General features: G+C 53.2%; 53 protein-coding genes, 2 pseudogenes and 1 riboswitch (1 of these 56 cut by a window edge). Of the genes and pseudogenes, 31 read left to right on the top strand and 24 right to left on the bottom strand.

Features of this window, described 5'->3' with window-relative positions; translation table 11 throughout:
- Window positions 1-105: 105 nt before the first annotated feature.
- The 5 genes and pseudogenes from B6A39_RS04235 to B6A39_RS04255 all read left to right on the top strand — a co-directional run bounded on the left by B6A39_RS04235 (window position 106) and on the right by B6A39_RS04255 (window position 5249).
- Complete coding sequence (locus B6A39_RS04235; protein WP_083001698.1) at window positions 106-795, top strand: CBS domain-containing protein; 690 nt, start codon at window positions 106-108, stop codon at window positions 793-795.
- 194 nt (window positions 796-989) lie between these two features.
- Window positions 990-1768: pseudogene (locus B6A39_RS04240) on the top strand (ThuA domain-containing protein).
- Window positions 1765-2814, top strand: a complete 1050-nt coding sequence (locus B6A39_RS04245) for a Gfo/Idh/MocA family protein (protein ID WP_083001701.1) — start codon at window positions 1765-1767, stop codon at window positions 2812-2814. The pseudogene B6A39_RS04240 and the gene B6A39_RS04245 overlap by 4 nt, the downstream one beginning before the upstream one ends.
- Before the next feature lie 103 nt (window positions 2815-2917).
- Window positions 2918-4180, top strand: a complete 1263-nt coding sequence (locus B6A39_RS04250) for an ABC transporter substrate-binding protein (protein WP_083001703.1) — start codon at window positions 2918-2920, stop codon at window positions 4178-4180.
- A 76-nt stretch (window positions 4181-4256) separates the two neighbouring features.
- A complete protein-coding gene (locus B6A39_RS04255) occupies window positions 4257-5249 on the top strand; it encodes a LacI family DNA-binding transcriptional regulator (RefSeq protein WP_083001705.1) in 993 nt (330 codons plus the stop codon).
- 4 nt (window positions 5250-5253) lie between these two features.
- Here the strand turns inward: B6A39_RS04255 and cdd are convergent, their stop codons facing one another.
- The 7 genes from cdd to B6A39_RS04290 form a co-directional block, all read right to left on the bottom strand.
- Window positions 5254-5661, bottom strand: coding sequence for a cytidine deaminase (gene cdd, locus B6A39_RS04260; protein ID WP_083001707.1), 408 nt, complete (start codon window positions 5659-5661; stop codon window positions 5254-5256).
- A gap of 23 nt (window positions 5662-5684) precedes the next feature.
- Complete coding sequence (deoD, locus tag B6A39_RS04265; protein ID WP_083001709.1) at window positions 5685-6410, bottom strand: purine-nucleoside phosphorylase; 726 nt, start codon at window positions 6408-6410, stop codon at window positions 5685-5687.
- 54 nt (window positions 6411-6464) lie between these two features.
- Window positions 6465-7709, bottom strand: coding sequence for a phosphopentomutase (locus B6A39_RS04270; protein ID WP_083001710.1), 1245 nt, complete (start codon window positions 7707-7709; stop codon window positions 6465-6467).
- Entirely contained in the window at window positions 7709-9061 is a 1353-nt protein-coding gene (gene deoA / locus B6A39_RS04275) for a thymidine phosphorylase (protein ID WP_083001712.1), read from the bottom strand. Before deoA ends, B6A39_RS04270 begins: the two co-directional genes overlap by 1 nt.
- Window positions 9062-9880: a deoxyribose-phosphate aldolase gene (deoC, locus tag B6A39_RS04280; RefSeq protein ID WP_083001714.1), complete on the bottom strand. Its 819-nt coding sequence runs from the start codon at window positions 9878-9880 to the stop codon at window positions 9062-9064. It lies immediately after the preceding gene.
- Window positions 9881-9963: 83 nt separating this feature from the next.
- Window positions 9964-11247, bottom strand: coding sequence for a NupC/NupG family nucleoside CNT transporter (locus B6A39_RS04285; RefSeq protein ID WP_083001716.1), 1284 nt, complete (start codon window positions 11245-11247; stop codon window positions 9964-9966).
- Between the two features lie 33 nt (window positions 11248-11280).
- A complete protein-coding gene (locus B6A39_RS04290; protein WP_083001718.1) occupies window positions 11281-12123 on the bottom strand; it encodes an outer membrane protein OmpK in 843 nt (280 codons plus the stop codon).
- Window positions 12124-12383: 260 nt separating this feature from the next.
- On the opposite strand from B6A39_RS04290, the gene B6A39_RS04295 reads away from it, so the two are divergent.
- From B6A39_RS04295 to cyoE, 6 genes are all read left to right on the top strand, one after another.
- Entirely contained in the window at window positions 12384-13151 is a 768-nt protein-coding gene (locus B6A39_RS04295; RefSeq protein ID WP_083001720.1) for a DeoR/GlpR family DNA-binding transcription regulator, read from the top strand.
- A gap of 273 nt (window positions 13152-13424) precedes the next feature.
- A complete protein-coding gene (gene cyoA, locus B6A39_RS04300; protein WP_083001722.1) occupies window positions 13425-14477 on the top strand; it encodes a ubiquinol oxidase subunit II in 1053 nt (350 codons plus the stop codon).
- 2 nt (window positions 14478-14479) lie between these two features.
- Window positions 14480-16507: a cytochrome o ubiquinol oxidase subunit I gene (cyoB, locus tag B6A39_RS04305; protein WP_083001723.1), complete on the top strand. Its 2028-nt coding sequence runs from the start codon at window positions 14480-14482 to the stop codon at window positions 16505-16507.
- Window positions 16507-17118 (top strand): cytochrome o ubiquinol oxidase subunit III, encoded by a 612-nt coding sequence (gene cyoC, locus B6A39_RS04310; protein ID WP_083001725.1) that lies wholly within the window; start codon window positions 16507-16509, stop codon window positions 17116-17118. Before cyoB ends, cyoC begins: the two co-directional genes overlap by 1 nt.
- Before the next feature lies 1 nt (window position 17119).
- Window positions 17120-17449 carry a cytochrome o ubiquinol oxidase subunit IV gene (gene cyoD, locus B6A39_RS04315; protein ID WP_083001727.1) on the top strand — a complete coding sequence of 110 codons (330 nt, stop codon included), beginning with the start codon at window positions 17120-17122 and terminating at the stop codon, window positions 17447-17449.
- Window positions 17407-18330: a heme o synthase gene (cyoE, locus tag B6A39_RS04320; protein WP_009722392.1), complete on the top strand. Its 924-nt coding sequence runs from the start codon at window positions 17407-17409 to the stop codon at window positions 18328-18330. Before cyoD ends, cyoE begins: the two co-directional genes overlap by 43 nt.
- 200 nt (window positions 18331-18530) lie before the next feature.
- Here the strand turns inward: cyoE and pta are convergent, their stop codons facing one another.
- Both pta and B6A39_RS04330 read right to left on the bottom strand, forming a co-directional pair.
- Window positions 18531-20714, bottom strand: a complete 2184-nt coding sequence (gene pta, locus B6A39_RS04325) for a phosphate acetyltransferase (RefSeq protein WP_083001729.1) — start codon at window positions 20712-20714, stop codon at window positions 18531-18533.
- On the bottom strand, window positions 20711-21895 hold the full coding sequence (locus B6A39_RS04330; protein WP_083001731.1) for an acetate/propionate family kinase: 1185 nt from the start codon (window positions 21893-21895) through the stop codon (window positions 20711-20713). Before B6A39_RS04330 ends, pta begins: the two co-directional genes overlap by 4 nt.
- A gap of 153 nt (window positions 21896-22048) precedes the next feature.
- Here B6A39_RS04330 and B6A39_RS04335 point away from each other — a divergent pair, with 153 nt between their 5' ends.
- The 5 genes from B6A39_RS04335 to B6A39_RS04355 all read left to right on the top strand — a co-directional run bounded on the left by B6A39_RS04335 (window position 22049) and on the right by B6A39_RS04355 (window position 26313).
- Complete coding sequence (locus tag B6A39_RS04335) at window positions 22049-22969, top strand: EamA family transporter (RefSeq protein WP_083001733.1); 921 nt, start codon at window positions 22049-22051, stop codon at window positions 22967-22969.
- A gap of 117 nt (window positions 22970-23086) precedes the next feature.
- Window positions 23087-23596 carry a porin family protein gene (locus tag B6A39_RS04340; RefSeq protein WP_083001735.1) on the top strand — a complete coding sequence of 170 codons (510 nt, stop codon included), beginning with the start codon at window positions 23087-23089 and terminating at the stop codon, window positions 23594-23596.
- 297 nt (window positions 23597-23893) lie between these two features.
- A complete protein-coding gene (locus tag B6A39_RS04345; protein WP_083001737.1) occupies window positions 23894-24955 on the top strand; it encodes an HlyD family secretion protein in 1062 nt (353 codons plus the stop codon).
- Window positions 24945-26027 (top strand): DUF2955 domain-containing protein, encoded by a 1083-nt coding sequence (locus tag B6A39_RS04350; RefSeq protein WP_083001739.1) that lies wholly within the window; start codon window positions 24945-24947, stop codon window positions 26025-26027. Before B6A39_RS04345 ends, B6A39_RS04350 begins: the two co-directional genes overlap by 11 nt.
- Window positions 26028-26133: 106 nt before the next feature.
- On the top strand, window positions 26134-26313 hold the full coding sequence (locus B6A39_RS04355; protein ID WP_083001741.1) for a CsbD family protein: 180 nt from the start codon (window positions 26134-26136) through the stop codon (window positions 26311-26313).
- A 65-nt stretch (window positions 26314-26378) separates the two neighbouring features.
- Here B6A39_RS04355 and B6A39_RS04360 read toward each other — a convergent pair whose 3' ends face one another.
- Window positions 26379-27845 (bottom strand): DASS family sodium-coupled anion symporter, encoded by a 1467-nt coding sequence (locus B6A39_RS04360; RefSeq protein WP_083001743.1) that lies wholly within the window; start codon window positions 27843-27845, stop codon window positions 26379-26381.
- A gap of 186 nt (window positions 27846-28031) precedes the next feature.
- Between B6A39_RS04360 and B6A39_RS04365 the strand changes: the two genes are divergently transcribed.
- On the top strand, window positions 28032-29111 hold the full coding sequence (locus tag B6A39_RS04365) for an NAD(P)-dependent alcohol dehydrogenase (RefSeq protein ID WP_083001745.1): 1080 nt from the start codon (window positions 28032-28034) through the stop codon (window positions 29109-29111).
- A gap of 139 nt (window positions 29112-29250) precedes the next feature.
- Here B6A39_RS04365 and B6A39_RS04370 read toward each other — a convergent pair whose 3' ends face one another.
- The 4 genes from B6A39_RS04370 to B6A39_RS04385 all read right to left on the bottom strand — a co-directional run bounded on the left by B6A39_RS04370 (window position 29251) and on the right by B6A39_RS04385 (window position 34356).
- Complete coding sequence (locus B6A39_RS04370; protein ID WP_083001747.1) at window positions 29251-30960, bottom strand: hypothetical protein; 1710 nt, start codon at window positions 30958-30960, stop codon at window positions 29251-29253.
- Window positions 30961-31141: 181 nt separating this feature from the next.
- Window positions 31142-33088, bottom strand: coding sequence for a phosphomethylpyrimidine synthase ThiC (gene thiC / locus B6A39_RS04375; protein WP_083001749.1), 1947 nt, complete (start codon window positions 33086-33088; stop codon window positions 31142-31144).
- A 44-nt stretch (window positions 33089-33132) separates the two neighbouring features.
- On the bottom strand, window positions 33133-33831 hold the full coding sequence (gene tenA, locus B6A39_RS04380) for a thiaminase II (protein ID WP_083001751.1): 699 nt from the start codon (window positions 33829-33831) through the stop codon (window positions 33133-33135).
- 77 nt (window positions 33832-33908) lie between these two features.
- Window positions 33909-34069: riboswitch (TPP riboswitch) on the bottom strand.
- 137 nt (window positions 34070-34206) lie between these two features.
- Window positions 34207-34356, bottom strand: a complete 150-nt coding sequence (locus B6A39_RS04385; RefSeq protein ID WP_083001752.1) for a phage integrase N-terminal SAM-like domain-containing protein — start codon at window positions 34354-34356, stop codon at window positions 34207-34209.
- A 237-nt stretch (window positions 34357-34593) separates the two neighbouring features.
- Here B6A39_RS04385 and B6A39_RS04390 point away from each other — a divergent pair, with 237 nt between their 5' ends.
- From B6A39_RS04390 to B6A39_RS04405, 4 genes are all read left to right on the top strand, one after another.
- Window positions 34594-35043, top strand: coding sequence for a hypothetical protein (locus tag B6A39_RS04390; RefSeq protein ID WP_083001754.1), 450 nt, complete (start codon window positions 34594-34596; stop codon window positions 35041-35043).
- A 271-nt stretch (window positions 35044-35314) separates the two neighbouring features.
- The gene (locus B6A39_RS04395; protein WP_083001756.1) at window positions 35315-36220 is read left to right on the top strand and encodes a hypothetical protein; all 906 of its coding nucleotides are present in this window, start codon (window positions 35315-35317) and stop codon (window positions 36218-36220) included.
- 147 nt (window positions 36221-36367) lie between these two features.
- A complete protein-coding gene (locus B6A39_RS04400; RefSeq protein WP_083001758.1) occupies window positions 36368-36610 on the top strand; it encodes a type II toxin-antitoxin system Phd/YefM family antitoxin in 243 nt (80 codons plus the stop codon).
- Window positions 36607-36870 carry a Txe/YoeB family addiction module toxin gene (locus B6A39_RS04405; RefSeq protein WP_083001759.1) on the top strand — a complete coding sequence of 88 codons (264 nt, stop codon included), beginning with the start codon at window positions 36607-36609 and terminating at the stop codon, window positions 36868-36870. The genes B6A39_RS04400 and B6A39_RS04405 overlap by 4 nt, the downstream gene beginning before the upstream one ends.
- A gap of 137 nt (window positions 36871-37007) precedes the next feature.
- Here B6A39_RS04405 and B6A39_RS04410 read toward each other — a convergent pair whose 3' ends face one another.
- From B6A39_RS04410 to B6A39_RS04420, 4 genes are all read right to left on the bottom strand, one after another.
- On the bottom strand, window positions 37008-37829 hold the full coding sequence (locus tag B6A39_RS04410) for an aldo/keto reductase (RefSeq protein ID WP_083001761.1): 822 nt from the start codon (window positions 37827-37829) through the stop codon (window positions 37008-37010).
- Between the two features lie 84 nt (window positions 37830-37913).
- Window positions 37914-38045, bottom strand: coding sequence for a putative transporter small subunit (locus B6A39_RS19025; RefSeq protein WP_009722425.1), 132 nt, complete (start codon window positions 38043-38045; stop codon window positions 37914-37916).
- A gap of 72 nt (window positions 38046-38117) precedes the next feature.
- Window positions 38118-39770, bottom strand: a complete 1653-nt coding sequence (locus B6A39_RS04415; RefSeq protein ID WP_083001763.1) for a sodium:solute symporter family protein — start codon at window positions 39768-39770, stop codon at window positions 38118-38120.
- 472 nt (window positions 39771-40242) lie between these two features.
- Window positions 40243-41031, bottom strand: coding sequence for a helix-turn-helix transcriptional regulator (locus B6A39_RS04420; RefSeq protein WP_083001765.1), 789 nt, complete (start codon window positions 41029-41031; stop codon window positions 40243-40245).
- A 93-nt stretch (window positions 41032-41124) separates the two neighbouring features.
- Here B6A39_RS04420 and B6A39_RS04425 point away from each other — a divergent pair, with 93 nt between their 5' ends.
- The 4 genes from B6A39_RS04425 to B6A39_RS04440 are packed head-to-tail and all read left to right on the top strand — an operon-like array spanning window position 41125 to window position 43986.
- The gene (locus B6A39_RS04425; protein WP_083001766.1) at window positions 41125-42720 is read left to right on the top strand and encodes an MFS transporter; all 1596 of its coding nucleotides are present in this window, start codon (window positions 41125-41127) and stop codon (window positions 42718-42720) included.
- Window positions 42721-42757: 37 nt separating this feature from the next.
- Window positions 42758-43087, top strand: coding sequence for an ArsR/SmtB family transcription factor (locus tag B6A39_RS04430; protein WP_083007844.1), 330 nt, complete (start codon window positions 42758-42760; stop codon window positions 43085-43087).
- Entirely contained in the window at window positions 43080-43571 is a 492-nt protein-coding gene (locus B6A39_RS04435) for an SRPBCC family protein (protein WP_083001768.1), read from the top strand. The genes B6A39_RS04430 and B6A39_RS04435 overlap by 8 nt, the downstream gene beginning before the upstream one ends.
- Window positions 43558-43986 carry an SRPBCC family protein gene (locus tag B6A39_RS04440; protein WP_083001770.1) on the top strand — a complete coding sequence of 143 codons (429 nt, stop codon included), beginning with the start codon at window positions 43558-43560 and terminating at the stop codon, window positions 43984-43986. Before B6A39_RS04435 ends, B6A39_RS04440 begins: the two co-directional genes overlap by 14 nt.
- Window positions 43987-44012: 26 nt before the next feature.
- Here B6A39_RS04440 and B6A39_RS04445 read toward each other — a convergent pair whose 3' ends face one another.
- A complete protein-coding gene (locus tag B6A39_RS04445; RefSeq protein ID WP_083001771.1) occupies window positions 44013-44747 on the bottom strand; it encodes a CDP-alcohol phosphatidyltransferase family protein in 735 nt (244 codons plus the stop codon).
- A gap of 212 nt (window positions 44748-44959) precedes the next feature.
- Here B6A39_RS04445 and B6A39_RS04450 point away from each other — a divergent pair, with 212 nt between their 5' ends.
- The 4 genes and pseudogenes from B6A39_RS04450 to B6A39_RS19030 form a co-directional block, all read left to right on the top strand.
- Complete coding sequence (locus B6A39_RS04450; protein WP_083001773.1) at window positions 44960-45949, top strand: zinc-dependent alcohol dehydrogenase; 990 nt, start codon at window positions 44960-44962, stop codon at window positions 45947-45949.
- A 77-nt stretch (window positions 45950-46026) separates the two neighbouring features.
- Window positions 46027-46425 carry a 6-pyruvoyl trahydropterin synthase family protein gene (locus B6A39_RS04455; RefSeq protein ID WP_009722429.1) on the top strand — a complete coding sequence of 133 codons (399 nt, stop codon included), beginning with the start codon at window positions 46027-46029 and terminating at the stop codon, window positions 46423-46425.
- Window positions 46422-48404 carry a glycosyltransferase gene (locus B6A39_RS04460; RefSeq protein ID WP_083001775.1) on the top strand — a complete coding sequence of 661 codons (1983 nt, stop codon included), beginning with the start codon at window positions 46422-46424 and terminating at the stop codon, window positions 48402-48404. Before B6A39_RS04455 ends, B6A39_RS04460 begins: the two co-directional genes overlap by 4 nt.
- A gap of 4 nt (window positions 48405-48408) precedes the next feature.
- Window positions 48409-49290, top strand: a pseudogene (locus tag B6A39_RS19030) (lysylphosphatidylglycerol synthase transmembrane domain-containing protein); the annotation flags it as partial.
- A 78-nt stretch (window positions 49291-49368) separates the two neighbouring features.
- On the opposite strand, the gene B6A39_RS19035 reads toward B6A39_RS19030, so the two are convergent.
- Window positions 49369-50226, bottom strand: a complete 858-nt coding sequence (locus tag B6A39_RS19035) for a RibD family protein (RefSeq protein ID WP_332308479.1) — start codon at window positions 50224-50226, stop codon at window positions 49369-49371.
- Window positions 50227-50290: 64 nt separating this feature from the next.
- On the opposite strand from B6A39_RS19035, the gene ribA reads away from it, so the two are divergent.
- Window positions 50291-51394, top strand: coding sequence for a GTP cyclohydrolase II RibA (gene ribA / locus B6A39_RS04470; protein WP_083001779.1), 1104 nt, complete (start codon window positions 50291-50293; stop codon window positions 51392-51394).
- Here the strand turns inward: ribA and B6A39_RS04475 are convergent.
- Genes B6A39_RS04475 through B6A39_RS04490 form a run of 4 tightly spaced genes read right to left on the bottom strand, consistent with a single transcriptional unit; the run spans window position 51391 to window position 56500 of the window.
- The gene (locus B6A39_RS04475; RefSeq protein ID WP_083001781.1) at window positions 51391-52179 is read right to left on the bottom strand and encodes a creatininase family protein; all 789 of its coding nucleotides are present in this window, start codon (window positions 52177-52179) and stop codon (window positions 51391-51393) included. The two genes, ribA and B6A39_RS04475, sit on opposite strands and share 4 nt — an antisense overlap.
- A 37-nt stretch (window positions 52180-52216) precedes the next feature.
- Window positions 52217-52999 (bottom strand): FkbM family methyltransferase, encoded by a 783-nt coding sequence (locus B6A39_RS04480; protein WP_083001782.1) that lies wholly within the window; start codon window positions 52997-52999, stop codon window positions 52217-52219.
- Window positions 52999-54978 (bottom strand): glucans biosynthesis glucosyltransferase MdoH, encoded by a 1980-nt coding sequence (gene mdoH / locus B6A39_RS04485; protein WP_083001784.1) that lies wholly within the window; start codon window positions 54976-54978, stop codon window positions 52999-53001. Before mdoH ends, B6A39_RS04480 begins: the two co-directional genes overlap by 1 nt.
- A complete protein-coding gene (locus B6A39_RS04490; protein WP_083001786.1) occupies window positions 54971-56500 on the bottom strand; it encodes a glucan biosynthesis protein in 1530 nt (509 codons plus the stop codon). The genes mdoH and B6A39_RS04490 overlap by 8 nt, the downstream gene beginning before the upstream one ends.
- 176 nt (window positions 56501-56676) lie before the next feature.
- On the opposite strand from B6A39_RS04490, the gene B6A39_RS04495 reads away from it, so the two are divergent.
- Window positions 56677-57065: the 5' end (the start) of an alkaline phosphatase gene (locus tag B6A39_RS04495; RefSeq protein WP_083001787.1), read on the top strand. 1225 nt of this gene lie beyond the right edge of the window; only the first 389 of its 1614 coding nucleotides appear in the window; its start codon is at window positions 56677-56679; the stop codon falls past the right edge of the window.

Genomic DNA, 57065 nt, shown 5'->3' on the forward strand with positions numbered 1-57065 from the left:
ACTGGCACTGAGACCGGGCCTGCATAGCGAAATCACCAGTAGCACACTAGTCTCAAAGGTGAGCAATATAATTTGCGACTGCGACCCTGTCGCCTGGAGGATACTGTGCAAGCTATCGACATTATGACACCCAACGTGGTGTGTGTAGGGCCCGACGCAAACGTGCGCGATATAGCGCAGTTGCTACTCGAAAACCGCATTAGTGCCGTACCGGTCGTCGATGATGAGCGTAGAGTGTTGGGTATCGTGAGTGAAGGCGATTTGATGCGTCGAGTGAAAGATGAAACGGATGATAACCGCTCTTGGTGGCTCTCGCTCTTCAGTGGCGGTAAAGATGCGGGCGAGTATGTTAAATCCCATGGGCGTAAGGCGCATGAGGTAATGACATCAAACCCATTGACCGTTGAGGAAAATGCACCACTACATACCATTGCTCGTTTGCTGGAAAAGCATCACATTAAGCGTGTGCCAGTGGTAAAAGATGGCAAAATCGTCGGGATTGTCAGTCGCGCAAACTTACTTCAAGGAATTGCTAACGCAGTCGTAGCACCCACCCAGTCGCCGGAGGATGACCGCTCTATTCGTGAGGCCATTCTCAAAGAGATCGATAATAACACCGGCGTACGAGCCGAGAGTTTCAGTGTCATTGTCGATGGTGGAAGCGTAGAAATTTGGGGGTTAGTAGAGTCTGAGGAACAGAAACAGGCAGTGACCGTAGCCGCTGAAAATACCCAGGGCGTCAAGCGTGTTGAAAATCACCTTGGCATGATGCCACGCGGGGCGGGCTATTTCTAATACGTTGTGTTTCTTATCTGAACAGCCCGTTGCCTTTGTGCAGCGGGCTTTTTTGTGGGCGCTAATGCGTACTCTGTTTACTCTTGTGAAGCGACTAAAGTTGTATTTAAGTAAACGTTTACTCTTTGCAGGTAAACGTTTACTTTAAGCCTCGAAGGTCATTTTTGAAGATGTTTTATTTCGCAGGAGAATGTATGAGCATTAACGTGACCGTATGGGGAGAAAACGTCCACGAGCAAACCAATGATGTCGTGGCGCGTATTTACCCTAAGGGCATGCACCAGTGCATCGCCGAAGGTTTAAACGAAGCGGAAGGCATAAATGCCTCTGCCGTGACGCTGCAGGATCCTGAGCAAGGCTTAAGCGAAGCAACGCTTGAAAGCACGGATGTACTGCTATGGTGGGGCCACGCCGCCCATGGCGATGTATTGGAGGAGACGGTTGATCGCGTTCAAAAGCGCGTGCTCCAGGGCATGGGCTTGATTGTGCTGCATTCTGGGCACTACTCGAAAATCTTTAAGCGCTTAATGGGAACTACGTGTTCACTAAAGTGGCGTGAAGCGGGTGAGCGGGAACGGCTTTGGGTGGTGAACCCAGGTCACCCGATTGTTCAAGGGCTGGGGGACTATATCGAGCTGCCCCATACCGAAATGTACGGCGAACCGTTTGCGGTGCCCAATCCTGATGAAGTGATCTTTATCAGTGCCTTTGAGGGGGGGAAGTATTCCGCTCTGGTCTGACCTATAAACGTGGCAACGGTAAGATTTTCTACTTCCGTCCCGGCCACGAAACTTACCAGATTTATTACGATGCTCAAGTGAAAACTGTGTTGAAAAACGCCGTGACTTGGGCGCGCCCGGAAGGTTCTCGATGGATCGACAGCTGCCCTAATGTTCCCGCTGAACAAGCGCCTAATCCGGTCGAAATTAAAGGCGAAAGCCTGCATAAACCTGGCGAGGAGGGCTTCAAATGATCCGTTTGGCGATAATTGGTGCAGGCAGTATGGCCGGCGAGCACGCCAAGCATTTTGGCCGTCTTGAAGGAATCGAAGTGATTGCCGTGTGCGACCGAGACCTTGCCAAAGCCCAGGCGTTTGCAGAGCATCACGGCATTGCTGACGTTTATCAAGACCTGGAAGCCATGCTGGCTCGGGATGATATTCACGCGGTAAGCAATGTAACTCCTGATGGTGTTCACAAAGCTACATCGTTGGCCGCTATTGCCGCCGGAAAGCATATTCTGTGTGAAAAGCCGCTGGCGACAAATGCACAAGATGCCCATGAAATGGCGGCGGCTGCTCAGGCCGCTAACGTGATCAACATGGTCAACTTAAGCTACCGCGATGCCCCAGCTATTCAGCACGCACGTGCGCTGATTGCGGGAGGGGCGATTGGTCAAGTTCGTCATGTAGATGCTAGTTACCGGCAAAGCTGGCTAGTGAGTAACGCCTGGGGACGCTGGAATGAAGATAGCCAGTGGTTGTGGCGGCTTTCCGAGTCCCACGGCAGCAAAGGCGTATTAGGCGATGTCGGCGTGCACATTGTCGACTTTGCCAGCTTCCCTGTTGGCGACATTACCCGCGTTAACTGTGAGCTAACCTGCTTTGAAAAAGCGCCAGACAATCGCATTGGTGAGTATGTGCTGGATGCCAATGATACGGCGCTGATGAGAGTGTCATTTGCCAATGGCGCAAAGGGCACTATTCAGGCTACACGTTGGGCAACAGGGCATCACAACTCGCTGGCGCTGAGTGTACACGGCGATAAAGGAGCAATTCGTATTGACCTGGACGCCTCAAAAGAGGATGTGCAGGTATGTCTCGATGATGACGTACATCCCGCTCGCTGGAGCACAGTGAAAGCACCGTCCACGCCGAGTATTTACCAGCGCTTCGTCGAGAGCATTCGCAGTGGGAATAACGATCAACCTGATTTTGCGCGCGGCGCTGCGATTCAAACCGTGCTCGATGCCTGTTTCGTATCAAGCCAGGAAGACCGCAGCCTAGCGATTGCCAGCTAGGTGGGTGGCTCTTCAAATAACAAAATACTAATCCGATTAAGTTAACGAGCACCCTATCTACTAATAACAATCCTAACTACCAATAACAATAGAGGTGAATGCTATGCGTTATTACCTGCGCTCATCAGCGGTACTGCTTGCCCTGCTGCCCACAACGCTGCCTGCCATGGCGGCTGAAATTACCATTGCCTGTGGTGATGGTGGGGCAGCAGATTTCTGCCCAACGCTGGCAGAACGGTGGGCCGACGCTAACGGCCACCAAGTGAATATTGTCACCACGCCAGCATCGGCGACTGAGAAGTTGTCGCTCTATCAGCAACTATTAGGCAGCCAATCGCAAGATGTGGATGTGCTGATGGTGGATATTGTGTGGCCAGGGCTACTGGCCGACCACTTGGTTGACCTAAATGACTACCTGCCAGAGGGCGCGACTGACGGCTTTATTCCCTCACTGATGGATAACAATACCGTGCAGGGCAAGCTGGTGGCATTGCCGTGGTTTACGGATGCAGGGCTGCTCTATTACCGCCACGACTTGCTAGACAGATACGACGCCGAAGTGCCAGAAACTTGGCAGGCGTTGACTGACACCGCGCGGCGTATCCAACAGGCTGAGCGCGACGCAGGTAATGCGCGCATGCATGGGTTTGTATTTCAGGGGCGAGCCTATGAAGGGTTGACCACGAATGCGTTGGAGTGGATAGCCAGCTACGGTGGCGGCACCTTTGTGAATGCTGATGGGCAAGTCACCATCAATAATCCCCAAGCTGTAGAGGCCATCACGCTAGCAGCCTCTTGGGTGGGTGATATTAGCCCTGAGGGTGTGCGCAATTACATGGAAGAAGAAGCACGTGGGGTGTTCCAGGCGGGTAACGCCGTATTTATGCGCAACTGGCCTTATGTCTGGTCGTTGGGGCAGGCAGATGGCACGCCCATTCAAGGCAAGTTTGGCGTCGCGCCGTTACCCCGCGGGCCCGAAGGGCAGTCTGTCGCGACGCTTGGCGGCTGGAACTGGGCGGTTTCGCGCTACTCAGAGCACCCTGACATCGCCGCTGACCTAGTGGCTTATCTCACGGCTGAGGAGCAGCAGAAAGCTCACGCCATTGAGTTTGGTCGAAATCCGACGCGGCCAGTGCTCTATGAAAATGCCGAGGTGCTGGAAGCCCATCCGTTTATTGGCGAACTTTATGAAACCGTTATGAACGGCGTACCACGTCCTGCGAGCGTTACTGGAGAAGCGTATCCACGGGTGTCTAACGCAGTGTTTAACCGCGTGCATGATGCCCTATCCGGAGATACTTCCCCCGAACAAGCAATTCAGCAGCTCGATAGCGAGCTTGCCCGTATAGGGAGGCGTGGTTGGTAGCTGGATTTGCCGCAATGCTTAGCGATTTTTGGCACAATTTTTGGCACAATTATAAGCCGAGTCGCTGAGGCATGGCATGAAACAGACCAAACAGAGCGCCCAAACGGCGACCATACGTGAAATAGCCCGGCGGGCCGATGTATCCATTGCCTCGGTTAGTCGGGCGCTAAATGGTAAGCCTGGGCTAAGCGACGCGTTGCGGGAAAAAATTCTCACCATCAGCCGTGAAGTGGCGTATCAACCTAGCGCAGCAGCCAGGCAACTGATTAGTGGTAAAGCTGCTGTAGTCGGTATTTCCTTGGGGCGTCAGGATATCGAGCTGCGCCCCTACTATATTTTGCTGTATCAGCACTTAACCGTGGCACTGCACCAGCAGGGCATGGTGCCGATCTTTTTCCACCACGATCAGACGGCAGAACTGCCGGAACGGGCGGGCGCGGCTATTCTACTGGGTGAAACCGCCGAGGATGAGCGCCCCAGCTTGCTAGAAAATGTCGGCGTGCCTTTTGTACGTATTGGCAACCCAGGGCAAGGATTTTCGGTCGCACCGGATGATGACCAAGGGTTTTATGAAATGACGCACCACCTTATTGCGCAAGGACGTCGTCAGATTGCTTTTGTTGGTGGTGAACTGGAAGTCCCTGGACCTCACAGCCGTTTAGAGGGGTACCGACGGGCGCTGGATGAAGCTGGGCTCTCTGAGCAACTAATTAGCCTGCCGCACCGCTTTAGCTCAGATTCACTAACCAGCTATCGCCATTTAAATCGTTTGTTGGCGGATACATCAAACGGCCAAACGCTGCCATTTGATGCGCTAGTATGCGCCACCGACGAGCTGGCGCTTGGCTGCGTCGCTGCGCTAGAAGACAGGGGAATCGACGTGCCTCACCAAGTCGCGGTGACCGGTTTTGATGATCTGCCAGCGCTTGCTTCTGGGTTAACCACCATTCGCCAAGATATTGCAGCGATTGCGGCAATGAGTGTCGAGCTATTGGGCGAAGCGCTAGCAGGTAAAGCGCCCCGGCACCTATTGTTGCCGGTGACGCTTGTCATGCGGGAAACAGGGTGAACACTTAACGCGGGGGCAGTTGCTCGGGGCCGAAGGCGTCAGGCAGTAGCGTTTCCATGGTATAGGTTTTTAGCACGTCGCCCTGGTGGGAAAGCACCATGATTTGCGTTTCTGGGGTGGCGAATTCACGGATGCGCTGGCGGCAGTCGCCGCAGGGTGTGCACAGGTGCTCGCCTGGTCCCATCACGTACACCTTGGCAAGCTCGCGCTGGCCAGCGGTGATCATGGCGGAAATCGCTGAGGCTTCCGCGCACAGCCCTTTGTAGTGCGCCACTTCCACGTTAGCGCCTGCAAACTGCTGCCCATCAGGGCACTCCATTACCGCGGCGACTGGATGATTGGAGTAGGGCGCATAAGCGTTGTCCAAGGTGGTCAGTAGCGTGTCAACCAGTGCCTTATCAGCTTGGCTCATGGCGTTATCCTCATAAATGGCTATTAGGCCTTAGCAGCGTCGTCGCGTAGTACCGTGTCTAGCGCAATCGTCATCATGTCATTGAAGGTGGTCTGGCGGTCGGCGCTGGAGAGCGACTCGCCTTTCAGGATATGGTCGGACACCGTGCAGATGGTTAGTGCGCGAGCACCAAACTCTGCTGCCACGCCGTAAAGGCCTGCCGCTTCCATTTCCACACCCACGATGCCGTAGCGCTTGAGCAGTTCGGCCATGTCGGTCTGCGGGTTGTAGAACAGATCCGCTGAGAAGATATTGCCGACTTTTACCGGTACATTCTGCGCCTTGGCGGCAGCAACGGCGTGGCTTGTCAGCTCAAAGTCAGCGATGGCCGAGAAGTCGTGGTCATTAAAGCGCATGCGGTTCACTTTGGAGTCGGTGCAGGCACCCATGCCAATAACCACATCACGTACATTGACGTCGTCGCGCACCGCGCCGCAGGAACCGACACGAATAATCGACTTAACGCCGTAATCGGTAATCAGCTCTTTGGCATAAATAGACACTGACGGTATGCCCATGCCGTGGCCCATGACCGAAATTTCGCGGCCCTGGTAAGTGCCGGTATAGCCGAACATGCTGCGTACATCGTTCACCTGACGAACATTTTCCAGGTAGGTGTCGGCGATGTACTTGGCGCGCAGCGGGTCGCCGGGCATCAGAACGGTATCCGCGAAATCGCCCATTTCAGCATTGATATGTGGTGTTGCCATAAAACGCTCCTATTGATCGTTTTTCAATCAGATTAATTCGCTCAACGTTACGGTTCAGGCAGCGTTGGGTAAAAAGCTCTTGCCGTCTTCCATCGCTTCAACGGCGAAGAAGGCGGCTAACGTCTGGCCGATATCGGCAAAGGTGTCGCGCTCGCCTAGCGGGCCGGGGGCAAACCCTGCGCCATGCACCATCACTGGCACATATTCGCGGGTGTGTTCGGTGCCTTCCCAGCTGGGGTCGCAACCGTGGTCGGCGGTGAGTAGCAGCAGGTCGTCATCGTTCAGTGCGGCAAGCAGTTCCGGCAGGCGGGCATCGAAATGCTCAAGCGCGGCGGCGTAGCCCGGCACGTCACGGCGGTGGCCGTAAACCGAATCAAAATCAACAAAGTTGGTCATGATCATAGTGGTTCGGTCGCTGGTTTCTTTCGCGGTGCGGGCTACTTCGGCGAGCGTCGCTTCCATCAGGGCATCGTGGCCGCTGGCTTTGACTTTATGGGTAATGCCGCAATGCGCGTAAATATCCGCGATCTTGCCAATCGAGACCACTTCGCCGCCCGCATCGGCCAGTTTCTGCAATACGGTGGGGCTGGGTGGCTCAACGCTGTAGTCGCGGCGGTTGCCAGTGCGGGCAAAACTGTCGCTGTCGTCGCCGTTAAACGGGCGGGCAATCACGCGGCCAATGTTGTAGGGCTCAAGCAGTTCGCGCACGGTTTCGCATAGGGCGTAGAGGCGCTCTAGACCAAAGTGTTCCTCATGGGCAGCAATCTGAAACACGGAATCTGCCGAGGTATACACAATCGGCTTGCCGCTTTGGATGTGCTCTTCGCCCAAGCGGGCGATGATCTCGGTGCCAGACGCGTGGCAGTTACCGATTACGCCGGGCAGGTCGGCTTGCTGAACGATTTTTTCCAACAGCTCGGTGGGGAAGCTGTTGGTTTTATCAAGAAAATAACCCCAGTCAAAGCGTACTGGTACGCCAGCAATTTCCCAATGGCCGGAAGGAGTGTCCTTGCCGCTGGAGATCTCTTTGGCGTGGGCGTACGCGCCTTTCAATTGAGCTGGCAGGCTAACACCTTCGGCGACGTTTCCCGTCGCGTCGCGGTGGGCGTGGAACAGGCCAAGCGCCGCCATATTCGGCAGCTTCAGGGGGCCTGAGCGCTCAGCGTTATCGGCGTCACCGCGGGCGCAGGCAGCCGCGATGTGGCCCAGGGTGTCAGCACCCTGGTCGCCGAATTTATCAGCATCGGGGGCGCTACCGATCCCAAACGAATCAAGGACTAATACAATCGCACGACGCATTAGGCTTCTCCCCGGAAGGTGTCTTGAAGCAGTGTGTCCGCTGCGGCAGGCTCTTCGCTAAGGGTCATGGCGGCACGCAACTGAGCCGCGGCACGCTTGGCCGCATCTTCACTGCGGGCGTGAACAATGGCTAACGGGCGCTGGCTATCGACGCGATCGCCAATCTCGACAATATCGCTAAAACCGACGCTGTGATCGACGCTAGCGTCGTTGCGCAGGCGGCCACCGCCTAGCTCGACGACGCTCATACCGACGGCACGGGTGTCGATGCGCTGTACGATGCCACTCTGCTCAGGGTACACCGGCTGAATGACCGGTGCGGTGGCCAAGTAGCTATCTGAGCGTTCCATAAAGTCGGCGGGTCCGCCCAGCTCTCGCACCATGCGGGCGAAGACTTCGGCTGCTGCACCCGATGTGAGCGCTTTTTCCAGCTTAGTTAGGGCTTCTTCACGGTTGTTGACCAGTTTGCCAGCGATCAGCATTTCCACCGCCAGTTCGCGGGTGACCTGCATAACGCGGCTGTTGGCACGTTCGCCGCGTAGCAGGGCTAAGGTCTCGACGATTTCGACTGCGTTGCCAGCGCAAGGGGCCAACGGCTGGCTCATGTCAGTGAGCAGGGCAGTGGTCGGCGTGCCGGCTTGGGTTGCCACGTTGGCGATGCTTTTGGCTAGCTCGCGGGATTTTTCCGGCGTAGGCATAAAAGCGCCGCTGCCGACCTTAACGTCCATTACTAAGGCGTCTAAACCAGAAGCCAGCTTTTTACCCAGAATAGAGGCAGTAATCAGTGGAATGGATTCCACGGTGGCGGTCACATCACGCACGCCGTAAATGCGTTTATCGGCGGGGGCTAGGTTGCCTGTTTGGCCGATAATCGCTACACCGGTGGACTTCACCACACTGCTAAAGCGTTCTGGCGCTGGGTAGGGGTCGTAACCGGGGATCGACTCCAGCTTGTCCAGCGTGCCGCCGGTGTGGCCAAGGCCACGACCTGAAATCATCGGCACAAACGCGCCGCAAGCGGCTACCCAGGGGCCTAGCACCAACGACACTAAATCACCAACGCCGCCGGTAGAGTGTTTATCGACAATCGGGCCGGGCAGGTTGAGAGAATCCCACTGCATGACATGGCCAGAGTCTCTGGTCGCTGTGGTCAGTGCGACGACTTCTTCACGGCTCATGCCATTTAAGAACACCGCCATGGTGAAGGCACCAATCTGGGCATCGCTGATGCGATCATCGGCAATGCCCTGCACGAAGGCTTTGATCTCTTCCGCGGGTAGCGGCTGACTATCGCGCTTCAGGCGAATCAGTTCCTGAGGTAGGAGAGCGTGATGAGAAGCGGTAGATGACATTTAGTAGCCTCCGTTAGTCGTTGAAAGCGGGGCGGTTTGTGGGGCGCCGCTTAGCGTATTCAATAAATTACCCAGCAGGCTGGAGGCACCAAACCGGAAGTGCTCAGGCGTTACCCACTGCGCGCCCATAATGTTAGTAGCAAGTGCGAGATAATCGGCGGCTTCTTCGATGGTGCGCACGCCACCAGCGGCTTTAAACCCGACATCTTCACCGCTGGCTTTAATCGCGTTGAGCATGATCTCGGCGGCTTCCAAGGTGGCGTTTGTGTCGACTTTGCCTGTCGATGTTTTAATAAAGTCAGCGCCGCCTTCAATAGCCAGTTCACTGGCACGCTTGATAAGCGCGGGATCTTTGAGTTCACCCGATTCAATGATGACTTTTAAGCGTGCTTGACCGGCGCAGGCGGCTTTACACATTTCGACCAATTCAAGACCGGTTGCTTCATCGCCTGCCATTAATGCGCGGTAGGGGAAGACCACATCGACTTCATCGGCACCGGAAGCGACAGCGTCGCGGGTTTCACGGGCGGCGCCCATGATGTCGTCACTGCCGTCTGGGAAGTTGGTAACCGTGGCAATTTTAACGTGGTCATTGAGTTTGTGAGCGGTTAGCGCGCGCTGCGCGGTAACCACAAATTGCGGATAAACGCATACCGCTGCTGGGTTGCCAAAGGGTGTTTTAACTTGCTGGCAGAGCGCCTCAATCGTGCTGTCGGTGTCGCTGTCGTTCAGGCTCGTTAGATCCATGAGGGTGAGTGCTTGGCGGGCAGCTTGGGTAAGTTGGGCTTGAGTATGCTCAGAGGAGGCAGTCGCAGTCATGGAGTTCTCGCAAATTAATAAAAGACAAAACGGGCACTGCGTGAAAAAAGCAGCGCCCGTTGCATAGTGTTGTGCTCGCTGCGTTAAGCCGTGGCGCTACTCAACGCAATAAAGAAGCCTGCAATTGAGGCCGACATTAGGTTAGAGAGTGTACCGGCCAATACGGCCTTCACGCCAAAACGGGCAATCTCTTTGCGGCGAGTAGGGGCAATGCTGCCTAAGCCGCCCAGCAAAATGGCAATGGATGACAGGTTGGCAAAGCCACACAACGCAAAGGAAAGAATCGCCATGGTGTGCGGCGTCATCATTTGACCCGTGGCGGCCACCACCTGTTCCCCATCAATGTAGGGAGCCAAATTGATAAAGGCCACAAACTCATTCACCACCAGTTTTTGACCTATGAACGAACCCGCCAGCGTGGCTTCTTCCCAAGGGACGCCAAGTAAGAAGGCAAGCGGTGCAAACAGCCAGCCAAGAATCAGTTCAAGGCTAAGTGATTCAAAGCCAAACCAACCGCCAATGCCGCCCAAAATACCGTTAATCAGGGCAATAAGTGCAATAAATGCGAGCAGCATGGCACCGACGTTGGCGGCAAGCTTCATGCCAGACGTAGCGCCCGCTGCGGCTGCATCCAATACGTTGGCGGGTTTGTCTTCCTGCTCTTTAAGCTCTTCTTCTACTTTTGAAACGCTGTCGCTATCCGTCGCGTCTTGAGTTTCAGGCATGATAAGTTTGGCAAACAGTAGGCCACCCGGTGCCGCCATAAACGAAGCGGCGACCAAGTATTCCATGGGGATACCCAGCGCGGCGTAGCCCGCCAGTACCGAACCGGCCACCGATGCCAGGCCCCCGCACATCACTGCAAATAGCTGAGAAGGCGTCATGCGGGCGATAAACGGACGTACCACCAAAGGCGCTTCGGTTTGGCCAACAAAGATATTTGCCGTGGCAGAAAGGGATTCAGTACGTGAGGTACCGAGTGCTTTTTGCAGCGCGCCGCCTAAAATCCGAATAACCCATTGCATGATGCCTATGTAGTAAAGTACCGCGATGAGCGACGAGAAAAAGATAATCACTGGCAGTACTTTTATAGCAAAAACAAAGCCGACGTTATCGACATCGGCTAAGCCGCCAAATAGAAAGCCAATGCCGTCATTGGCGTAGACCAATACTTGGCTAACGCCGGACGAAATGGCTTGCAGGACTGCTTGGCCAAAGGGCACATAAAGTACAAATGCACCAATACTCGCCTGAATGGCAAACGCGCCAAGCACGGTGCGCAGCCGAATGGATTTACGGTCGTAAGAGAAGATAAGTGCGATGGTTACCAACGTAACCATGCCTACCAAGCTCATGATGAGAGTCATGTGGGTACCTTCCGAGCGTGTGAAGTGAAGCGATTACAGTAAGTTTAATTTTACTGAGTAAATCATCGCATTTTGGTAAGCGTTCGGAGTACCCAGCTTATTGTCTGAGTAGCGATACTGCACGCCGGTGGTAATCAGCTCAGAAGGGTGCCACCACAAGCTAAGCGCGCCGTTAGTGCCCACGCTGCCCGCTTTACCGCCCACGTAGTTTTGTTCCAGGTACTCGTCGTCACGGCCAAAGGTTTGTTCATGCCAGTTAGTGACACTGAAGTTCTGGTTGAGTGCTGAGAAGTCATAACCTGCTACCCAGCCTGCCATAAAGCCATTCATGCCAGTGTAGCCGTCGCTCTGTACACGCGCTGCGCCAATAAACGGTTTGAGCCATAGGCCGTTGTCGAACGTCGTGCGGTAGCCTAGACCGAGAATTTGATCCTGCTCGCGAGCGTTGAAACCATAATCGCGGAAGTCGTACAGGTGCGCGTAGATCGATAGCGGGCTGTCGCCTAAATAAATATGCGAGGTGACTTTTCCTGCGGTACGAAAGTTGTCTTTACCGCCGCTTGATTCGTCAAACTGATCGTTGGTTGGGTTCTCGAAATCGAAGAAACCGTAGAATTCACCCCAGCTGTAACCTACGCCGCCTTCAATTTCTACAAACGTGAAATCACTTTTTGCTGCGTTATTAGCAGTACGCGCTTCAGTGCCGCTAGACCAATCCAAGTAGTTCACCGAAACGTTGGCAAACGACCAAAGAGGAGTCATTGGTGAAGAGGGGGTGTCGCTTGCTAACGCAGGGGTTACCAGCGCGGAGCTAGCCAGCAAAACGCCAGCGCCAAGCGTGACGAAAGAAGAACGAGAAAGGGTTTGAGCAGTCATGAAAGCCTCAACAAGGTTGTTATGAGTCGTGTGGGCTGGCAGTAATGTTAAAATTATAACATTGAGTGTTATTTTTTTAACGTTGATTTGCAAGTATTACGACATCAACGCTATGTATATGTGATATGACTTTCAAATAGCCAAAGGGCGGCCTCTGACAGTGGAAATATCATGGGGGCTGGCTCAGCATAGGCCTTGGATACCCGCTAACCGCTGATAACAAATAACATCTGAACTTGGGATTAAAGGAGAGGTTTGCTATGAATGACCGAAGCGCTCAGCGTTTGGCAATGTTGCAAGAAGCGCTTGCCAGTGGGGGAACATTGCATCTACGCGATGCTGCTGAGCTGTGCGGTGTTTCTGAAATGACGATCCGTCGGGACGTTACTACGCAGCCTTCGGCGATTAGCTTGTTGGGCGGTCGGTTAGTCATGGCAAACTACCCTGGCGTAACGCCGGTGTATGATCTGACTGAGCAACAGGCGAGCCATTATCAGATCAAACACCGCCTCTGTCAGCGAGTAGCCAGCTTTATCGAAGACGGCGATACGCTCTTTATTGACTGCGGTTCAACGTTGATTCCGTTACTTAGTCAGTTGAGCCATTTCCGCGAGCTTACTGTGGTGACGTATGCCCTTAATGTGGCTAATTCAGTGGCCGCGTTGCCTAATGTGCGGCTAGTGCTGCTAGGGGGGCTGTTTTATGCCTCATCGCAATCGTTTGGCAGTGATGGTATGCGTGCTGCCATTGAGCGTTTAGGCATTAATAAAGCACTGATCTCTGCGGCTGGGGTAGATTGCGAAAGGGGCGTTAGCTGTTTTCATTTTCATGAGGTGGCGCCAAAACAGGCTGCCATTGCGACCGCTATGCAACGTTTGTTGGTTGTTGATGCCAGCAAATTTGGCTTAGTTCGCCCAGCCTATTTTGCCGCGTTATCCGATTTTGATATTGTCGTAACCGACGATGAGCATGCACCTAAATTACAAGATTGCCTTCCCCAGGCATCGCTTAGCGTGACTGTCACCTAACATATTCTGAAGCATTCAGGGTGCGGCAAAGCGTCTCTTTCTGATTGATCCAGATCAATAGAAAATACTTTAGTCTTAGTTTATGCATGCGTGGCGTGTATGAGCTATGGCTCGCTACCAACCCCTTCGGTAGCGCATATTTTTCCCGAAGCAACGCTTACGTACTCACTGTTCTGGGAAAAGTATGGGGTGTTAGTTAGCGGGCTATTTAGCTAGCTATTAAGCTGGCCAAATAGTGCGCTGTTTTGGACAACTCTCTGACGAGATCACACCATGCAACGACATACCCTCTGGCGCAGGCGAGGCACATTCGTGCTCGTCATGTTGTGCCTGTTGTTAACGGGCTGCAGTTCTGCATTGTTGGATCCCAAGGGGCAGATTGGCGTTGAGCAACGCTCGCTAATACTGACCTCATTTGGGCTGATGCTAATTGTAGTGATTCCGGTGATAGTGATGACGCTGCTGTTTGGTTGGCGTTATCGGCGCAGCAATCGCAATATTGCTAAATACCTACCCGACTGGGCGCACTCTAATGCGATTGAAGTCGCGGTATGGACAGTGCCTTGTTTAATCATCGCTGTCTTAGCGTTTCTTACCTGGAAAACCTCCCATAGTTTAGATCCCCATAAGCCCATCGAAAGCGATACCGCCGCAATGGAAATCCAAGTGGTAGCGCTGGACTGGAAATGGCTGTTCATCTACCCCGAACAAGGCATTGCCAGTGTCAACGAGCTGGCCTTTCCTGTGGATACGCCGGTGCGTTTTCGTGTCAGTTCTGGTTCGGTGATGAATGCGTTCTTTATTCCGCGCTTAGGCAGCCAAATCTATGCCATGGCGGGTATGGATAACGATGTTCATCTAATTGCAGATGACGTCGGCGTTTATCCAGGCCGTTCCACTAATTATAGCGGTTCGGGCTTCTCTGGAATGACTTTCGATGCTCACGTTACCACCCCTGAAGATTTTGAGATGTGGGTTGAAAACGTGCGGGCTTCCAATGAAACCCTGACCTATCCCGAACGCTATAGCGATTTAGTCAAACCGAGTGAATACCACCCGGTCGAGTACTTCTCTGAGGTGTCTCCGGCGCTCTATACGTCGATTCTGACCAGCTTTCATACCGGTGGCAGTGGGCACGGTGGTCATGGCGACCATGTTAACCACGAAGCCGTCAGTGATGTTGACGATAGCCACGGCGAGTCTGGCGAGCTAGAAAGCGCAGGCGCTACCCATCATCAGGCCGCGTTTGGCCACGTTACCAATCAGCATGCTAGTGAGGATCACGCGATGAGCGGCCATCCCACAAGCGTTGAAGCGGGGGGTTAAGCATGTTTGGAAAACTGACGTTAGAGTCGATTCCGTATCACGAACCGATCATTATGATCGTTGCCGCCATGATGGCGATTGGCGGTGCTGCGCTTATCGGCGCATTAACCTATTACCGAAAGTGGGGCTGGCTGTGGAACGAGTGGTTTACCTCCGTTGACCACAAAAAGCTCGGTATTATGTATTTTGTGGTTGCCTTGGTGATGCTGCTACGCGGCTTTGCCGATGCGATTATGATGCGTACCCAGTTAGCTATGGCTGCTGGTGGGGCCGCGGGTTACCTCCCTCCTGAACACTATGATCAGATCTTTACCGCCCATGGCGTGATTATGATCTTTTTCGTTGCGATGCCCATGGTCATCGGTTTGATGAATCTGGTGGTGCCGCTGCAAATTGGTGCGCGCGACGTTGCTTTTCCTTTCCTGAATAACCTGAGTTTTTGGCTGTTCGCGGTGTCCGCGATTCTGGTTAATATTTCTCTGGTAGTAGGGGAATTCGCCAAAACTGGCTGGCTCGCTTACGCGCCGCTTTCGGGGATAGAGTTTAGCCCTGGTGTGGGGGTCGATTATTGGATATGGGCGTTACAAATATCTGGCATAGGTACGACGCTCACCGGGATTAATTTCTTTGTTACGATCCTGAAAATGCGCACTAAAGGCATGACCATGTTCCGCATGCCTATTTTTACCTGGACATCGCTTTGTGCCAACGTCCTGATCATTGCCTCTTTCCCGATTCTTACCGCAACTATCGCGCTGTTAACCCTAGACCGCTACTTCGGCATGCACTTCTTCACCAATGATTTTGGCGGCAATATGATGATGTACGTCAACCTCATCTGGGCCTGGGGCCATCCGGAAGTGTACATCCTGATCCTGCCAGCTTTTGGCGTGTTCTCTGAAGTGATCGCGACCTTCGCTCGTAAGCGTCTGTTTGGTTACACCACTATGGTATGGGCCACAGTGGCGATCACACTGCTGTCGTTCATCGTTTGGTTGCACCACTTCTTCACCATGGGGGCTGGGGCCAACGTCAACGCCTTCTTCGGCATTATGACGATGATCATTGCCATTCCCACTGGGGTGAAAGTATTCAACTGGCTGTTCACTATCTTCCGCGGCAGCCTGGAGCTGACCTCGCCGGTGCTATGGACCTTAGGCTTTATTATTACTTTCACCTTAGGCGGTATGACCGGCGTGATGTTGGCGCTACCCGCGGCCAACTTTGTACTGCATAACAGTCTGTTCGTGATTGCCCACTTCCACAACGTGATTATTGGTGGCGTGGTATTCGGCATGATGGCGGGCTTAACGTACTGGTTCCCCAAAGCCTTCGGTTTCACGCTTAGCGAGAAGTGGGGTAAGCGTTCATTCTGGTGTTGGTTTATTGGCTTCTATGTCGCCTTTATGCCGCTCTATGTGTTGAGCTTCTTTGGGGCGGTGCGCCGCATGCAGTCCTATGCCAACCCTGAATGGCAGTCGTGGATGATCCTGGCCTGGGTAGGTGCCGTTATCATCATGATGGGCATTGCCTGCACCATTATTCAGTTCTGGGTGAGTATTCGTGATCGCAAACTGAATGCTGATGTGACTGGCGACCCATGGGATGGCCGTACATTGGAGTGGTCAACGTCATCACCAGCACCGTTCTACAACTTTGCCCGTTTGCCAGAAGTTGGTGATATCGACAGTTTCTGGTCGCAAAAACAGCGTAGCAACGAGCAGTTGGATGAAGCGCCTTATACCGATATCCACATGCCTCGCAATACCGTGGCAGGGCCGGTTATCAGCTTGTTTGCCCTGGTACTTGGTTTTGCACTGGTATGGCATATCTGGTGGCTAGCCGCGGTGGGCGCGCTTGGCGTAGTCATCAGCTTCTTAGCGCGTGTTTTCAACGATGATATCGACTACTACGTACCTGCCGCAGAAGTGGCGCGGATTGAGCGTGAGCACCAGCAGCGTAAAACCGCACCGCCCGCCAGTGACTCAACTGATAGTAAGCAGACAAACTATGCGGAGGCGCGAGCGTAATGGCTACCGATACCCTACACCATGGCGCAACGTCTGAGCCCCATGAGCACCATGATGCCAGCGGCACCAAAGTATTCGGCTTTTGGGTCTATCTAATGAGCGATCTGGTGATCTTCGGGTCACTGTTTGCTACTTACGCCGTGCTCATGAAAGGCACGGCGGGCGGCCCGACCGCGGCAGATATTTTCGAGCTGCCTTTCGTGCTAGTCGAAACCTTCTTGCTGCTGTTTAGTAGCTTTACTTTCGGCATGGGCGTGTTAGCCATGAATGCTGAGCGCATTGGCCAGGTAAAGGCGTGGTTAGCGATAACCTTCCTGCTGGGTGCGGCATTTGTTGGCATGGAACTCTATGAGTTCCAGCACTTGATTCATCAAGGCTATGGGCCGGATCAGAGTGCATTTCTCTCGTCATTCTTCACCCTGGTGGGTACTCACGGCCTACACGTGAGCGTTGGTTTGGTATGGATTCTCGTGATGTTGGTGCAGCTTTCTACCAAAGGGCTAACACCGATGACTCGCCCCAGGATTCTGTGCCTAAGCCTATTCTGGCACTTTCTGGATATCGTCTGGATCTGTGTTTTCTCGTTCGTTTATTTAATGGGAGTGCTGTGAGATGAGCCATTCTTCATCTAATTCAACTTCTTCCCATGGCAGCGTTAAATCGTATGTGACTGGGCTTCTGCTATCTTTAGTGCTAACCGTGATTCCATTCGCGGTCGTTATGAGCGGTGCACTAAGCATCGCCACAACGGTGGTCGTTATCGCAGTAACAGCCGTGCTGCAGATTTTGGTTCAGCTGGTCATGTTTATGCATATGAACACCAACGCCGACGAAGGGTGGAACGTAATGTCTTTCGTTTTCACGCTGACGATACTTGTCTTGGTGGTAGGGGGCTCTTTATGGATCATGCAGCATCTGCATCTCAACATGATGATCGGCTAACGGTGGTGCCTAGCCGTTGGCGTGACCTGCTCGCGCTGACAAAGCCAGGCATTATTGGCGGCAATCTCATTGCGACCTTAGGCGGCTATTTTTTAGCCGCCCACGGTACCTTTGATTGGGTCACGTTTAGTACGGTCATGTTGGGTATTGCACTGGTCATTGCGTCTGGCTGTGCCTGTAACAACGTTATTGACCGTGATATTGATGCTTTGATGGCGCGTACGCGTCATCGCCCTTTGGCCAAAGGGCGTATCTCTATTACTCAGGCATTAGGCGTTTCGGCGCTGCTTGGGGTCGCAGGCGTGGTGTGTTTGGCGTTGGGCACCAACGGCTTAACCGTGGCACTAGCGGTGATCGGCTGGGGTGTTTACGTTGGGGTGTATAGCCTTTATATGAAGCGGCACTCTGAGTACGGCACGTTGGTAGGCAGCCTTTCTGGGGCGATGCCGCCGGTCGTTGGTTATTGTGCGGTGACGGGGCAGTTTGATAGCGGTGCTTTCATGCTACTGGTTATCTTCTGCCTTTGGCAGATGCCGCATTCGTATGCCATTGCGATTTTTCGCTATGCGGATTATCGCCGGGCATCGATTCCGGTGCTGCCGGTGGTGCATGGTATCAAACGGGCAAAACACCACATTTTGGGCTACATCGTCGCGTTTATTCCCGCATCACTAGCCTTGGTGCTGGCGAGCAAAGCGGGCACAGGATATCTGTGCGTTGCATTAGCAATGGGCGGTTACTGGCTGTATCTAGCGCTGTGTGGTTTTCGACTGGGTGATGATGTGCGCTGGGCCAAAAAGGTGTTCGGTGTATCGATTCTGACGATTACTGCAATGAGCTTAGTGATGGTGCTAGAAGCCATGGTGCCTATGTGGGCGTGAAGCGAGCGGACTGAAAACCCTTGGCAGGGGCGCTGTAAACCCATCCCTGGGCGCTACTTTCGCCATCCCTGGCGAAAGACCCCCGATACGGGTTGACTCAGCCCTTTGCCTTCGATAGAGGCTTCAACCTAAAACGCCCCGAGCAGCTTATTCACTGTTCGGGGCGTTTTTATTAGTAGATACAAAGAGTAGCTAGTGGCCTAGCTCTCCCGTTGGCTGGCTTGAATCGCGGTGAGTGCAATGGTGTAAACGATATCGTCGACCAGCGCGCCCCGGGAAAGATCGTTCACTGGCTTATTCAAACCCTGCAGCATCGGGCCAACGCTGACCACACGAGCGCTACGCTGTACGGCTTTGTACGTCGTGTTGCCAGTGTTCAGATCCGGGAAAACAAACACTGTAGCTTTGCCCGCGACAGGGGAGTCGGGTGCTTTCTGCTTACCAACGCTTTCAATGGCGGCCGCGTCGTACTGTAGCGGACCATCGATCGCGAGGTGTGGGGCGCGCTCTTTGGCGATGCGGGTAGCTTCGCGCACTTTATCTACATCCGCACCGGTGCCAGAGTCGCCAGTGGAGTAGCTGATCATGGCGACTCGCGGTTCAATGCCAAACGCTTCAGCGGAGCGGGCGCTTTGTAAGGCGATTTCCGCTAGGGTTTCGGCGTCGGGGTCAGGATTAACCGCACAATCGCCATACACCACCACCTGCTCAGGCAGCAGCATAAAGAAGATCGATGATACCTGATTATATTCCGGTGCCGTTTTGATCAGCTGAAACGCTGGGCGCACCGTGTTGGCGGTGGTGTGCACGGCACCTGATACGAGACCGTCGACTTCGTCTAATTGCAGCATCATGGTGCCCAGCACTACATTGTCCTGGAGTTGGGCTTCAGCGGTTAGCTCGTTCAGTTTGCCGCGGCGACGCTCTACCATCGGGCTGATATAGCTGGCCCGGGTGCTCTCAGGATCAATAATCGTGAGCGAACCCGGCAGCGTCAGGCCGCGATGACGGGCAACGCTTTCGATATCTTCACGCTTACCGAGCAAGACGCAGTCGGCAATGCCACGCCGCTGACACACAATCGCGGCTTCAATGGTGCGCGGCTCATCGCCTTCAGGCAATACAATGCGCTTCTTGGCTTGCTGGGCAAGTTTGACAAGCTGATGGCGAAACGCTGATGGGGACAAACGGTGGATATAGCCACGGCTGAGCTTGGCTTTAAGCCACTCTAAATCCATGTGGGCAGCCACATAGCGTGCTACCTGCTCAGCTCGTTCGAAATCGTCCATGGGGATTTCGCTACTCAACTGGCTCAGGTTTTGCGCCGTGGTCAAGCTGTCGGTTTCCACTGCCAGTACTGGCAAGCCGGTTTTTAGTGCCGGGCGACACATTTCAATCATATTGTCGTTAGGCATGAAACCATTCGTGAGCAGCACACCCGCTAGCTGGGTGCCGTTCATGGTTGCTAAGGCAGATGCCAGCATTACGTCGTCACGGTCCCCAGAGGCGACAACTAAACTGCCCGGTTTGAAAATATGCAGTGCATTGGCGGCACTTCGTGCGCACAGGCTAGTAGAAAGCACGCGGCGGCTAGCGGCTTCCCCTTCATTGAGCATCTTGGCATTCAGCGCTCGCGCGACATCTAAGGTGCGCGGTGCGCTTAACGTATTGCTGTAAGGCACTACGCCAATCAGGTGAAAGCTGTCTGTTGCTAGCGCTGGCGAATAGCGACGCAGTTCATTGAGTATCGGCTCTTCAAGGTGGGGCTTAATCGTGCCGGGTGCTGCAGAAAGGTCGTCTTCCTGACCATAGGGCAGGTTTTTCATGCGCATTAAAATGCCGCCAAGCGTGCGGCTGGAGCTAACGCCACCAAAGCTTCTAGCATGCATGTCCAGCTCTTCGGCAAGTCGCTGGGGCTCGTTTAAATCGCCAGTGCCGACCAAAATGATTCGCGCATTAAGCGCATCTGCCAACTGGGCGTTGGTTTGGGTGGCGTAAGTGGTATGTTGGGTTGGAACAACGCCTTCTACTACGACCAAATCTAGTGCGCTGCCATCTCTGTAGGCTTGCTGGGTGACCTGCTCAAAGAGCTCAATGACGTTCTCCATTAGCTCATCGGTTTGATCATCACGCAATAAGCGTTCTAGCCTTGCCTGGGAAATAGGCGACGGCGGGCGCTGGTTGAGCGTGCGCGACACCAGGGCTGTTGAGCGGTCAAGCCCTGGGCCGTTTAGCTCATTTTGCATAAATGGCTTTAAAAAACCGGCTTTCAAGCCGATGGTATCCAGTGCTTGAATTAACCCAAGGCATGCGGAGGTTAGCCCCGCGCCCATGCTGGTGGGTACCAGTAAGATAGCTTGGGGTTGCTCGACAGTGTTGTTCATTTAGTCGTCTCCACACAGTGGCGGGTTTCCAAGGCGATACGACCCTCTTCATCCGTAGGAATTACCCACACTTCGGGGCCATCGTGGTCGGCGTTGTCCAGCTTGCCTTCTTTACCCCGAGTAGTGGCTTCATTAGCCACGTCATCTAAACTGAAACGAAAGTGGGGCAGTAGCGCCAGTACATCACGGCGAACGATCGGTGAGTTTTCGCCGATGCCGCCGGTAAAAATAACGCCATCGAGTCGAGGCAAGGCGCAAGATAGGGCGGCTAACGATTTAGCAATGCGGTAGCAGAATATCTCTAGCGCCAGTTTGGCACCTTTATGGCCAGCCAGTGCTTGGTCTTCTACTTCACGCATATCATTGGTTAGGCCGGAAAGGCCCAGCAAACCACTCTGCTTGTTGAGTACGTTATCGATCTCATCCATTGACCAGCCAAGCTGGCGGTGGAGGTGAGCGTGCAAGCCAGGGTCAACATCGCCGCTGCGGGTTCCCATCACTAAACCTTCTAACGGCGTAAGCCCCATGCTGGTATCCAGGCTTTGATTGTTCCATATGGCACTAGTAGAGCAGCCGTTCCCCAAATGGGCGGTTAACCAACCACCCGCACCGCGGCTACTTAATTTGGCAGCACGCTGACTGACATACGCATGACTAGTGCCATGAAAACCATAGCGACGGATGCCGTGCTCTGTGTACAGCGCTTCCGGTAGGGCGTAGCGGTAGGCACGAGGCGGCAGTGTCTGGTGAAAGGCCGTATCAAACACCGCTACCTGAGGTAAGTCTGGAAAGACGTGTCGGGTGGCGGCAATACCAGCCAAGTTAGCAGGGTTATGCAGTGGCGCGAGTGCTGCGGTGGTTTTTATCGCGGCTACAACGCTATCGTCAATCATAGCTGCCTGGGTGAAGTGTTCGCCGCCGTGAACAATGCGGTGCCCAACTGCGCCAGGTACTCGACCTTCCAGGCGCTTAAGGATAGCGCTTAGTGCTTCAGCGTGATCAGCATTGGGCAGCGCTTGGGTAAAGCTTTCCCCCGCGCTGTTCTTACCTTTTAAACGGGCTTCGCTACTCCCTAAACGCTCTGCTAGGCCAGCTAAGCGCGGTGCCTGAGGGTCAGAATCAATCAATGCATATTTGATAGAAGAAGAGCCACAGTTAATGACCAGCACCGGTGTGTTCATAACAACCTTTATAAAGTAGTTAGCGTAAAAGAGGGGTAGACCTTAGTATAACATGCTGCGATGCATGATATTAGCGCGGTATTTCGTTAGCCTTCACCATTAAATGTCGTCATCCTGCTGTTTAATCTACTTAACGTGAGCCGTTTTGTTCCTATGCCTTCTACGTCGTTACCAACGCTACTGCCTCGCCACCTAGCCATTTTTTTGATGATGTCGGTGGCTACTATGTTCGCAGCTAACCACGTTTCCGCGCGGCTTGCGTTTGATAATGGTACTGGCTTACTTCTTGCGGTATTGATGCGTTCAGGCGTGGCGTGTTTGATTTTGCTGACACTGGTCGTGGTTCAAAAAAAGCGGCTTTGGCTACCGCCCGGCACATGGCCATGGCAGCTGGCAGTAGGGCTTCTGATTGCCATCCAAAGTGTGAGCCTTTATTCAGCAGTGGCTCGTTTGCCGGTGGTCATTGCATTGTTGCTTGTTAACACCTTTCCTATTCAATTAGCGCTGTTAAGTTGGGCGCTAGGCGGTCCTCGGCCTTCGCTGCGCAGTTGCCTGATTATGGGCACGATTTTAATTGGGCTGCTAGTGGTACTCGATATACCGAGTTGGTTCGCGGATGCCAATGCCATGGGACCTGAATGGTTGGTCGGTATAGGGTTCGGGCTAAGTGCCGCTTTTGCGTTTGCTTGTGCGCTTTGGGTCACCGAGCATCGATTAGCAAGGGTAGGCAGCACGTTACGTAGCCTGCTGACCATGCAAACGGTATTTATTGTCATGATCGTTGGCGGGTTGCTAGGGGCGGTTCCTGGGGGAATGAGCTTGCCAGATAACAGCGCAGGCTGGACAGGACTAGCCTTATTAGCTTTGCTATACGGTAGTGCTTTTTCCCTACTGTTTATTTTTGTGCCACGCCTGGACATGGCGCGCAATGCACCGGTTATGAACTTCGAGCCAGTAGCATCGTTACTGCTTGGTTATATCGTTCTAGGTCAGATGCTAAGCCCAAGCCAACTCGTAGGTGGGGCAGTGGTCGTTGGTGGCATTGTTGTGCTCAGCCTTTCTAAAGGTAGGTAAGCAGGAGAGGAAAAAGGAAACTATATGCAAGTTGGGCCGGAAGATTGCGTTCTCCTAAAGTATAAGCCAAAATTAAAAAGTGTAAGGAAACGCTGTTTTTTAACTGAGGTTTAACTTATGAAGATGACCGTATTATCACTCACCTCTGCCGCTCTTTTAGTTGGTGCGGGTACGTTCGCGGCATCGGCTCAAGCGCAACAATCCTTCCAGTACCCACAAGGATATGTGGGCGGCGATGCCATGTTTTGGAGCCTGAACCCAGAAAGAGGCTCTTCACGCGATGACGTTGGTTTGCGTCTCCGCGGTGGGGCACAGTTCAATGACTATTTCGCCTTAGAAGGTCATTTGGGCACGGGTGGTTCAGATCGTGGCGCCGAGCTAGATCACGTTGCAGGTGCTTATGCGAAAGGTATCGTACCCATTGCACCGGAAGTGCGTTTGTATGGCTTAGCGGGCTTCACTGAGGTTGATATTAACAACGACCGTGAAACCGGTTTCTCCTACGGTGCCGGTGCGGAAATGGATATCAGTTCCAATGTATCAGTAGGCGCTGACTACATGCGCTATCTGGATAAATCTGCCTATGATTTTGATGCTGCCAGTGTAGGCCTAAAGTACCGTTTTTAAGGCAATCGCCTAACACTTGATTAACCTGCCAGCAGAAACAAAGCCCTATTGCTAACCCTAGCGATAGGGCTTTTTTTTTGCGCTAAACAAAGGGGGGCTGGCTAACGCTAGTAGGGGGCTGGTTCACATAATAAGTTAATGTATTGAGAGAAAGTCATTGGAGTGACTTTATTGAGCGCTTGTTCATAATGAAAATATTGTTAGCGTGCTAATGATTTGTTAGACTAAAGTATTCCACCTAACAATATCTCCAAGCGGCGACATAGTCGCTTTGGTGCTCGTCAATGAGAAATTCCAATGTCCCCTGATCAACAATTTACCCGCTGGGTGAAAATAGCCCTGTCAGTGTTTCTGTTGCTGTTCGTTTACTTCTTACTGGCCGACAGCTTTATGCCTATGACGCCTGAGGCGCGAGCAATGCGCCCCGTCACCAGCATTGCTCCTGAGCTAAGCGGCCCCGTGCAAGACGTCGTGGTGGGCGATCATCAGCAGGTAACCCAGGGGGATGTGCTGTTCCGCTTAGACCCATCTCCCTTTCAAATCGCCCACTCCCAAGCCCAATTAAACCGGGAGCAAGCGGAGCAAGAAAACGCCCGATTGAATGCAGAGCTAACGGCTGCCAGGGCATCACTTTCCTCGGCACAGGCCACTCTCGATGAGCGTAGCGGTGAGCGCCGCCGTGCTGAATCGCTTCTTGGGCGACAGGGGATTTCTCGTCAGCAGTACGAACAGCAGGTCGCGGCCGAACATACCGCACAGGCGGCTGTGGCATCTGCCCAGGCACAGATTGAAAGCTTAGAGGTACAGTTGGGAGAAGAGGGCGACGATAACTTACGCCTTCGCCAAGCGAATAATGCCCTTGAAAAAGCTGAGCTGGATTTAGCCCATACGGTGGTAAAAGCGCCAGAGTCCGGTGTGATCACTAATCTTCAGCTACAGCCTGGCCATTATGTGCAGGCGGGGCAGCCTGCGGTGGCGCTGGTCGCGAGCACGGTAGAGGTCGTGGCTGATTTTCGTGAAAAGAGCCTGCGCCATGTGGCGCTTGGCGATGAAGCAAAAGTGGTATTTGATGCGTTGCCTGGACAAATTTTTGAAGGGCATGTCAGTGCCTTTGATGCTGGCTCCCGTGCAGGCCAGCAGGCAGCGGATGGTCAACTTGTGGATATTCCTGCTTCAGATCGTTGGGTGAGAGATGCGCAACGTGCGCGTATTCATGTGGCGTTAGATACGCCGTTGTCTGAGCTGCCCCCGAGTGGTGCGCGGGCAACGGTACAACTAGTGCCAGGCGAACATGCAATGGCTAAGCCGTTTGCGTGGTTGCAGGCGCACCTGATTAGTTGGCTGCACTATGTTTATTAAAGCGGCTATTAAAACGGTTATTAAAAAAACGCCTGTAGTCGCTGTTAATAAGCCAGCGCTCTCTCAAAACGGCCTGCGCCAGTGCCTGCGGGTAGCGGGAGGCGGTTCGCTGGGGTTTATTATTAGCCAATTGATGGGCTGGAATTATGGGGTGTTTTTTACCGTTTTCCCGATGTTCTTGTTGGGTATGGTGCCGATTTTAAATGGCAGCATCATTCGCCAGTTTTTGGTGAACGTTAGCTTGAATGCTTTGGAAGTCAGCATGGTGGTGGGGCTTCTAAAGCATATGCCGGTAGTGATGACGCTGGTCGTACTAGGTCTGTTTTTGCTGCGCTTCAATCTAATGGCAAAAGGCCCGCTGTTTCTGTTTGGCGCGAATGGCGTGTTGACGCTAAGCATATTACTGCACTTTGCTAGCTACCCTGGTGTTGATTTAAGCGCTCTCTTGGCGAGTAATATTATGGCCAGCTTACTGGCGGTATTTATTGCCATGTTAATGCATACGCTATTTCCCGATATTGATCCCCGCCAGCCACCACCGCGCAGTGCAAAGCCCGCAGCTCAAATTCGCCATGAAACATTGATGGGTGGCATTACGGCCACACTCTCATTTGTAGTGTTCCAAGTGTTTGACCTACGCGATTCACTGTCAGCGCAAATGGCCACCATTCTGATTCTGTTTGCTTTAGGTTATTCCGGCGCTCGCGTGTCGGCAGGTAAGCGAGCAATCGGCACGCTACTGGGCTGTAATCTGGCGTTGGCGATGCAGCTACTGCTTTACACCCAGAGCCATCATTTTTTGTTGGTGATTTTGCTCTATTGGCTTGGATTAATGCTGTTTGCTAGAGAACATATTTTGGAAGGTGGCGGCTCAGGCATTGGCTTTGGAGGGCTGACAACGTTGGGTATTCTCTTTGGTCAATCGTTAGGTCCTCAGCAAGACCTTGTTTATAGTGCGCTTTATCGGTTTTCTTCGATGAGCGTTGCGCTCGTGAGCACCTTGTTGGTAATGGCTTGTTTGCACTGTTTGCTAAATTGTTGGCAGCCAACGCGCCTACCTAAAAGTAATTGAGGTAACTTTTCTAACAAAGGCTACGCTAATAAAGGTGTCGCCATTCGAAGTAAGTAATCACTTAGTGAGCGACATCATTCCCACTAACGGATTAGAGGTGTTCGTCATGGCAAATGGCAAAGATGATAAAGTGAAAGGTACCGCCAACAAAGCCGCCGGAAAAGCGAAGGAAACAGCGGGAAAAGTAACCGGAAGTAGTAAAACAGAAGCTAAAGGTAAAGCCCAACAAGTTAAGGGCGAACTGCAAAAAGGTAAAGGTGAGGCCAAGGAAAAGGCTAAGAAATAACGCCTAGCCAGGGCATTCCAGTGCCAACAGGGGCTAATAGTCTCTGTTGGCTTTCAGGCAGCAACTCAGTAGTGGCCAAGCAGCTTCCACCACAAACCACCGACGATTACCCAAATGAGTAGGTTCACCACGCTCATAATGAAACCAGCTTTCCACCACTCTCCCAACGTCAGGTAGCCTGAGCCAAAAATGACTGGTGAGGTGCCTGTGGCGTAATGGGTTAAGGTCATCATAATCGAAGACGTGGCCGCCATAATCAGCACAAAGGGCATAGGTGGGGCGCCGAGGCTTAAGCCAACGGTAAGGAATGCTGCCATCATCGCGGTGATGTGTGCAGTCGTGCTGGCGAAAAAGTAATGGGTATAAAGAAAGGTGAGTACCAGAAGCGCAGAGGCTCCGGCCCAACCAATCCCCATCATGGTAATCCAACTCTGCATATTCGCTGAAAACCAACTAATTAGGCCTGTTTCGTTAAGTTGGCTAGCCATCATGATAAGTGCACCAAACCACAATAGCGTATCCCACGCATTTTTCTCTTTCAGCACATCCTCCCAGGTCAAAACCCCTGTTAGCAGGAGTAGCGATAAGCCAATAAACGCAGACGTGGTGGTATTAAGCGTGACCGCATCCCCCAGGAAAATCGCTGGGATGTCCGCCCAAAGCAAAAGCAGCACTAAGAAAACGAACAGCATGATGCCTTCGTTTCGGCTTAGCTTTCCTAGTTCGGCAAGTTTGTCTCTCGCCAACTGGGTGGCATTCGGGGTTTCTTTAATTTCTGGTGGGTAAAGCAAGTACAGAATGTACGGCATCGCCAGGATGGCGACCAAGCCCGGCAGCAGCATGGCGACCGCCCAGGTTAACCAGCTCAGCTGTATTTCCGCCCCAGTGGCGGACGAGATAAGTTGAACGGTTAATGGGTTAGGAGCGGTGGCGGTGATGAACATAGCCGAGGTGATGGGGTTACTGTGGTAATTCACCAGCGCTAGATATTTGCCGATTTTGCCCGACGTGTTGTCTTCAGGGTGTGAGTCAAAGCTGTGAGCGATAGAGCGCATAATGGGGTGGATAATACCGCCACCTCGCGCTGTATTACTTGGTGTGACAGGCGCAATTGAAAGCTCGGAAAAGGCGAGGCCATAGCCAATTCCCAACGTGCGCTTGCCAAAAATCGAGATGAAGTAGTAGCCAATACGCGCACCCAGGCCAGTTTTAATCAACCCGCGAGAAATCATAATCGCAATGGCAATTAACCAGATAAGTGGGTTGGCATAACTGCTTAAGGCGACATTGATGGCCTCGCCTGGCGTATCGCCGGTCACGCCACTTGCCGCGACAATAGAAATCGCAATCACAGAGATCGCCCCAATAGGCATGGCTTTGCCGATGATAGCGACAATGGTGCCGACAAATATTGCCAGCATGAGCCAAGCGTTTGGTGTCAGCCCTTCTGGCAAAGGAATTACCAGCCAAATCAATAGAGTGGTGGCCACAGCGATTGCGGTCGACCAGGGTTTGAAAGGTAGTGTCGACATGATGGATACCTATAGATTAAAAACAGCCGCTAGCGGTGCACTTGTTATAAATAAGATAGCGCGGTAAATGCTATTTAAGTCTATATATATCTAATGTATCTCTCATTGCTCCACGTCAATTGCTGTTCCTTAATCCAGTGGGTTCAATAGTGATGGGGTATCACTCACTTCAATAGGAGCCATTACATGCCTGCCATGATGAAAGCCGCTATTTTTGTTGAGCCTGGCCGCATTGAGATTAACGACAAGCCCATTCCTGAGATTGGCCCCAATGATGCGCTGATGCGGGTAACCACCACGACTATTTGCGGCACCGATGTACACATCTTAAAAGGCGAATACCCCGTTGAGCGCGGCTTAACCATCGGCCATGAGCCGGTGGGCGTGATTGAAAAGTTGGGTGCCAATGTGAAGGGCTACCAAGAGGGCCAGCGCGTCATCGCCGGAGCGATTTGCCCGAGCTTCACCTCTTATGCCTGCCAAGATGGTTGCTCCTCGCAAGATGGCGGCCACCACAGCCACGGTTATAAACCGATGGGCGGCTGGCGCTTTGGTAACACCATCGATGGTGCCCAAGCTGAATACCTACTGGTGCCCGATGCCCAGGCTAATCTCTCTCCCGTGCCAGACGGCCTAACCGACGAACAAGTACTGATGTGCCCCGACATCATGTCGACCGGCTTTGCTGGTGCCGAAAAGGCGGGTATCAATATTGGCGACACTGTGGTGGTGTTCGCTCAAGGCCCGATTGGGCTGTGTGCGACGGCGGGAGCACGGCTGCGCGGGGCCGGGATGATTATTGCGGTAGACGGTGTCGATGAACGTTTGGCAATGGCCAAGCAGATGGGCGCTGATGTGGCGCTGGATTTTCGTAAGGTCGATGTTGTAGAGGAAGTGCTTAAGCTTACGGGCGGGCGCGGTGTGGATGCGGCCATTGAAGCACTTGGTCTGCAGCAAACCTTTGAATCAGCTTTGCGGGTGTTAAAGCCCGGCGGCACGCTGTCTAGCCTTGGCGTTTACTCTGAAGATCTAACGATTCCGCTGGGCGCTTTCTGTGCTGGGCTGGGTGACCACAAGATCATTACGTCGCTATGTCCCGGCGGCAAAGAGCGAATGCGCAGGCTGATGAGCATCATTGCTGCAGGGAGACTAGATCTGGGCCCCATGGTCACGCACCGCTATGCGTTGGAGAACATTGTCGATGCTTATGACCTGTTCTCCCATCAGCGCGATGGTGTGTTGAAAGTGGCCCTTGAGGTCTCGTAGCGCTTAAGTAAGTTCAAGAGCCACCTATATGGCACATTTATCAGCCAAGCTGCCGACGAAAAACTCGCTAGCGTCCACAGTGACACGATGACAGCTGCATCCAATGGCGAGTTTTTCGGATGTTAGGAATAGCCAGTGCTTAGTTCAATTCCAGCGAGAAGCTCATTTCAACGCCTGCATCATCCACTCTGAACCAGTACTCCATGTTCTTGTAGATATCGCTATATTGCTTGAGCAAATCAATATCAAGCTCTGCCAATTCATCGGAAGGCATTTGCGCTATAACATCGGCCAGCGAATGGTAGAACTCACCTGTCAGATGGCCATGAACCAGTAGGTCACGCTCGGAAACAGGGGCTTGCAGTTCTTCCTGTAGTGTTTCGGAATCGCTGATGCCAACGCCTAAGGTAATGGCGCTTTCAGACATGGCCGCGTAGAGCTCTGGTGAGTCTGGTGGCAGCATCATGCTGTCGATTCTCTTGGCTTCTCCACCGGGTTCAAGTCCAAGTGCCCCTAAATCAGGTGCGAACGCGCTTGCTGTAGACAGCAGTGCAAGCGGGTTTTGCGAAGCGAGGGTCAGAAGACCAGTGCCAGTGGGCTCGCCATCTTTCATTGTCAGGTTGTTAAGGCGTGCTCTGAAACCAGACAGGGATGGGCCAATCATCATGGCGACTGGATTGTTGATCGCCTTATTGATCTCATTCCAGGTGCTGTTTAATTCCTGAAGCTCATCACAGCTAAACGGGTTTTGACGCACTTCCTGAGCATACTTCTGAACAGTTTGCATCAGTACCGGTAGATTCAGGCCTAGCCCAAAGCTGGCCATGCCCTCTGTGCTACCAAGGCCCGGAACCTGAGCGGTCATTGCACGAAGATCGCTGACAATAGCCTCATCGGTTTCTAGGATGAGATTCATCTCCATACGGTCGAGGTTATACTCACGCATGCCCATTACAAGACCAGGGAAGCGGTTGGTGATGCGGTCAATATCTGCTTGGCAGGCGGAGAGATCCAGCCGCTCTGCATCAGCTGCGTCCAATAGTGCTTGAGTACCTAAGTGTGTAGGTGTACTCAGCTCACTAAGCAGACGTGATGAGTCGATTTCCCCAGCACCATAGGGCGTGAAGCCATGACGCTGTTCAATTTCCTCTAGGGCGCCGGTATCACCAATGTTGCTGTCAGGCAGGGTGCTACCCAGCACCTGTGATAGCAACTCATCACTGACATTTTCTGGCACCACCGACATCAGCAGTTGCTTATCGATAATGGCCATGATGGCTTTGATCGGACCATCTTGTGTTAGCACCCAGTACTCTTTTCCATCTGTTGTGGCCGTACTCGGGTTGATATCTGCATTGGTGAGGATGCGCTGCAGCGTTTCGCGGAAAGCGTCTTCATCCTGCAATTCCATACGCAGAGTGGGCAATATACCCAGTCCGTATAAAGCGACCTGGGGGCTCATTTTAAAGCCCAATGCATGAATATCATCGAGTGTTTCAACCCCGACAAACTCTTCCCCCATCGCGATCAACAGTGACATCAGCGAATGCAGCACGTCATCGTCAATTTCGTGCAGCATGTCGCGCAGTTCATCCAAGTCAGCTTCAAGGCTATCCTTTGGCTGCATGCGCTGGTAAAGAGCAAAAGCATCTTGTTCAGGCATTGATTCCCGTGTTGCCACAAAATAGGGAGAGTCGGCGGGGATATATTTCAACAGGGAAGCTGAGAGGTTTTTTGGTGCTTCCTGCTGTGTGTCTGTTGCTGTTGGCGCGCTATCATCGCTGCAGCCACTCAGTACGCCCGTGCTGAGAAGGGCAAGAGAAACAGCCAAGGATAGTTTCGTTCTCATCTAGAGTCAGTCCTTTGAAAAATGTTGGCTTTAAATTGAGCATTTGGAATAAAATTCACTGTGAATGATAATCATACACAACTTAAATTAAACTAACCTCTCCATGGGTAAAAAAATGGCCCTTGAGGTCGTGTAAGACCCAAGAGCCACTCGTTATTAGCGAAACTTACAGGCTGCTATTTTAAACTTCTTGATACAGCTCGCTGCCTTCGCGGCGGAACTTCTCCGCTTGCTCCTGCATGCCACGTTTGACTGCCTCGGAATCACTTTCAGCGGCATTTTCCGGCGTGCGATCCCGATAGGTATCGCGTACTTCCTGGCTGATCTTCATGGAGCAGAACTTTGGCCCGCACATGGAGCAGAAGTGCGCCACTTTGGCGGAATCCTTTGGTAGGGTTTCGTCGTGGAATTCACGGGCGGTGTCCGGGTCTAGCCCCAGGTTGAATTGGTCTTCCCAGCGGAATTCAAAGCGTGCCTTGGAAAGCGCGTTATCGCGACGTTGTGCCGCCGGGTGACCCTTGGCCAAGTCTGCTGCGTGGGCAGCAATCTTGTAGGTGATGATGCCGGTTTTGACGTCATCTTTATTCGGCAGACCTAAGTGCTCTTTCGGCGTCACATAGCAGAGCATTGCACAGCCGAACCAGCCGATCATGGCCGCACCGATGCCCGAGGTAATGTGGTCGTAGCCTGGGGCGATATCGGTGGTCAGTGGGCCGAGGGTATAGAAAGGTGCCTCATGACACGCCTCAAGCTGCTTATCCATGTTCTCTTTAATCAGGTGCATGGGCACATGGCCAGGGCCCTCGATCATCACCTGAACGTCGTGTTTCCAGGCAATCTTCGTCAGCTCACCCAGGGTCTCCAGCTCAGCGAACTGCGCTTCGTCGTTGGCATCGGCGACTGAGCCGGGACGCAGGCCATCGCCCAACGAAAACGCTACGTCGTACTGTTTGCAGATCTCACAGATCTCTTCAAAGTGGGTATACAGGAAGCTTTCCTGGTGATGGTACAAGCACCATTTAGCCATAATGGAACCGCCACGGCTGACAATGCCGGTCACCCGGTTGGCGGTCAGTGGCACATAGCGCAGCAGCACACCTGCGTGAATGGTGAAGTAGTCCACGCCCTGTTCAGCCTGCTCAATCAAGGTGTCGCGGAACACTTCCCAGGTCAGGTTTTCGGCAATGCCGTTGACCTTTTCCAGCGCTTGATAGATCGGCACTGTGCCAATCGGTACCGGCGAGTTGCGGATAATCCACTCACGGGTCTCGTGAATGTTCTGGCCGGTGGAAAGGTCCATGATGGTGTCCGATCCCCAGCGGATACCCCAGGTCATTTTGTCGACTTCTTCTTCAATCGACGAGGTAACTGCCGAGTTACCCAGGTTGCCGTTAATCTTCACCAGGAAGTTACGGCCAATAATCATCGGCTCGGATTCTGGGTGGTTGATATTGTTGGGGATAATTGCGCGCCCCCGGGCGACTTCGTCGCGCACAAATTCCGGCGTGATCTCTTCCGGCAATTTTGCACCAAAGCTCTGGCCAGGGTGTTGGTGACCAAGAATACGCTCAACTTCAGCGGTGCCTAATGTTTGGCGGCGCTGGTTTTCGCGAATGGCAATAAATTCCATTTCAGGAGTAATAATGCCCTGGCGCGCATAGTGCAGTTGGGTGACATTCTTACCTGGTTTTGCCCGGCGCGGGGTGCGCGTTAAATCAAAACGCAACTGAGCAAGCGTCGGGTCGTTAGCGCGGCGATTGCCGTACTCACTGGTGGGGCCGTCAAGGAACTCGGTATCGTTGCGCTCTTCAATCCAGGCGCGACGCAGGGCGGGTAAGCCTTTGCGTAAATCGTTGTTGGCGGCTGGGTCGGTGTAAGGGCCAGAGGTGTCGTACACCAGTAGCGGCGGGTTCTCTTCATCAATGCTGCTGGTTTTAGTCGGCGACAGAGTGATTTCCCGAAACGGCACGCGGATATCGGGTCGTGAGCCTTCAACGTACACCTTGCGCGAGGCGGGCAGCGGCTGAATGGCAGCGGCATCGACTTGGGCGGTTTCGGCTAAAAAGTGGCTGGTTTTACTTTTTGAGGTCTTAGTTTTTAACGTTTTAGTGTTTAAAGTCTTCGTCATGACGGTCGTCTTCCTTCAGTATTGATTGTGGTTGTTGTATTGACTTAATGAGCGAGGCTCTGGCCTTCAAGATCGGCGTCTATCAGGTGCAGGCCCATCTGCCAGAAGTCGATTTCTAGACGCGTGGCATCGCGAAAGATCTTGCTCAGTTCGGCAAAGCGGGCAGGGGTAACATCAGCAAGGCGGGCGTTGAGCCATTCAAGCTCTGCCTGCATGGCGGCCTGAAACTCCTCGCTTTCGTACATCGCTATCCAGGCATCAAAGGGGTTTTTCGCGCCGCGAAGGGTAGAAGGCTGAGTGTTCAGCCAGTTGGCGATTTCGCCGTAGCCCACCAGGCAAGGGGCCAGCGCCACATGCAAATCGAGCAGGTCGCCGCGATTACCGGTGTCTAATACGTAGCGGGTATACGCCAGGGTAGCTCTGGCTTCGGGAAGCTCCGCCAGCTCTTGCTCGGAAATCCCCCACTCCTGGCAAAAGCCAACGTGCAGGCCCAGCTCTACATCCACAATGGCTTTTAAACCTTCATGGGCTTGGCGCAGATCAGCCAGCGTAGGGCTTTTATAGGCGGCCAACGCGTAGGCGCGGGCGAAGTGAATCAAAAACAGGTAGTCCTGCTTCAAATAGTGGCGAAAGGATGCTTCTGGTAGCGCGGCGGTACCCAACTGACGGACAAAATCGTGCTCAATATAGGCGCGCCAGTCGTCATGGCAGGCATTAGTAAGATCAGCAAAGCGGTAGCCCATGGTGCCTCCGGTAGTAATGATCCGGAAGGTGGGCGGTTGAGATCGAGGGAATGGCGCAGAAGGTGGCGTAAAGCTAAGCCGGGCCATCGCTTGATCCCTACGCCGGTACCCGCGCGCTCGTCATAGGAGCAGCGCATTAGCCGGATCAGGTTCAGCGGGACCAGCGCTTTGGCAGTATCAAGTGGATACACGCCCTGCGCCATCTCAGCCGGATTCACCGGCACCCCGTCAAGCAGTTAGTGCCAAGCAGTCTAGGAGGACGAGAGAAGAGATGCAAGGGGGGGAGTGAGTGAATAGCGGGCTTCTTAGAAATGTTAATGCACTTGGCTAACCTAACGCCGCCACGCGTCTCTCGATTGCCAGACACTCTAAAAATTACCGCATTTCATGGCCTGACAGGGCAGCAGGGTACCGCACGTTGTGACATCGAATGAACAAGCGAATCCAGTAACAATAAGTTTTCTCAGTACGGAGGCTATAGCGCTTGACCCGCAGAGTCGCCTTGACGCGTTCCATTAGTTTCATAAGAGCCACCCTTGGGTACTGTATTATGAATACAGCATTATTGAGCAGGGCAAAACACGCAAGCACGCGAATTTTGGATAGGCTGCCAAAATTGGCTTTGCTCTCTTGGGAATCAATGGGGTAGAGTCAAATTGGGTAGCTGCAAAACCCCAATGAATGCGCCGTCGCGTTTATTGGGGTTTTGTAGCGAGGCGTATAATCACTGTTAGGTGGCTAAGAATATCAGGAGGGAAACAAATGCTTATCGACCCAAAGATTTTTGTGCAGCAAAACAACATTCACAAGAATAGGAAGATCAAGATTACACTGACATATTCTGATGAGCTTATCTTTTACAAACTACTTGATCAAAATCTTGAATCTGGGAAAACCGTAGCCATCACTTTTCCAAACGAGAAATTAGAGGAAGATTCCGGTCTTCATAAGAGAATAGCGTGTTGCACCAACGGTAAAGAATTTTTTGATCAGATGGTTGATTTGGCAAAGACAGCCATTGATGCCTATAGGCATTTCGCAACAAAGAACATTTTTGGCCTTTGGGAAGTGTCTAAGAATCTAACGCAGCGAACTATTTATCAAGCTTACAAGGTCGAGTATGCATTCGACGATGAAACAGGTACATACTTCATTTTGTTGGAGCCAAATGGCGAAGGTAGTGACAGCAAGGCTTGGATGTATTTAGCTTAAAGTTTGAGAGGAATGTATGAAAAGCACAGTTCGAAAAATTTGTCAGTCATGCAAAATTGAAAAAAGTCTTTCTGATTTCCATCGAAACAAGACAAAAACAGACGGCCACAACGGAATCTGTAAGATTTGTCAGGCGGAAGTCGATAAACGAAATCGTCAGAATGAGAATGCCTAACAAGGCAAATGCACTCGGTCAGCAAAAAGTGCCGCTCCTTCGTCGCTCTGCTTTTTGCTGCCGGTGATTTGCGGCGTTAGCAGTTCAAGGAAACGTATGAGTCAATCTGAAATGAAAGAAACATCGACATTCGTTAGGGTATTGATTTCAATATTCTGTCTGCTACTGGCAGCGATGGTGATATTTAATTATGTCTGGGTCGAACCGCAAGGCGAGTTGAATAATGGAATTGTATTTCTTCTGTTTCTGCTGCTCGTGCTTGTTCTGGCTGAGTCATTTGATAACTTCTCTCTTGGTAAATTGATAACCATATCCCGGGAAGTCAAAAAGAAAGAAAAAGAAGTTCAAACGCTTGAGAAAAAGAATGGCGACCTTTTATCCCAGCTAATTTCTGTCACAAGCAATAACACACAGCACCAAAGTCACACCAATGTGTATGGTGACTATCACGCGCCGCCAACTGTAACCAAAGCATCGGACGAAGAGGTAGAAGAGAGCAAAAGCTCTGAGCAGCCTCCTGCGAGAGTAGAACCTTCAACGCCTACCCGGGTTAGCTATAACTGGCGGGAAGCCGAAAAGTTATCCTTATTTAAGTATTTGGCGTCAAAAAAGATTCATCAGTCCAATGTCATAACTGAAGCTAAACTGACAACGCAATTCCATGGCATTGACCCCGTGAGTAATATTCAGCCAATTTATGATGCTTATTATAGAGATGACGACCACGAAGTTTTTATAGAGTTTAAGCCAAATAGAAGCATGCCATTCATGTATCGAGATCGCCTCTATGTAATGCTTAGTAAAATATCCCACTACAAGACGACGAAAAAGGTTAATGCTTATCTTGAATTGGTCCTGATGAACACTCCAGAAGAGGAACCTTCAAGAAATGGTGGTTTCGACAGGCTTTTGGAATACTTCGAGCCTGCCATTGCAAGTGGTCTGCTTCGAGTTAGTGAAATTGAATTCAGTGAGCAAGAGTTGGCAAGCATCAAGGAGTGATACTGCTAACAAGCCACTGCACACGGAAATTTTACTCGCTACGCTCCCAGTTTTCCGGTGAGCAAGGCGTTATTCATAGCGTTCGTTTTGACGTACGTACCAAAGGGCGTACAGTTGGTAAATAGTTAAACACGCAAGAGGTACGTCATGACCGGCATCACAGCAACGGAGGCGCGGAGCAACCTTTATCGGTTGATTGACGAGACCGCCGAGTCCCACCAACCCATCGTCATCATGGGTAAGCGGAACAAAGCCGTCCTGGTTTCCGAGGAAGACTGGTCCGCCATTCAGGAAACGCTTTACCTGCTCTCCGTACCGAGTATGCGGGAGTCTATTCGTGAGGGAATGGATACCTCCGTGGATGAATGCGATGGGGAGCTGGACTGGTGACATGGACGTTGGTTTACACCAAACAAGCCCAGAAGGACGCAAAGAAGCTGGCTTCAAGCGGCCTCAAGCCAAAAGCCCAAGAGTTGTTGGCCCTAATTGCAGAAGATCCGTACCGCAAACCGCCCCCGTTTGAGAAGCTCATAGGTGATCTTGCGGGCGCCTATTCACGCCGCATTAATATTCAGCATCGTTTGGTCTACCAAGTGCTTGAGGACGAGCGAGTGGTGAAAGTCCTCAGGCTATGGAGCCTCTACGAATAATGCATAACTGGCCGCTGTTGCCGGACAATTTTTCCACCGCCTCGCGACTCTAAAATTGCCGCAACGCTCTGTATTAACCCGCGAGTCTATCTTTGGGGGGCTGGTTTACCACCACCTTCGAAGGGGGGCGCGCTTGTTCACACCATCATTAAACCTTGTTTACGTACTGGTGGCGCGTAAGCGGCGTCTATCTGTGCCAAATCGTCTTCGTCGAGCCTGATGCTATCTGCTCTGGCGTTCTGTTTGAGGTGGTCCAGGCTCACAGCTTTCGGGATGGCAATCACACCGGGGTGGCGCAGTGCCCAGGCAAGGGCGATTTGCGCGGGGGTGGCGCTGTGTTTGTCGGCGATGCGTTGCAGGGCGGCGCTATGCAGCAGCGCGCCGCCTTGCCCAATGGGGCAGTAAGCCATCAGCGGCATGCTGTGTTGAGCCTGCCAGGGCAGCAGGTCGTATTCAATGCCGCGTGCTTCGGGGTTATAGAGCACCTGGTTGGTGGCGCACGCTGGCGCATCTAGCTCCGCTAGGTCGTCAACGTCAAAGTTCGATACGCCCCAACGCAGAATCTTGCCTTGCTCGCGCAGCCGCTCAAACGCTTCTACGGTTTCGCTTAACGGGTACTGTCCGCGCCAGTGCAGCAGGTAGAGATCAATCGTGTCAGTGCCCAATCGGCGTAGGCTGCGCTCGCAGGCAGCTTGAACACCCTGGGTGCTGGCGTTGTGCGGGTAAACCTTGCTGACTAGATACACCTGATCGCGCCGGTCACGAATCGCTTGGCCAACAATTTCTTCAGCGCCGCCCTCGGCATACATCTCAGCGGTATCAATCAGTGTCATGCCCAGTTCCAGGCCTTCACGCAGCGCCCTGATTTCAGCTTGGCGCTGCCCGGCATCCTCGCCCATATGCCAGGTGCCCTGGCCGATACGGGGTACGCTGTCTCCGCCTAGCTCAATCGTCTGCATGTCTATCTCCTGTTGTTATGCTGCTCTGACATCCCACTGCCATCGCAGTTCGTGGATCAATCTAACAAGGTTTGAACGTGGCGATTACACCAGCTCGCGTTTCTCGCGCTTGGCAACGCGTATGTCTTTGATGGTGGCAATGCCGATAACCGCGAAAATAGCCAGTGAGATCAACGGCCAGATAAGGACATATAACGCCAATATAAAAGTTTGCATGTGCTTTCCTGTTAGTTGGCTGGTGCGCGATAGCACACCAGCCATTGAAGTGACTCTAGCGCCACGCTGGGCTTACCGTTGAGCGGCAGGCTTGGCTGGGTCGTAGTTGATCACTTTCTGGTCGATCTGCGAGAAGTCGAACTTGCTCGAACTCATCAGGCTGACTGCTACGCAAACAAGGGTGCTAACGCCGTAGGCCATTAATGAGGCTAGCAGTACCGTGTACTCACGTAGGAAGCCAATGCTGAAGTAGGCCAGTACAATGGCGCTGAGCGCGCCGACGATCACACCGACCCTACGCCCGCAGAAGCCAAATGCCATCAGGCCGAGCACCACGCCACCGCCCACGGCGGCGAGTAGCTCAAACAGCCCCGCGACCACACTGACCATAGGCACTAATTCGAAGCGTGCGATGCAGAACATCACTAGGCCTGCAATTACAGCCGAGGTAAAGGCCGTGTTGGTGACTCGATCCCAGAAACAGCTGGCGATGACCGGGAACACAATAGCCCCCCAAAGTGCGCCAACGAAGACCAGCATAATCAGAATATCCATCGAGAAACTGGCGAGAATCACCCCGATCAGTGTTGCGACAATCATCGTCAACCTACCAATAAATAGCATTTTGGTCGGGTCAGGTTTGTTTTTAGCGATGTTCTTACCATACACATCGGCCATCACAATCGCGGACATAGCGGAAAGGTCTGAGTCAGCGGTAGAGGAGAGCGAGCCAATTACTAGAATAAAGAACAGCCCGATAAATATCGGCGAGAGGTACATCGACACCATTTGCGGTATCAGGTTGTTCATGTCACCACCGATGGGCTCCATACCGGTCATTAGCGCCATCAAGCCAATCATGCCTAGGCCAATAACAATCGCACCGTAACCAATGGTCGCGGTAATAAAGGTCGGTTTGATATGGTCTTCACGCACAGCGAATAACCGCTGGGAGATGGTCTGGTTGCCAATCGCGTAGGCGAGCACCGCAACAAAGAAAGGTGCACCTTGATTGAGGATCGCATCCATCGAGAACAGATTTGCCTGCTCTGGGGTGAGTAGGCTCATTCCATCCGATAGTGTCTGTGGGCCGCCGAGGGCAAACATCACCGCTGGAATAATCAGAATGGCGACAGCCATCATTGCCATCAGTTGGGCAAAGTCGGTGAGTACCGACGCGCGGAAACCCGACCACAGCGTATAAGAGAGCACCCCGACCCCCGCGATCACGACGCCCGCCTGGAAAGAGAGTGGCGAGAGTACTGAGACCAGCGCACCAGACGCTGTGAAGTTAACCATCAGGCTAATGATGCTGCCCAGAATGTTGGAGGAGGCCAGGATTAGCTGACTTGAAGCGCCATGGCGGGCATGGATAAGTTCACCCAGGGTGTGTGCGTTCGGGGCCAGTTTGCGAAAACGACGGCCAAAGGGGTAGATGAACAGAATCATCAGTGCGCCCCATAGCCCGTAATGTAAAGGGCCAGAAATGCCGTAGGTATAACCCGAGGTGGCGGCACCGTAGAATGAGGCTGCCCAGATCCAGGTGGCGGTCATGCTGGCAGCGCCCAAACCAAAGCCAATCTGGTGATTGGACACCATGAAGGCGTCGGTATTTTCCTTTTTCTTTTTGATCAGCAGCGTCAGTAGGTACGTGCCGCCGTAAAAGGCCAACAGTAAGGCGATCACCGTTAGTGTCGAGAATTGATAGAAATTTTCTTCGTTCATTGAATACCCATAGGCTTTGCAGCCCTAGCATCCTAAATGGCAACCACAGTTCCCTTGACGGGGTGGCCGCGACAGGACGTAAGCTAAAAACAGAACATCTTTCTAGGTATGTCTGTAGCGAGAGGTGGCAGCGGTTGGCAGCCTGGTCGTGCACGTGTCAGGCGTTGGAAACGCCTTAAATAGAGGGGCCGAATTAACGCAAACAGTGAGCTGAAATAAAGCGCACATGGGGTCGATCCGGATGGCTACCCTACTCCCTTAAGCGCGAACAGTACAGGTTGAGGCCCGGCACACCGAGAATAAGAAAGCGTATAAGGTACGCTGTATTCTAAAATGGCACCGTATGCTGGGCATTTCGTACATTGTGTAATGTAGCGAACAGTAATGCGCGAAGAAGAGGCCTTTAGCTTTGCATCTGGCTCTGCGCGGTTGGTAGATGACGGAGTGCCAATAACAGGATGGTAGCAGCTAGTTAGCTGTCGAAGTAAACAACCATCTTGAGATGACGGTGCTCATCAACGATGAGCGTCTCATGGGTATAGGTGTGATGCTCGCCTTCTGTATCAAGGAGGCTGCTGATTCCTCGATTGTAGCCTTCCATACTTGACGCTTCCCACCAGCGCCGGAAGTCTGGCGATAACTGACAAAGCTCTTCAATGAGCGTTTGCATGACTGGGTCTTCAGGGGCGACAGCTAAGTCACAACGAAACTGCGCCAGCATATTCGATGCATCCTGTTGCCAGTCAGGGAGCCGTCGGCGCAGGTCGGGCGCAGTAAATACCATCCTTAATAGATTGCGCTCAGACGCTTTTCGGCTGCTGAAGTGAAGTAGTTCATCAGCCAGCGTATTCCAGCCAATAACATCCCAACGCAGGTTCATCACGTAACTAGGGCGAGAGAGGTCATCCATCAGCGACTGGATTCGGGGGGAAGTGCTCTGCTCTTGATACGCTTCTGCTGGCGGCGCTCGGCGGTGCGCTAACAGAAAAAGATGACAGCACTCGGCGTCATCCAGTTTTAGGGCACGAGAGATGTTGAGCAGGAAGCGTTCGGAGACTTTAATGTCACGGCCCTGTTCAAACCACGTGTACCAGGTCAGGCCTACCCCAGCGAGCGCTGCAACCTCTTCTCGTCTTAAGCCCGGGGTACGCCTTCGCCCGCTAGTGGGAAGTCCGACGTCAGCGGGCGTTAATTTTTGACGATGCCGAAGCATGAATTCGGTGAGATCACTCTGTGTTCGCTCAAGCCTATGATTCGCCACGCCATTACCTCTAGTAATAGGATAATTAGCTATATTGTAACCCCATATAGAGTGTCTGAGAATGCTTGCTTCCATGATGAAGTCGGAGGCGACATGTCATTCAGCTGTGATGTTCAGACCACTTGTAATACGGACACAGGTTATACGGACACAGGTTATACGGATACAGGCGGACGGCCCTGCAACAAGGCTGGCATTAAAGAGTGGGCGGGGCTTGCGGTATTGGCCCTGCCCACCATGCTACTTGGGCTCGATGTCACTATTCTCTACCTTGCGCTTCCTGCCATAGCGGTAGAGCTACAGCCGAGCAGTACTCAGGCGTTGTGGATTATGGACGCCTACGGCTTCATGATCGCCGGTTTTCTGATCACGATGGGCACGCTAGGGGATCGGGTTGGCCGACGTCGGCTACTGATGATAGGGGCCTTTGCATTTGCGGTCGCGTCAGTGTTTGCTGCTTATGCGCCTAATGCCGAGTGGCTCATTGTAGCGCGGGCAGCACTGGGTATTGCCGGAGCAACGCTGATGCCTTCTACGCTGGCCCTGATTAGCAATATGTTTTTTGATCTGCGCCAGCGCGCATTGGCGATTGGGATATGGGCTACCATGTTTGCACTGGGGATGGCCTTGGGGCCGGTAGTTGGTGGGTTGCTGTTAGCCCCCTTTTGGTGGGGAGCAGCTTTCCTAATTGCCGTGCCCATCGTCATCGTACTGTTATTAACTGCGCCATTACTGCTGCCGGAGTATCGCAACCCGCATGCAGGCCGGCTGGATATTTTAAGTGTTCTACTGCTGTTGATAGCAATTCTGCCAAGCATCTATGCCATAAAGGCGTTCTCTAAGGCCGGTGTGACGCCACTGGTAGTGATGACACTGGCGCTAGGTATTGTAGGAACACTGCTCTTTGTGCGTCGACAAAAGCAGCTTCTTGATCCTTTGCTTGATCTCAAACTGTTTGCCAGTAAAACCTTCACTGCTGCGCTGGTCATACTGTTGGTAGGGCTGGTGGGTGTGGCGGGAATGATGCTTCTCGTCACTCAATATCTTCAGCTAGTGGCGGGCTTCACGCCGCTGATTGCTGGGCTGTGGATGGGGCCGCCAGCACTGATGATGGTACTTGCCGGTATCCTTGCCCCTATCTTTGCGCGCCGTATTCGGCCTGCGTTTGTTATTGCTGTAGCACTCATGCTTTCAAGCATCGGTTGTGGTTTTCTGGCTCAAGTCGACCCGCTCTCTGTTCAGGTGCTCCAGGTCGTTATGGGGTTTTCACTGGTGTATTTGGGATTGGGCACTATCGCCGCGCTGGGCACCGACCTGGTGGTAGGGGCGGCTCCTGCGGAAAAAGCCGGGTCCGCGTCGTCGATGTCTGAGATGGTTCAGGAGTTGGGCGTGGCACTGGGCGTAGCACTTCTCGGTAGCATGGCTACTCTGTTGTATCGCGTGCAGGTTGCCAGTGCGATTCCTGATGAGGTGCCTGACGATGTCTCCCGTGCCCTTGGAGAAAGTTTGTGGTCCGCAACGTCCGTTGCTGAACGACTTCCCGACGGGATACTTGAACAAGCACAGTCTGCGTTTACACAAGGAATGAACGCTGCGGCCACCGTCAGTGGGATCACTATTTTGGCGCTGGCGTTGTTGTCGGTTGCTAGCCTCCGGCATGTACAGGCAGTTGGCGATAATGAGCATTAAATTTTGACATGCAACTGTTTGGTTGCATAATGTCATTATGACAACTAATCTCAATCTTGTTTTCAAGGCGCTTGCTGATCCCTCGCGGCGCCAGCTTCTGGATAGCCTGTTTGAAAATAATGGGCAGGCCCTCAATGAGCTATGCGAACGACTCTCCATGAGTCGTCAGGGAGTTACTAGACACTTGGCGCTGCTGGAAGAAGCGGGGCTGGTGGTTACGGCGTGGCGGGGGAGAGAAAAGTTGCACTACCTCAATGCCGAGCCAATTCAGCAGATCCACCAACGCTGGGTCAGTAAGTTCACTCACCAGCGGATTGCGGCGGTGGACAGTCTCAAACAGAAGCTTGAGGACCATCACAATGAGTAAGCCCGATTTTGCCTACGTTGTTTACATTAACACGACGCCCGAGCAACTGTGGAAAGCGTTGACGGAAGGGGAGTTTACCCGCCAATACTGGGGTGGGCGGCAGATTACGTCGGCGTGGACGGCGGGAGCCACGGTTAAACACGTCAAGGCCGATGGGTCATTGGATTGGCACGGAGAGGTGCTGGAGTCAGACCCGCCGTACCGTTTGTCCTATACTTTCATTCCTGAAAACGATGACGAGATGCCAGGATACGAGGGCGAAAAAGTTGATCTGACGAGACCTGAAGAACCGTCTCGGGTCACGTTTGAGATTGCCGAGTATATGGGCCAAGTACGCCTAACGCTGATTCACGATCAATTCGAGGAGAACAGCAAAGTACTACAAGGCATCAGCGTCGGCTGGCCAGTCATTCTTTCCAGCCTCAAAAGCTGGCTGGAAGGCAGTAGCCCTCTGCTAAGGAGTGATACTGATGGCGCGCATTGAACATATTCAATACGTAAATGCCCCTCTTTCATGTGTTTACGAAGTGTTGACCACGGCTCGTGGCCTGGCCGAGGTGTGGACCCAGGATTTAACATTCACTGCCCAACTTGATGCGGTCAATGAATTCCGATTTGGGGATGAGCACCCGACAAAGATGACGATCGTGGAGCTGGTGCCCAATAATAAGATGACTTGGCAATGTATCGATTCAGACCCGGAGTGGATTGGGACCAGCGTCAGTTTCGAGCTAGAACAACGAGGAGACAAAACGGCCGTCACTCTCAAGCATACCGATTGGCGTGAAGTGACCGAGTTCTACCGTTTCTGCAACTATAACTGGGCGATATTCCTGCTGAGCCTTAAGCAATACTGTGAAGAAGGAGCCGGTATTCATTACCAGGCTCGGACGTTTTAAAAGCTGGACGTGCTCTTTAACGGTACCTAGCTGATCCATCGTTTGTGTTGCCTATGCAGCCACCACACATCGAAGCCAAATGAGTAGATGAGTGTGACTAATGCACTCAGTGCAAGCAGGCTGGCAGCGAGAGGAGAAGTGAGTGGCGTTAACGCCAGCAGCAATGCAACGACCTGCCACACGCACACTGCTTTACGGCGGAAGCTGTCAAAAAGCGGTGCTTTTAACCACGGAAAAGGCCAGCTGGCGGCGATGAACACATAACGCATGCCGCCAATGAGTAGTACCCAAGCGCCTAAATGTTCGCTCTGCAATAAGCCTATACAAAGTATCAGGATTAATACCGCATCCAGTTCCATATCAAAGCGCGCCCCGAACGGGGTATGAGTCTTTGTGCGTCTGGCAATCCAGCCATCCACACCGTCCAGTAACAGCGCGATAACAGCGACCGCTAGCCACAGCCAAATCGCGTTGGTAAAAGCATTCGCTGCCAGCGCTCCTGCCACGATGGCGACGAGTACGCCACGCCCAAGCGTTACCCGGTTTGCCCAACCGAGCGGGCCATGGGGCCAAAAACTTACCACCAGCGCGCCGATCACGACGTAGAAGCCAGCTGCCAACCACCAATTTGCAGCGCTGGCGACTAATCCCGGCAGCATCGCGCCCAAGCCTACGAGCAATAAGCTAGCCAGCGCTATCTCGGCCAAGGTGTAAACCCGCTTGGGTAAAGAGACGCTGGAGGTGTTGGAGAAAGAGGACATGCTTACTCGCAAAGCGGCTTACTGGCCCGCGGTTGAATTAAAGTGTGCAAATTATTTCCTATGTACCATTCTTGTATAAGAAGGTATGGTTGTCCATGATGTGGATACATTTGTTTTAAATCATCTTCACGCTTACATGGGTTAAGCAACCGCTTCGCTTTCTAGGCTACGCTGTATGGATGGATGAAGCGCTTAAACCATAAGGAAATGTCATGTTGCCGCCTGATACCGCTACGGCTTTTTGGGTGACTCACCCTACGCATGGTGAGCTTAAGCAAGAGCCACTAGCGTCACCCGACGATAATGAGGTACGGGTTCGTGCCCTTTATAGCGGCGTGAGCCGAGGCACTGAATCGCTCGTGTTCAACGCGCGAGTGCCGAAAAGTGAATATTCGCGTATGCGTGCACCCTTTCAAGCGGGTGAATTTCCTACTCCTGTGAAATATGGCTACTGCAACATCGGCTATGTAGAGCAGGGGCCAGATCATTTATTTGATAAAACCGTCTTTTGCCTTTTTCCGCACCAGGACTACTACGTCGTGCCTGTCGACGCTGTTTTGCCGCTTCCCGACGACGTACCCGCTTACCGTGCCGTGCTAACCGCCAATATGGAAACTGCCATTAACGGTGTGTGGGATGCTAATCCGATGCTAGGCGAGCGCGTGTGTGTGGTGGGTGCTGGCGTCGTCGGTGCGCTGGTGGCGTATCTGTGTGCACAAATTCCGGGTGTAGAAGTACATCTGATCGACATTAACCCTGAGCGAGAAACGCTGGCAGCGCATTTGGGTATTCCCTTCTGTACACCAGAACAGGCACCCACCGACCAAGATTGCGTGATTCATGCTAGTGGCCAGCCGGATGGCCTTAGGCTGGCTATGGGCTTGTTGGGCAATGAAGGCCGCGTGATTGAAATGAGCTGGTTTGGCGAAGGCGACGTGTCGCTGCCGCTCGGTGGCGCTTTTCACTCCCAGCGTTTAACGCTTAGCGCCAGCCAGGTCGGGCAACTGCCTGCCAAGTTGCAGCCGCGCTGGAATTATCGCCGCCGTTTAGCGCTCGCTTTACGCTTACTCACTGACCAGCGGTTAGATGCATTGATCAGCGGTGAGAGCGATTTTGCCGATTTTCCAACGTTGGCGCCTGCTCTGTTTGGGCCAAGTAGCACAGCGCTGTGCCATCGAATTCGTTATCCATTGCCCGCTTAATTAATGCAACTGAATTAAGTGCGAATTAGTTAGAACGACCTGGCTAAAAAGGTCTAGTTAATACGACAGGAGTGTCTATGTACCGTTTATGCGTTCGTGACCATTTTATGATTGCCCACAGTTTTAATGGGGAAATATTCGGCCCTGCCCAACGCACCCACGGCGCCACCTATGTAGTAGACGTAGTATTTCAGCGCCCTGAACTTGACCAGGATGGTCTAGTGATTGATATCGGTTTGGCTAGTGAGACGGTTAAAGAAGTGCTGGCGGATTACAACTATCGCAACCTTGATGAGGTGAGCGAATTTAGCGGTAAAAACACCACCACGGAATTTATGGCCAAGGTGATTTTTGACCAGCTGGCGGCTGCCATCAAAGCAGGAAAAATGGGTACCACCGCTCAGGGGCTGACGCACATGGAGATCAAGCTGCATGAATCTCATGTGGCGTGGGCAAGCTATGAAGGGGCGCTATGAGTCAGCCATTCACCTTGATAGTGGCTGGCGATCCAGACCAGCGTACCGGTGGGTATATTTATGATGCCCATATTGTCGCTGCACTGCGCGAGCGTGGGCTGGTTATCAATGTGGTGGGGGTGTCTGGGCGTTTTCCTGATGCCGATGATGAGGCCGCCCAGTCGCTCGCCGATTCGCTTTCCGCGTTGCAGAATCATGCGCGGGTCATTATCGACGGCCTGGCCATGGGGGCGCTGCCAAAGGTAGTGGCTGTACACGCTGAGCGCCTGGATATCACAGCGCTGCTGCATCATCCGTTGGGCGATGAGCAGGGCTTGAATGAGATGGAACAGCAGCGTTTTCACCGTAGTGAATTACGTGGGCTGGCGCACGTGAATAGAGTGATTGTGACCAGCCGTTTTACTGAGCGTCGCGTAAGGGCATTGGCGGAACATTACGCGCTGCCATTTAGTGCCTCTATCACTGTGGTGGAGCCTGGGGTTGAACGTGCTCCAATCAGCCCCGCGGCAAAACCTAGCGAACCTATCCGCCTGCTATGCGTGGCAACGCTTACCCCGCGTAAAGGGCAGGATATTTTAGTTCAAGCCTTGGCGGATGTTGAGCGTGGACACTGGCGATGCGACTGCTTTGGCGGTGCGCGTGATGCTGTGTTCACGGATCGCGTTCAAACGCTGATCGACAACCATCAGCTTGGCGATGGGGTAACGCTTCACGGCGAATGTGATGCCGCAACCCTGGAAGCCGCTTATCAGAACGCTCATGCACTGGTGTTGCCTTCTTGGTATGAAGGTTACGGCATGGTGGTGACTGAAGCGCTAGCCCATGGCTTGCCCGTTATCACCACCACCGGCGGTGCGCTGCGGGATACCTTGCCCAAAGGGGCTGGCATAAGCGTAGCGCCGGGGGATGCTCAGGCGCTGTCGAGTGCGCTGGCGGCTTTCTGCCATGATGAGACACTACGCACTGAACTACGTGCAGGTGCCGCCGCTGCACGTGCCCGCTTGGGTGACTGGCAGGCTGCAGGAAAGGCGTTTGCCGAGGCGCTGCAGCACTCTTCGACATTGTCGGCGGGAAGCCAATTTGCAGCGGATTGGTTATCGCTGCGTGAAACCGTCGACGCCCGTTCGCGCAGCCAAGCGTTGGTGGATGCGTTAGCGAGATGGTTATCAGAAAATCAGCGGAGAACCGAGCTATCTAAGACAGAAGAGCCCGCGCCGCGAGTAGAGGCTTCCTCGCCAGTGATACTGGCGGATTTAGGCTGTGGACGAGGAAGTAATAGCCAGTTTCTTGCGCCTCGCTTGCAAGATGCCCAGCGCTGGATGCTGATTGACCATGATTCTGCCTTACTTAATGAAGCCTACTCGCGAACCGGGAAATTGAACACGGGTAAGGGTGAACCGCTCCAGGTGGAAACCCACTGTGTTTCTCTTAAACAGCTTGACCACCCAGCACTTACGCACTGCGACGTAGTGACGGCATCTGCGCTGATCGATTTAGTATCTCAAGAGTGGATTGATGCCTTGGCTGCACAGTGTGCTAAACATCGGCAAGCGCTTCTTATCACTCTAAGCATTACTGGCGAATGGTACTTTACCAATGCCCAGCAGCAACCTCTGAACGACCTTGACGATCGCTGGATCAGTGAGCTGTTCAACGCGCACCAGCGTTGGGATAAGGGCTTAGGCGAAGCATTAGGCGGCGATGCTCACAGCGCGTTAGTTAAAGCGATGGCTGACCACGGTTATCGTGTTATTGAGGCTGAAACACCATGGCGCTTAGCGGCGGGCAAGCCAGCGCAGTACCCCTTAATGTGCTCGTTAGTTGAAGGGTGGGCGAGCGCTGCTACCGAACAGGCTCCAGAGGCGGCGTCACGTATTGCTCAGTGGCGTGATGAGCGCCTAGGTAAAGTAGCCAAAGGCGAGATTGGTATTTGGGTGGGCCACCGCGACTTGCTGGCGCTGCCAGCGGACGAGGGCTAACCCCATGAGACGCTGGCGCTGGCTGAGAACCCCGTGGGTGCAAAAAGGGTTAGTGAGCTTAGGGCTGCTGGCCGCTGTTGCCCTGTGGGTAGAGCCAGACGCGGTGATGGCTGAAGTGCAGCGCTTTGCGCCGGGTTGGATGGCTCTGGCGCTGTTGATCAGTGTGCTGCAAGTGATGCTGAGCGCGTGGCGCTGGCAGTTGACGGCAGGCTTAATCGACGTGCCGTTGCGCTACCGTTATGCACTGCGGGAATACTACTTAGCGTTATTGGTTAACCAACTCCTACCAGGCGGCGTGTTGGGTGATGCAGGTCGTGCCCATCGCCATGCCCGTCAGTCTTCTTCAAAGGGTAGTGCTTGGCGTGCGGTGGTGATTGAGCGTGCTTCTGGGCAATTGGCGATTGCACTTTACACACTAATCGCCTTGTTCACGTCACCACTCTGGCTAACAGCACTGGGTTTCAGTGGCTTGATGGTAGTGGCGGGCGTAGCGGTTATCGTGATAGTGGCAGGTGTGACGCTGATGGTCTGGTTGCGGCGCTCGGCGGTAACGCTACCCGCTTGGTGTGCTGCATTAGGGCAGGATATGCGCCGCGGGCTATTGCAGCGTGACGTATGGCCACGGCAACTGATCTCTTCTCTTTCTATCGTGCTTAGCTATGGCCTGGTAATGGTCTGTGCGGCTCGGGCAATCGGCATTGAACTGGCGACATTAGATATTTTGGCGTTGGCTCCAGTGTTACTGCTTGCCATGCTGGTACCCCTTTCGATTGCCGGGTGGGGGTTACGGGAAGGCGCCGCCGCAGGCATTTGGATGTTTGTTGGCTTGCCTTCGGCGCAAGGTGTGGCGATATCACTGGCTTATGGTGTGTTAGTGCTGATGGGTAGTCTGCCAGGCATTTGGGCAGCGCTGGCTTCACGAACACGCGCTACGCCGTCCAGTTCTCCGCCATGCAGTTCTCCGTCAGGCAGTGCGCCCGCTCAGCACTACGTCGAAGAGCGTGTCGTCCCCGCACCGGAAAGAGCGCATCGTCGGGCGCAGGGCGCTCTCAAGGGTATCGATGGGCGTCATCTGCAGCCCAGGTCGGCCGGAACCGATAAGCAGCGGCGCGACCAGCAAATGCAGGCGGTCAACCGCGTTCGCTTCAATGAACTGCGAAACAGTAACGCCGCCGCCTTCTACCAATATCCGCTTAAGGCCACGATCTGCCAGCCAGGTAATAACGTCGGCGGGGCGGAACTGACCATTGGTGTCCAGCGGCAGCACGCAGTGTTCGGCGGTCGTTGGCGCCACCGTTGCCTCTGGCCCGGTGAGATGCAGCGTGGGTGCGGTAGACGTGGTGAACAGCGCCAAATCAGCCGGCACGCGGCCACGTGGGTCAATCACCACTCGGGTAGGGTGCTTGCCCGTTACGTGGCGTACTGTGAGCTGGGGATTATCAGCGCTCGCCGTACCCGCGCCAATCACTACGGCATCTGCCAGCGCCCGCAGACGGTGCAGATGCACCAAACTTTCAACGCCATTGATGTAGTGGGAGTGACCGCTTTCCGTAGCGATGCGCCCATCCAGGCTCTGCCCCAGTTGCGCAACCACCCAGCTCGAATGACGCACCAGTGGCAGCAAACACGTCAACAGCTCCTGCGCGGCGCTTGTAACAGTGATAGAAGAGTGCCAGCCGCCATGGGTATCAAGCGTCATTGTGGCGTCACTTCTGATGCCCTGTTGAACGTCCAGCAACCATGCCCACGCTTGGTCGATATCGATCATCTTTTCATTGGTACTAGGCATGGTATCTCCCTTCAGAAAACAGCAACTCATCATGCGGGGCCATGTTGCCCGACGCAAGCAAACGTTGTCCGCCCCAACAGGCAACTTGGAGGCCTACATGTATCACATTGAACGCGCTATTTTCGATATTCGCCGTGGATTGCCCGTGGTGATTAATACCGGAGAGCAACGCCTGTTGGTACAGGCACTTGAAGGCAGTGTGTCGGTCGATTCACTGGCGAAGCTCTCCGGCTCTCGGCCAGCGCTGGTATTGACGCGTCATCGTTTGGAGGCAATGGGCATGTCGCTCAAGGCGGATGCGGCTTGCTTACCGCTCACCGAACAAATCAGTGAGCGTGACTTGCACCACCTTGCTGTATCCAATGAAGCGTCGAAGGCCCATTCACTGTTAAGCGGCCTGAAGCCTGCTGGCGTGGGAGAGAGAGGCGCTGTGGCACTGATGCGTCGCGCGCTGTTGATACCGGCGGCGCTGTGCGCTGAGGTCAGTGCGGCATCCGTCGAGCCTATTGCTCAGCAGCTAGCAAAAGGCGAGCTGTTAGAAGTTAATGCCCAGGATGCAGAGAAGTGTTTAGCCGGTGCGCCGGGGATGCTAAAGCGTGTCAGTGAAGCGCGTATTCCTCTTGAAGATGCGCCTGAGAGTCGCTTCGTGCTGTTTCGCGAACCTGATGGCCTGCGAGAGCATGTGGCCGTGGTGATTGGCGATCTGGATACCATTCCTGGGGCGGTTCCTTTGCGCATGCACTCGGCTTGCCTCACCGGTGACCTATTCGGCAGCCTGCGCTGTGACTGTGGCGAACAGTTGCGTAATGCAGTGGCCGATATTCAAGCGATGGGTGGCGGCGTGCTGCTTTATTTGGCACAAGAAGGGCGGGGGATTGGTCTCGCCAATAAACTGCGCGCTTACACTTTGCAAGATGGCGGTTTAGACACCGTCGATGCCGACCAAGTGTTAGGGTTTGGCGACGACGAGCGCCAATACGCTGTTGCGGTGGATATGCTCAATGCGCTAGAGATCGATAAAGTTCAGCTGTTGACCAACAACCCATTAAAAATGGCAGCACTGCGTGAAGGGGGGATTGAGGTCGTCTCACGTCAGGCGCTTTACGGCAGTGTAACGGATCATAATCACCGCTACCTAAGCGCCAAAGCTAACCGAGCAGGGCATTTCTTAGACGAAGTGCTTGAAGGTCGTGGGCGTTAATCTGAGGTTTTACGCGTGATAAGCGGTGGCAGGTGGGCGGTTTCGGCCACCACCTGCGCTAATTGAGTGGCGTAGTGCCTTACTAACCGTTCACCTAATGCTTCATGAGCATCCGTTGCATCACCGGCAACGCCGAACGTACTCAGGTCCTCGGCAAGCCAGGCAAACGCGGCGCTACCTTCTGGGCTGACCAGTGCGCCACCTTTAGGTATTGCCGGTGGTGTGGGCTGGTAGCTGTCGAGCTGCACAAATTCAGGTGCTAAATGCAGCATGATGGCGGTTTCCAGCAGCCCGCCATGCAACCCGTAGCGCAGCTCATCGGCATTGATAGCACCTTCCAGTGGCGGAAGGCGTGTATAAGTGGCTTTCACTACGCGCATTGCAAATTGCTTGCGTAGTGTCAGCGCGGCAAGGTCCATCACGGCTTTATTGCCGCCGTGGCTATTAATCAACACCAGCTTTTTTATACCTGCCTGGGCAATGCTTTCGCCGTAAGCCTCTAATGTCGCGATGGCGAGTGGAGCGGGTAGGCTAAGCGTTCCAGCAAAGCTGGCGTGTTCGTCGCTCGCACCGACGGCAATTGCTGGCAGACACAGCACGTCGAGTGCTGGGTCAATCATGTCTAACATGGCGGCTTGTAACCCTTCACCAATGATCAGGTCGGTACCTAATGGAAGATGCGTACCGTGCTGCTCAATGGCTCCCAGGGTGATCACTGCAACTGGATCACTTGCGGCAATCTTGGCGAGTTGGGGGGCGGTGAGGGTTTGCCAGTGATAAATCATGTAAGTTCTCTTGTTTTGAAGCCCGTGTTTTAAAGACTTATGCGGATGCGTTTAACAGCGGATGGTCGGTGCGGCAGGCGTAGAGATCCCCAGAGGCTAAGCCGTCGACGCCATCATTGAGCCACTGGGTAATGGTTTCAGGGGATTGCCAGGTTGACCAGCGGAAGTGGCGCTGCTCACCGGCAATTGCATTGAAACGGTAGTCGCCAAGACGTGACAGCTGTTTAACGCAGGCATGGCTGACCTCTAACACGCCCGCAACAAACTCTACCGAAAGCGCTGCTACCGGGAGGTTAAGCCCCATCAGTACCTCTGCTTCAAACCCTTCAACATCAATTTTTATAAAGCTTGGTTCGCCGTAAGTGGCGATAAGCTGATCCAGTGTAGTGACTTCCACTCTTAGCTGCTGTTCCCACTGCACGCGCTGAAAGCCAGGGTTTCGTTCGCCCACCTGATGTCGCCATTCGGTCGCTAGGGTAGAGAGGGTCGGGTTGCTAACGCTAATAGCAATATCCGCATGGCCGGGCTGCGGCCCAGCGGCCAGTGGTAAGAGTGTAATGTTCGGTCGATTGAGTATCCGTTTAAACCATTTGGCCAGTGCTGGCTGTGGTTCTAATGCCACTACCTTAGCACCTAGCGCGTGGAAGGCGGCACTGCGGTCACCTAAGTGAGCGCCAATATCAAAAGCGATATCGCCCGGCTGAATAAACGGACGATATAACTGCTTTAGTCCCCTTTGCCTTCCTGGCCGCCAGTAAATAAACAGTGAACGCGCCATACCGCTGGCACTGCGGAGCCGATCAAAAAAAGCAGAAGGCATTAGTAAGGCTCCTTAACGGATGGTGCATGTTCAGTTGCTGTTTGAGCGTGATAGCGAAACGATTGGCAGGGCATATCGCCTGGCTGTTCTTGGGGAAGCGCTAGAGAAAGTGTTAGCGACGGGTGAGATAAGGTGGCACTGGATTGATGACTGCGGCTTTCTAACGCGGCAAAGTCCTCCAAAAGAGGTGGTTGTTGTGCTGAACTCGGCGTTTGCAGTAAGCCGAACTTGCGGCTAATGACGCTTCCCCAGGTGGCACTGCTGGAATATTTCACCAACGGCGCGGCTCCAATCAGCCCCAGCCATGCGGGAGTTAGCCAACCAAACGCAGAGGGTGAAAAAAGCATCATTGTACCTGCCCAAGCGATACCACACAGCGTCATCCACCCAGTGTGGTGCCATGTCTCTCGCCAGCTTAGCGAACGCTCTCCCCGGTGTTGGGTTTGCCAGTCAATGGCCCGGCCAATCAATACGTTGATGATAAATAAGCTATGCCACGCCATCATTAGTGGTGCAATCAAAGCAGCAAACAGAATTTCTAATAACGTGCTGGTGACAAGCTTGAGTCGCCCGCCATACGCATGGGGACATTGCCAGAACGTCAATAATAGACCCAGCAGCTTGGGCGCAATCAACATACACAGCGTTACGCTTAACAGCCCCAAAGAGAGGGCTTCAGGCAACGGTGGGTTTGACGTAGTCTCAATGGCTTGATACCCCACCATGAGGCTGGTGCAGAGTAGAAGCCCAAGCCAAACAAGCGAAGAAAGGTAGGCAAACGCGCCGAATAAAAAGTGGAGTCGACTAATCGGGTGAAACCCTGCACCGGTGAGTAAGCGTAAGTGCTGCAGATTGCCCTGAAGCCAGCGCCGGTCACGCTTGGCAAAGTCGAGCATGTTGCTCGGCATGGCTTCAAAGCTGTTGTGTGACGCGCTAGCGTAAGGGTTATGACGCGATACGGCGGTGGTCGCAGAAGTGTCCAGTAACACCTGCCAGCCGCCCCGTTTCAGGAGAGCCGCTTCGACGAAATCGTGGCTTAATAGTTCCCCTCCCAGCGGTGGCTTACCTGAAAGGATAGGTAACCCTGCATGGGCCATAAAGGCGCGTGTGCGAATAATTGCATTGTGGCCCCAGTAATTCGCCGCATCGCCCTGCCAGAAGCTTTGGCCCGCTGCCAACATCGGGCTGTAAAGTGCTGAGGCTAGCTGGGTAAAACGGCCAAATAGGGTACGTTGGCCAACGGGAATAGGTACCGTTTGAATAAGGCCTACGCTGGGTTGGCGCTGCATCCGATGCACTAAATGCAGTAGCGTAGCGCCACTCATTAGGCTGTCGGCATCTAGCACCACCAAGTAGTCATAGCGGCGGCCCCAGCGGCGACAAAACTCTGCAATATTGCCTGCTTTTCGGCCGTCATTATTAGGGCGTCGCCGATAATGAACGGCTATCTGTCCGGCAAGGCGCTGTTGCAAGGCAGCCACATGGGCCGCTTCGATGTCTGCCATGGCCGACTCTTGGGTATCGCTCAACACGAACACTTCAAAGTATTTGTTGATAGCACTGGGTGTTCCTGCACCATACGCTTCTGCTTGCTGGAGAAGTGAACGACACGTTGCTTCTAGCCCCGCAATGGTAGGGATAGGAGGTTCTGCATAAATAGGCATTACGAGTGCGGTGCGGCTGACTAGCAGGCTGGCATTGGGGTTCACAATGGCTTGGCGACGTAAGCTGAGTGGATCGCGACGTAGCGCACAAAGCACAAAGCCACACAGTGCTCCCCAGAAAGCCAGCGCTATCCAAGTAAACGTTAATGCAAATAGGATCAACATGGTGAGCTGCCAACCAATGGCAAGGTTGGCAACGACTTTCGCCATTGCGATACAGCCACCGATGCTTGTGGCTAACACCGTGAAAGCAAGGAAGGCTCGGCGACCGTTAAGCCAGGGCATCGAAGGCCGCAACGCGTGGAGATCAGGCATCGGGGTACCACACGTAATTCCAGGTTTCAGTAATGGGCACTCCTTCAACCATCAGCCGTAGCCGGATATCTCTGGGCTCGCTACCGGGGGGTAATCGGAAAGTAGCCCGTTGTCCGTTATTGGGTAGTGTTTTGACTTGAGGTAGTAATGCCTCGCTATTTTGCACGCTAATGTCCAGCTCGATTGGCTCGTTTGATGTCAGGTCATCCAGTTTGCCGCCCTGGAAATCGACGATGAATTGCCGCTGATCAGCAGAGGGGGAGTCGGCCTCGCCTGGAACCGCTGCGCTTCCATGGCGTGTGCGCACAACCTTGCCCAGTGAATTAGCCTCGGGCTGTTCATTGAGCGTAAACGTTCGATAGTGAAGGTGGCGTGATTCGCCAGCAGTGAGCGCCTCCTCGGCCACCCAATAAGCCACTATATTGTCGTGAGTTTCATCTGGCGTGGGGATCTCGACTAGCTCCACATGCCCTGGCCCCCAGTCAGTAAGTGGCTCTACCCACTGGCTGGGGCGGCGGTGGTAGTGTGCTTCAAGGTCCAGGTAGCGAACAAAATCTCGCTCCCGTTGCATTAAACCAAACCCAGAAGGAGCATTGTCCACAAACGCTGATACGCGAACTGATGAGGGATTTTGCAACGGCCGCCAAATCCACTCGTCGGCCCCCGTGTGTATTAGCAAACCATCAGAATCATGCACTTGAGGACGAAAGTCGTCAGGTCGTTCGGTGCTGGCTTCCCCAAAGGTGAACATGCTGGTGAGCGGTGCAACCCCTAGCTTTTCTATATCAGAACGTGCAAACAGCGTTGCTTCTACATCTGCCTCGGTGCTCTCGCCCGGCGTTAACGTAATGCGGTAAGCGCCGCTTAGCGACGGACTATCCAGGAGTGCGAGAAGTGTAATGCTGTCAGAGTTTTCATCAGGCTTATAAAGCCAGAATTCGCGAAATTCAGGGAACTCTTCACCACTGGCTAATGCGGTATCAATAGCAAGCGCGCGGGTAGAAAGGCCGTAGGCTTGGTCGCGTCCTACTAGACGGAAGTAGCTTGCGCCAAGAAAAACAGCAAATTCATCGGCATAATCATCATTATTGATAGGATAGTGAAGCCTAAAGCCTGCATGACCGCTTCCTGTTAAATCATGCTCTAACAGGCGGTTGGCATCACCATCGTACTGAAAGTTATCTGCCGAGAAAGAGAGTGGTTCAACGTCACCGCTGTCGATCACATTAATAGTGACGGGTGTTTGAAATATAAATCCGCTATGAAATAGCTGCATACTGAAAGGGCTTTCATCGCGCCAGTAGGCTCGCTCGGGATTGAAACGGATTTGTCGATATAGGTCGTAATCTAACGACTTCAAAGCGCTGGGAAGCGTCTCATTTGGGGGGTGATAAGGCGCATCGGCCAAGGTCTGGGCACGCTCAATAACGTGGTCAAAAACATCATCATCGTTAGCAACCGCAGAAAAGGCGATCAGGCAGTTGAATGACAACATCCATTTTGCTGCAGTACGAACACTCATGGGCGAGTTCCTTTCGATTGCATGCCAACGTGGTAACCATAAAATCAGTATATGAAATATTTCAACAAAAGTTATACCATTGAGTCTATTGGTATATGATTTTTATGGTCGTGTGCAAGCTTTAAACTCCATTAAGCGTGTAATGTTTAGGTGATTGCTATGCTGTTGAAGCGCTGATGCTCCGTCTTCTACTCACATGTATAACGCTCAACTTTCTACTGGTATTGCCGCTTTGGTGGCGTTTCGGTGAGATTGGCTCTCCTCTAATTGCTTGGGAAGCATGGCTTATAGCCCCCATAATGCTGCTTATTCGTCCTGGTAGCTTACGTGGCTGGTTGGCTATTTTGTTGGTATGTTGGCTTGCTTTGGTATCGGCAGCCAACCTAGGTGATGCCGCGACACACACCGCGTTTGGGCGATCACTTAACCTCTATCTAGACGTGCCCTTGGTGCGCTCCATCTACCATTTGCTAGTAGGTAATGTAGGTCAACTGGCAGCAACTTTCCTGATGTTGTTGGGCACTGTGGCCCTGCTAGGTAGCTTATGGGTGATGCTGCGTTTGCT

Origin of the sequence: Halomonas sp. GT (assembly GCF_002082565.1) — a bacterium.
Classification (GTDB): domain Bacteria; phylum Pseudomonadota; class Gammaproteobacteria; order Pseudomonadales; family Halomonadaceae; genus Vreelandella.

Excerpts from the sequence above, each read along its gene's own strand:
- B6A39_RS04250 (WP_083001703.1), top strand. The coding sequence starts at position 2,918 with ATGCGTTATTACCTGCGCTCATCAGCGGTACTGCTTGCCCTGCTGCCC.
- B6A39_RS04340 (WP_083001735.1), top strand. The coding sequence starts at position 23,087 with ATGAAGATGACCGTATTATCACTCACCTCTGCCGCTCTTTTAGTTGGT.
- thiC (WP_083001749.1), bottom strand. The coding sequence starts at position 33,088 with ATGACGAAGACTTTAAACACTAAAACGTTAAAAACTAAGACCTCAAAA.
- B6A39_RS04410 (WP_083001761.1), bottom strand. The coding sequence starts at position 37,829 with ATGCAGACGATTGAGCTAGGCGGAGACAGCGTACCCCGTATCGGCCAG.
- B6A39_RS04335 (WP_083001733.1), top strand. The coding sequence starts at position 22,049 with ATGCCTTCTACGTCGTTACCAACGCTACTGCCTCGCCACCTAGCCATT.
- deoA (WP_083001712.1), bottom strand. The coding sequence starts at position 9,061 with ATGTCATCTACCGCTTCTCATCACGCTCTCCTACCTCAGGAACTGATT.
- B6A39_RS04285 (WP_083001716.1), bottom strand. The coding sequence starts at position 11,247 with ATGACTCTCATCATGAGCTTGGTAGGCATGGTTACGTTGGTAACCATC.
- B6A39_RS04430 (WP_083007844.1), top strand. The coding sequence starts at position 42,758 with ATGACAACTAATCTCAATCTTGTTTTCAAGGCGCTTGCTGATCCCTCG.
- B6A39_RS19025 (WP_009722425.1), bottom strand. The coding sequence starts at position 38,045 with ATGCAAACTTTTATATTGGCGTTATATGTCCTTATCTGGCCGTTGATC.
- B6A39_RS04425 (WP_083001766.1), top strand. The coding sequence starts at position 41,125 with ATGTCATTCAGCTGTGATGTTCAGACCACTTGTAATACGGACACAGGT.
- cyoD (WP_083001727.1), top strand. The coding sequence starts at position 17,120 with ATGAGCCATTCTTCATCTAATTCAACTTCTTCCCATGGCAGCGTTAAA.
- B6A39_RS04360 (WP_083001743.1), bottom strand. The coding sequence starts at position 27,845 with ATGTCGACACTACCTTTCAAACCCTGGTCGACCGCAATCGCTGTGGCC.
- B6A39_RS04460 (WP_083001775.1), top strand. The coding sequence starts at position 46,422 with ATGAGTCAGCCATTCACCTTGATAGTGGCTGGCGATCCAGACCAGCGT.
- B6A39_RS04415 (WP_083001763.1), bottom strand. The coding sequence starts at position 39,770 with ATGAACGAAGAAAATTTCTATCAATTCTCGACACTAACGGTGATCGCC.
- B6A39_RS04400 (WP_083001758.1), top strand. The coding sequence starts at position 36,368 with ATGACCGGCATCACAGCAACGGAGGCGCGGAGCAACCTTTATCGGTTG.
- B6A39_RS04365 (WP_083001745.1), top strand. The coding sequence starts at position 28,032 with ATGCCTGCCATGATGAAAGCCGCTATTTTTGTTGAGCCTGGCCGCATT.
- B6A39_RS04290 (WP_083001718.1), bottom strand. The coding sequence starts at position 12,123 with ATGACTGCTCAAACCCTTTCTCGTTCTTCTTTCGTCACGCTTGGCGCT.
- mdoH (WP_083001784.1), bottom strand. The coding sequence starts at position 54,978 with ATGCCTGATCTCCACGCGTTGCGGCCTTCGATGCCCTGGCTTAACGGT.
- ribA (WP_083001779.1), top strand. The coding sequence starts at position 50,291 with ATGTATCACATTGAACGCGCTATTTTCGATATTCGCCGTGGATTGCCC.
- B6A39_RS04330 (WP_083001731.1), bottom strand. The coding sequence starts at position 21,895 with ATGAACACACCGGTGCTGGTCATTAACTGTGGCTCTTCTTCTATCAAA.
- B6A39_RS04395 (WP_083001756.1), top strand. The coding sequence starts at position 35,315 with ATGAGTCAATCTGAAATGAAAGAAACATCGACATTCGTTAGGGTATTG.
- B6A39_RS04440 (WP_083001770.1), top strand. The coding sequence starts at position 43,558 with ATGGCGCGCATTGAACATATTCAATACGTAAATGCCCCTCTTTCATGT.
- B6A39_RS04345 (WP_083001737.1), top strand. The coding sequence starts at position 23,894 with ATGTCCCCTGATCAACAATTTACCCGCTGGGTGAAAATAGCCCTGTCA.
- B6A39_RS04475 (WP_083001781.1), bottom strand. The coding sequence starts at position 52,179 with ATGATTTATCACTGGCAAACCCTCACCGCCCCCCAACTCGCCAAGATT.
- B6A39_RS04390 (WP_083001754.1), top strand. The coding sequence starts at position 34,594 with ATGCTTATCGACCCAAAGATTTTTGTGCAGCAAAACAACATTCACAAG.
- B6A39_RS04245 (WP_083001701.1), top strand. The coding sequence starts at position 1,765 with ATGATCCGTTTGGCGATAATTGGTGCAGGCAGTATGGCCGGCGAGCAC.
- B6A39_RS04270 (WP_083001710.1), bottom strand. The coding sequence starts at position 7,709 with ATGCGTCGTGCGATTGTATTAGTCCTTGATTCGTTTGGGATCGGTAGC.
- B6A39_RS04295 (WP_083001720.1), top strand. The coding sequence starts at position 12,384 with ATGAATGACCGAAGCGCTCAGCGTTTGGCAATGTTGCAAGAAGCGCTT.
- B6A39_RS04385 (WP_083001752.1), bottom strand. The coding sequence starts at position 34,356 with ATGAAACTAATGGAACGCGTCAAGGCGACTCTGCGGGTCAAGCGCTAT.
- B6A39_RS04450 (WP_083001773.1), top strand. The coding sequence starts at position 44,960 with ATGTTGCCGCCTGATACCGCTACGGCTTTTTGGGTGACTCACCCTACG.
- B6A39_RS04355 (WP_083001741.1), top strand. The coding sequence starts at position 26,134 with ATGGCAAATGGCAAAGATGATAAAGTGAAAGGTACCGCCAACAAAGCC.
- tenA (WP_083001751.1), bottom strand. The coding sequence starts at position 33,831 with ATGGGCTACCGCTTTGCTGATCTTACTAATGCCTGCCATGACGACTGG.
- cyoA (WP_083001722.1), top strand. The coding sequence starts at position 13,425 with ATGCAACGACATACCCTCTGGCGCAGGCGAGGCACATTCGTGCTCGTC.
- B6A39_RS04490 (WP_083001786.1), bottom strand. The coding sequence starts at position 56,500 with ATGAGTGTTCGTACTGCAGCAAAATGGATGTTGTCATTCAACTGCCTG.
- cyoE (WP_009722392.1), top strand. The coding sequence starts at position 17,407 with ATGGATCATGCAGCATCTGCATCTCAACATGATGATCGGCTAACGGTG.
- B6A39_RS04350 (WP_083001739.1), top strand. The coding sequence starts at position 24,945 with ATGTTTATTAAAGCGGCTATTAAAACGGTTATTAAAAAAACGCCTGTA.
- B6A39_RS19035 (WP_332308479.1), bottom strand. The coding sequence starts at position 50,226 with ATGATGAGTTGCTGTTTTCTGAAGGGAGATACCATGCCTAGTACCAAT.
- B6A39_RS04455 (WP_009722429.1), top strand. The coding sequence starts at position 46,027 with ATGTACCGTTTATGCGTTCGTGACCATTTTATGATTGCCCACAGTTTT.
- B6A39_RS04255 (WP_083001705.1), top strand. The coding sequence starts at position 4,257 with ATGAAACAGACCAAACAGAGCGCCCAAACGGCGACCATACGTGAAATA.
- B6A39_RS04445 (WP_083001771.1), bottom strand. The coding sequence starts at position 44,747 with ATGTCCTCTTTCTCCAACACCTCCAGCGTCTCTTTACCCAAGCGGGTT.
- B6A39_RS04370 (WP_083001747.1), bottom strand. The coding sequence starts at position 30,960 with ATGAGAACGAAACTATCCTTGGCTGTTTCTCTTGCCCTTCTCAGCACG.
- B6A39_RS04435 (WP_083001768.1), top strand. The coding sequence starts at position 43,080 with ATGAGTAAGCCCGATTTTGCCTACGTTGTTTACATTAACACGACGCCC.
- deoC (WP_083001714.1), bottom strand. The coding sequence starts at position 9,880 with ATGACTGCGACTGCCTCCTCTGAGCATACTCAAGCCCAACTTACCCAA.
- cyoC (WP_083001725.1), top strand. The coding sequence starts at position 16,507 with ATGGCTACCGATACCCTACACCATGGCGCAACGTCTGAGCCCCATGAG.
- B6A39_RS04480 (WP_083001782.1), bottom strand. The coding sequence starts at position 52,999 with ATGCCTTCTGCTTTTTTTGATCGGCTCCGCAGTGCCAGCGGTATGGCG.
- cyoB (WP_083001723.1), top strand. The coding sequence starts at position 14,480 with ATGTTTGGAAAACTGACGTTAGAGTCGATTCCGTATCACGAACCGATC.
- pta (WP_083001729.1), bottom strand. The coding sequence starts at position 20,714 with ATGAACAACACTGTCGAGCAACCCCAAGCTATCTTACTGGTACCCACC.
- cdd (WP_083001707.1), bottom strand. The coding sequence starts at position 5,661 with ATGAGCCAAGCTGATAAGGCACTGGTTGACACGCTACTGACCACCTTG.
- deoD (WP_083001709.1), bottom strand. The coding sequence starts at position 6,410 with ATGGCAACACCACATATCAATGCTGAAATGGGCGATTTCGCGGATACC.